This is a genomic window from Phycisphaerales bacterium AB-hyl4, assembly GCA_041821185.1.
GTDB classification, from domain to species: domain Bacteria; phylum Planctomycetota; class Phycisphaerae; order Phycisphaerales; family Phycisphaeraceae; genus Natronomicrosphaera; species Natronomicrosphaera hydrolytica.
Window position 1 is genome coordinate 1 of the sequence record JBGUBD010000007.1, and the last position, 57,671, is coordinate 57,671.

At 65.0% G+C, this 57,671-nt stretch carries 47 protein-coding genes (1 of these 47 running past the window's edge); 42 read left to right on the forward strand and 5 right to left on the reverse strand.

The window, feature by feature from the left end; genetic code table 11:
• The first annotated feature begins 67 nt into the window (after positions 1-67).
• The 14 genes from ACERK3_12290 to ACERK3_12355 all read left to right on the forward strand — a co-directional run bounded on the left by ACERK3_12290 (position 68) and on the right by ACERK3_12355 (position 17,163).
• Positions 68-796, forward strand: coding sequence for a protein kinase (locus tag ACERK3_12290; protein ID MFA9479062.1), 729 nt, complete (start codon positions 68-70; stop codon positions 794-796).
• A gap of 240 nt (positions 797-1,036) precedes the next feature.
• A complete protein-coding gene (locus ACERK3_12295; protein ID MFA9479063.1) occupies positions 1,037-1,768 on the forward strand; it encodes a phosphoadenylyl-sulfate reductase in 732 nt (243 codons plus the stop codon).
• 178 nt (positions 1,769-1,946) lie between these two features.
• Positions 1,947-3,419 carry a replication-associated recombination protein A gene (locus ACERK3_12300; GenBank protein ID MFA9479064.1) on the forward strand — a complete coding sequence of 491 codons (1,473 nt, stop codon included), beginning with the start codon at positions 1,947-1,949 and terminating at the stop codon, positions 3,417-3,419.
• Between the two features lie 105 nt (positions 3,420-3,524).
• Entirely contained in the window at positions 3,525-4,805 is a 1,281-nt protein-coding gene (locus ACERK3_12305; protein MFA9479065.1) for a L,D-transpeptidase family protein, read from the forward strand.
• Positions 4,806-4,972: 167 nt separating this feature from the next.
• On the forward strand, positions 4,973-5,596 hold the full coding sequence (locus tag ACERK3_12310) for a bifunctional precorrin-2 dehydrogenase/sirohydrochlorin ferrochelatase (GenBank protein ID MFA9479066.1): 624 nt from the start codon (positions 4,973-4,975) through the stop codon (positions 5,594-5,596).
• A 117-nt stretch (positions 5,597-5,713) separates the two neighbouring features.
• Positions 5,714-6,763 carry a cytochrome c biogenesis protein CcsA gene (gene ccsA / locus ACERK3_12315; protein ID MFA9479067.1) on the forward strand — a complete coding sequence of 350 codons (1,050 nt, stop codon included), beginning with the start codon at positions 5,714-5,716 and terminating at the stop codon, positions 6,761-6,763.
• Positions 6,751-8,115: a glutamyl-tRNA reductase gene (hemA, locus tag ACERK3_12320; GenBank protein MFA9479068.1), complete on the forward strand. Its 1,365-nt coding sequence runs from the start codon at positions 6,751-6,753 to the stop codon at positions 8,113-8,115. The genes ccsA and hemA overlap by 13 nt, the downstream gene beginning before the upstream one ends.
• 2 nt (positions 8,116-8,117) lie before the next feature.
• A complete protein-coding gene (locus tag ACERK3_12325; protein ID MFA9479069.1) occupies positions 8,118-8,951 on the forward strand; it encodes a phosphatidylinositol-specific phospholipase C/glycerophosphodiester phosphodiesterase family protein in 834 nt (277 codons plus the stop codon).
• Positions 8,952-9,046: 95 nt separating this feature from the next.
• A complete protein-coding gene (gene rimO, locus ACERK3_12330) occupies positions 9,047-10,567 on the forward strand; it encodes a 30S ribosomal protein S12 methylthiotransferase RimO (GenBank protein MFA9479070.1) in 1,521 nt (506 codons plus the stop codon).
• A gap of 159 nt (positions 10,568-10,726) precedes the next feature.
• Positions 10,727-11,896 (forward strand): hypothetical protein, encoded by a 1,170-nt coding sequence (locus tag ACERK3_12335; protein ID MFA9479071.1) that lies wholly within the window; start codon positions 10,727-10,729, stop codon positions 11,894-11,896.
• A gap of 107 nt (positions 11,897-12,003) precedes the next feature.
• Entirely contained in the window at positions 12,004-12,921 is a 918-nt protein-coding gene (locus ACERK3_12340; GenBank protein ID MFA9479072.1) for a lysostaphin resistance A-like protein, read from the forward strand.
• A gap of 481 nt (positions 12,922-13,402) precedes the next feature.
• The gene (locus ACERK3_12345; protein ID MFA9479073.1) at positions 13,403-15,358 is read left to right on the forward strand and encodes a hypothetical protein; all 1,956 of its coding nucleotides are present in this window, start codon (positions 13,403-13,405) and stop codon (positions 15,356-15,358) included.
• A 45-nt stretch (positions 15,359-15,403) separates the two neighbouring features.
• A complete protein-coding gene (locus ACERK3_12350) occupies positions 15,404-16,516 on the forward strand; it encodes an esterase-like activity of phytase family protein (GenBank protein MFA9479074.1) in 1,113 nt (370 codons plus the stop codon).
• 74 nt (positions 16,517-16,590) lie between these two features.
• Positions 16,591-17,163: an acetolactate synthase gene (locus tag ACERK3_12355; GenBank protein ID MFA9479075.1), complete on the forward strand. Its 573-nt coding sequence runs from the start codon at positions 16,591-16,593 to the stop codon at positions 17,161-17,163.
• Positions 17,164-17,283: 120 nt separating this feature from the next.
• Here the strand turns inward: ACERK3_12355 and ACERK3_12360 are convergent, their stop codons facing one another.
• Positions 17,284-18,249, reverse strand: coding sequence for a YdiY family protein (locus ACERK3_12360; protein ID MFA9479076.1), 966 nt, complete (start codon positions 18,247-18,249; stop codon positions 17,284-17,286).
• Positions 18,250-18,533: 284 nt separating this feature from the next.
• Here ACERK3_12360 and ACERK3_12365 point away from each other — a divergent pair, with 284 nt between their 5' ends.
• Positions 18,534-20,195, forward strand: a complete 1,662-nt coding sequence (locus tag ACERK3_12365; GenBank protein MFA9479077.1) for a hypothetical protein — start codon at positions 18,534-18,536, stop codon at positions 20,193-20,195.
• Between the two features lie 66 nt (positions 20,196-20,261).
• Here ACERK3_12365 and ACERK3_12370 read toward each other — a convergent pair whose 3' ends face one another.
• Positions 20,262-21,017, reverse strand: coding sequence for a YebC/PmpR family DNA-binding transcriptional regulator (locus ACERK3_12370; GenBank protein MFA9479078.1), 756 nt, complete (start codon positions 21,015-21,017; stop codon positions 20,262-20,264).
• A 100-nt stretch (positions 21,018-21,117) separates the two neighbouring features.
• On the opposite strand from ACERK3_12370, the gene ACERK3_12375 reads away from it, so the two are divergent.
• From ACERK3_12375 to ACERK3_12385, 3 genes are all read left to right on the forward strand, one after another.
• On the forward strand, positions 21,118-21,387 hold the full coding sequence (locus tag ACERK3_12375) for an acylphosphatase (GenBank protein ID MFA9479079.1): 270 nt from the start codon (positions 21,118-21,120) through the stop codon (positions 21,385-21,387).
• A gap of 185 nt (positions 21,388-21,572) precedes the next feature.
• On the forward strand, positions 21,573-23,015 hold the full coding sequence (gene atpD, locus ACERK3_12380; protein MFA9479080.1) for a F0F1 ATP synthase subunit beta: 1,443 nt from the start codon (positions 21,573-21,575) through the stop codon (positions 23,013-23,015).
• A 104-nt stretch (positions 23,016-23,119) separates the two neighbouring features.
• Positions 23,120-25,153, forward strand: a complete 2,034-nt coding sequence (locus ACERK3_12385; GenBank protein MFA9479081.1) for a hypothetical protein — start codon at positions 23,120-23,122, stop codon at positions 25,151-25,153.
• Positions 25,154-25,225: 72 nt separating this feature from the next.
• Here the strand turns inward: ACERK3_12385 and ACERK3_12390 are convergent, their stop codons facing one another.
• Positions 25,226-25,795 carry a Spy/CpxP family protein refolding chaperone gene (locus ACERK3_12390; GenBank protein MFA9479082.1) on the reverse strand — a complete coding sequence of 190 codons (570 nt, stop codon included), beginning with the start codon at positions 25,793-25,795 and terminating at the stop codon, positions 25,226-25,228.
• A gap of 176 nt (positions 25,796-25,971) precedes the next feature.
• On the opposite strand from ACERK3_12390, the gene ACERK3_12395 reads away from it, so the two are divergent.
• Together ACERK3_12395 and ACERK3_12400 are read left to right on the forward strand one after the other, a co-directional pair.
• Entirely contained in the window at positions 25,972-27,096 is a 1,125-nt protein-coding gene (locus tag ACERK3_12395) for an Mrp/NBP35 family ATP-binding protein (GenBank protein ID MFA9479083.1), read from the forward strand.
• A gap of 22 nt (positions 27,097-27,118) precedes the next feature.
• Positions 27,119-27,388: a hypothetical protein gene (locus ACERK3_12400; protein MFA9479084.1), complete on the forward strand. Its 270-nt coding sequence runs from the start codon at positions 27,119-27,121 to the stop codon at positions 27,386-27,388.
• A 15-nt stretch (positions 27,389-27,403) separates the two neighbouring features.
• Here ACERK3_12400 and ACERK3_12405 read toward each other — a convergent pair whose 3' ends face one another.
• Positions 27,404-28,624, reverse strand: a complete 1,221-nt coding sequence (locus ACERK3_12405) for an aminotransferase class V-fold PLP-dependent enzyme (protein MFA9479085.1) — start codon at positions 28,622-28,624, stop codon at positions 27,404-27,406.
• A 232-nt stretch (positions 28,625-28,856) separates the two neighbouring features.
• On the opposite strand from ACERK3_12405, the gene ACERK3_12410 reads away from it, so the two are divergent.
• Positions 28,857-30,062, forward strand: coding sequence for an aminotransferase class I/II-fold pyridoxal phosphate-dependent enzyme (locus ACERK3_12410; protein MFA9479086.1), 1,206 nt, complete (start codon positions 28,857-28,859; stop codon positions 30,060-30,062).
• Positions 30,063-30,300: 238 nt separating this feature from the next.
• The gene (locus ACERK3_12415) at positions 30,301-30,999 is read left to right on the forward strand and encodes a tetratricopeptide repeat protein (GenBank protein ID MFA9479087.1); all 699 of its coding nucleotides are present in this window, start codon (positions 30,301-30,303) and stop codon (positions 30,997-30,999) included.
• Positions 31,000-31,148: 149 nt separating this feature from the next.
• On the opposite strand, the gene ACERK3_12420 is transcribed toward ACERK3_12415, so the two are convergent.
• Positions 31,149-31,865, reverse strand: a complete 717-nt coding sequence (locus ACERK3_12420) for a B12-binding domain-containing protein (GenBank protein ID MFA9479088.1) — start codon at positions 31,863-31,865, stop codon at positions 31,149-31,151.
• A gap of 568 nt (positions 31,866-32,433) precedes the next feature.
• Between ACERK3_12420 and ACERK3_12425 the strand changes: the two genes are divergently transcribed.
• From ACERK3_12425 to ACERK3_12520, 20 genes are all read left to right on the forward strand, one after another.
• The gene (locus tag ACERK3_12425) at positions 32,434-33,363 is read left to right on the forward strand and encodes a M48 family metalloprotease (GenBank protein MFA9479089.1); all 930 of its coding nucleotides are present in this window, start codon (positions 32,434-32,436) and stop codon (positions 33,361-33,363) included.
• A gap of 257 nt (positions 33,364-33,620) precedes the next feature.
• Positions 33,621-33,815: a hypothetical protein gene (locus tag ACERK3_12430; GenBank protein ID MFA9479090.1), complete on the forward strand. Its 195-nt coding sequence runs from the start codon at positions 33,621-33,623 to the stop codon at positions 33,813-33,815.
• Positions 33,816-34,209: 394 nt separating this feature from the next.
• The gene (locus ACERK3_12435) at positions 34,210-36,870 is read left to right on the forward strand and encodes a right-handed parallel beta-helix repeat-containing protein (GenBank protein ID MFA9479091.1); all 2,661 of its coding nucleotides are present in this window, start codon (positions 34,210-34,212) and stop codon (positions 36,868-36,870) included.
• A gap of 198 nt (positions 36,871-37,068) precedes the next feature.
• Positions 37,069-38,445, forward strand: a complete 1,377-nt coding sequence (locus ACERK3_12440; GenBank protein ID MFA9479092.1) for an oligosaccharide flippase family protein — start codon at positions 37,069-37,071, stop codon at positions 38,443-38,445.
• 63 nt (positions 38,446-38,508) lie between these two features.
• Entirely contained in the window at positions 38,509-41,160 is a 2,652-nt protein-coding gene (locus ACERK3_12445; GenBank protein MFA9479093.1) for a glycosyltransferase, read from the forward strand.
• 60 nt (positions 41,161-41,220) lie between these two features.
• A complete protein-coding gene (locus tag ACERK3_12450; protein MFA9479094.1) occupies positions 41,221-42,186 on the forward strand; it encodes a sulfotransferase in 966 nt (321 codons plus the stop codon).
• Between the two features lie 87 nt (positions 42,187-42,273).
• Complete coding sequence (locus tag ACERK3_12455; GenBank protein ID MFA9479095.1) at positions 42,274-43,248, forward strand: glycosyltransferase family 2 protein; 975 nt, start codon at positions 42,274-42,276, stop codon at positions 43,246-43,248.
• A gap of 82 nt (positions 43,249-43,330) precedes the next feature.
• Positions 43,331-44,470 (forward strand): glycosyltransferase family 4 protein, encoded by a 1,140-nt coding sequence (locus ACERK3_12460; protein ID MFA9479096.1) that lies wholly within the window; start codon positions 43,331-43,333, stop codon positions 44,468-44,470.
• A 50-nt stretch (positions 44,471-44,520) separates the two neighbouring features.
• Positions 44,521-45,552: a glycosyltransferase family 2 protein gene (locus ACERK3_12465; protein MFA9479097.1), complete on the forward strand. Its 1,032-nt coding sequence runs from the start codon at positions 44,521-44,523 to the stop codon at positions 45,550-45,552.
• On the forward strand, positions 45,549-46,616 hold the full coding sequence (locus ACERK3_12470) for a Gfo/Idh/MocA family protein (protein MFA9479098.1): 1,068 nt from the start codon (positions 45,549-45,551) through the stop codon (positions 46,614-46,616). The genes ACERK3_12465 and ACERK3_12470 overlap by 4 nt, the downstream gene beginning before the upstream one ends.
• Before the next feature lie 82 nt (positions 46,617-46,698).
• The gene (locus tag ACERK3_12475; GenBank protein MFA9479099.1) at positions 46,699-47,757 is read left to right on the forward strand and encodes an NAD-dependent epimerase/dehydratase family protein; all 1,059 of its coding nucleotides are present in this window, start codon (positions 46,699-46,701) and stop codon (positions 47,755-47,757) included.
• Positions 47,758-47,770: 13 nt separating this feature from the next.
• Positions 47,771-49,036: a glycosyltransferase family 4 protein gene (locus ACERK3_12480; protein ID MFA9479100.1), complete on the forward strand. Its 1,266-nt coding sequence runs from the start codon at positions 47,771-47,773 to the stop codon at positions 49,034-49,036.
• The gene (locus ACERK3_12485) at positions 49,033-49,965 is read left to right on the forward strand and encodes a glycosyltransferase family 2 protein (protein ID MFA9479101.1); all 933 of its coding nucleotides are present in this window, start codon (positions 49,033-49,035) and stop codon (positions 49,963-49,965) included. The genes ACERK3_12480 and ACERK3_12485 overlap by 4 nt, the downstream gene beginning before the upstream one ends.
• 107 nt (positions 49,966-50,072) lie before the next feature.
• Positions 50,073-51,191, forward strand: coding sequence for a glycosyltransferase family 2 protein (locus ACERK3_12490; protein ID MFA9479102.1), 1,119 nt, complete (start codon positions 50,073-50,075; stop codon positions 51,189-51,191).
• 88 nt (positions 51,192-51,279) lie between these two features.
• On the forward strand, positions 51,280-51,909 hold the full coding sequence (locus tag ACERK3_12495; protein ID MFA9479103.1) for a metal-dependent hydrolase: 630 nt from the start codon (positions 51,280-51,282) through the stop codon (positions 51,907-51,909).
• Positions 51,910-51,914: 5 nt separating this feature from the next.
• Positions 51,915-52,775: a hypothetical protein gene (locus ACERK3_12500; GenBank protein MFA9479104.1), complete on the forward strand. Its 861-nt coding sequence runs from the start codon at positions 51,915-51,917 to the stop codon at positions 52,773-52,775.
• 24 nt (positions 52,776-52,799) lie between these two features.
• Complete coding sequence (locus ACERK3_12505) at positions 52,800-53,996, forward strand: glycosyltransferase family 4 protein (protein ID MFA9479105.1); 1,197 nt, start codon at positions 52,800-52,802, stop codon at positions 53,994-53,996.
• Between the two features lie 114 nt (positions 53,997-54,110).
• A complete protein-coding gene (gene asnB, locus ACERK3_12510; GenBank protein MFA9479106.1) occupies positions 54,111-55,991 on the forward strand; it encodes an asparagine synthase (glutamine-hydrolyzing) in 1,881 nt (626 codons plus the stop codon).
• 73 nt (positions 55,992-56,064) lie between these two features.
• Positions 56,065-57,552, forward strand: coding sequence for an FAD-dependent oxidoreductase (locus tag ACERK3_12515; GenBank protein ID MFA9479107.1), 1,488 nt, complete (start codon positions 56,065-56,067; stop codon positions 57,550-57,552).
• A gap of 51 nt (positions 57,553-57,603) precedes the next feature.
• A protein-coding gene (locus tag ACERK3_12520) for an NAD-dependent epimerase/dehydratase family protein (GenBank protein MFA9479108.1) crosses the window boundary here: on the forward strand, positions 57,604-57,671 show its 5' portion. It continues 1,069 nt past the right edge of the window; only the first 68 of its 1,137 coding nucleotides appear in the window; its start codon is at positions 57,604-57,606; its stop codon lies beyond the right edge, outside the window.

Sequence of the window (57,671 nt, forward strand, 5' to 3'; positions counted from 1 at the left end):
TGTGGGGCGAGGTTCGCGTTGATGGTCGTCCGCCCCAAGCGCAGACGCCAACGCTACAATCCCTGCCATGGCCCCACCGCTGCGAAGTTTCCGGTTTCACCCCGGTCGAAAGGTCGGCCGACGGTATGTCATCGAGTCGCTGCTCGGCCGGGGCAGCGAAGGTGAGGTCTACCAGATCCGCGAGCTGGACACCGGCATCCGCCGGGCCGCGAAGATCTACTTCCCCCATAGCGACCCCAAGCGCAAGCAGGCCATCCGCCACGCCCAGAAGCTTAATACGCTCCGTGCCTGCCCCGTTGTCCTGCAATACCACCACAGCGAGGTCGTCCGCGTGCGCGGCGACGAAGTTGTCGCCATGATCTCCGAACTCTGCGAGGGCCAACGCCTTCAGGACTGGATCGACGGCAAGCATCGCGGCCGACTCGCGCCTTACCTCGCGTTGCATGTGTTCTACAACCTTCTCCGCGGTCTGGAGGCGGTGCACGCCCTTGGCGAATATCACGCCGACGTACACACCGAGAACATCCTCATTCGGCCGCGCGGCGTCCGCTTCGAGCTCAAGCTCATCGACTTCTACGACTGGGGCAAGCCCGCCCGCTACAAGCAGCAGCAGGACCTCGTCGACGCGGTTCGCGTTTTCTATGACTGCCTCGGCGGACAGCGGTATTACGCCAAACAGCCCGCCGAGATCCGCCACATCTGCGTCGGCCTGCAACGCAAGCGCGTGCTCCAACGCTTCCCCACGATCACCGCCCTTCGCCGACACCTGGAAACCTTCGAGTGGACCCGGCTGTAGAAAGTTTACGTTCTTCGATTTTGCCACGAAGACACGAAGGGGATGAAGGAAAACGCGAAGGAAGGCAGGGGAAAAGGGAATATATTCATTCCCTTCCCGATTTCCTTCGTGGTTTCTTCGTGCCTTCGTGTCTTCGTGGCAAAACCGATTGAGCCTTACGCCCCCGCCGGTTTTCGGCTAAAATGACCGATTCATCCGCCAAAGGAGCGTGATACCGTGCCCGCCAGCAGTGCCCCCATCATGGCTGATATCGACCTCGACGCCGTCAACGCCGACCTCGCCGACGCCGCGCCCGAGCGCGTCATCGAGTGGGCCGGCCAGACCTTCGGCCAGGGGCTGGTCATGACCTCCAGCTTCGGCGCCCAGTCCGCCGTCATGCTCCACCTCGCCACGCGCGTGCTGCCCGACATTCCGGTGATCTTCATCGACACCGGCTACCTGTTCCCCGAGACCTACCAGTTCGCCCAGCAGCTGACGGAGCGTCTGAACCTCAACCTCCGCGTCTACCAGCCCCGCCTCACCGCTGCCCACCTCGAAGCCATCCACGGCAAGCTCTGGGAGCAAGGCGACGAGGGCATGAGCAAATACCTCCAGATCGCCAAGATCGAGCCCATGCAGCGGGCGCTGAAGGACCTGAACGTCACCGCCTGGGTCGCCGGGCTGCGACGCGGCCAGACCGCCCACCGCGCCTCGCTCCGCCATGTTGAGCAGCAGGACGGCCGACACAAGGTGCACCCGATTCTGACGTGGTCGACCAAGGACGTGCACGACTATCTGAAAAAGCACGATCTGCCGTATCACCCGCTGTACGAGAAGGGCTACGCCTCCATCGGCGACGTGCACTCGTCCGCCCCCATCACCGCCGACCAGCACGAACGTGCCGGCCGATTCAGCGGCCTGCGGCAAGAGTGCGGCCTGCACCTGCCCGGCTCGGCTGAAGAAAGCCAGAGCCGTGACTCGTCGGGGCTTTGAGCAATTCGTATTACGCCAAGTCGCCAAGACACCAAGACGCCAAGGAAGAAAAAACAGTTTTCCTTGTCAGATCCGTGGGCATCCCTGGTTGCGAATTCTTTTTTGCCTTTTTTCTTGGCGTCTTGGCGTCTTGGCGTCTTGGCGTTATTCCCTCTCCCGGCTGCTAAGATGACTGATCATGGACCTCTGGAGTCAGGAGCGTGAACGCAATCGGGCGGCGGCGGAGCCGTTGGCGGTGCGGATGCGCCCGCGATCGCTGGAAGAGTTCGCTGGGCAGGCGCACTTTCTCGGGCCGGGCAAGATGCTGCGGCGGATGCTTGAAGCCGACCGGCTGACGAGCGTGATCTTCTACGGTCCGCCGGGCACGGGGAAAACCACGCTCGCGGAGCTGATCGCCAACTACACCCAGCGGCGCTTCGAGCGGGCGAACGCGGCGGCGGTGGGGGTCAAGGATGTGCGGTTCATTCTTGACACGGCCCTGCGGCAGCTTGAAGCGGACGGGGTGCGGACGATTCTGTTTCTCGATGAGATTCACCGCTTCAACCGTGCCCAGCAGGATGTGCTGCTGCCGGACGTGGAGCGGGGGGTGATTACGCTGATCGGGGCGACGACGGAGAACCCGTTTTTCGCGATCAATTCGCCGTTGGTGAGTCGGTCGCAGATATTCCAGTTTCAGCCGTTGACCGAGGAGCAGATCATCTCGCTGCTTCGGCGGGCGATCGCCGACGAAGATCGCGGCTTCGGCAAGCTGGACATCGAGGTGACGGACGAGGCGTTGGGGCATTGGGCGACCATCTCGGATGGCGACGCCCGCCGGGCGCTGGCGGCGCTGGAGATCGCGGTGCTGTCCGGCGGAAGCGACGGCGCGGCTGGCAAGCCGACGGCGGCTGATCCCAACTCGAAACTCGAAACGCGGAACTCGAAACTCCGCATCGACCTCGAAGCGGCCGAGCAGTCCATCCAGCAGAAGGCGATCGTCTACGACGCGACGGGGGATGAGCATTACGACGCGATTTCCGCGTTTATCAAGTCGATGCGCGGCAGTGATCCGGACGCTGCGGTATACTGGCTTGCACGGATGCTCGAGGCGGGGGAAGACCCGCGGTTCATCGCCCGCCGTATCGCCATCCTCGCCAGCGAGGACGTCGGCAACGCCGACCCGCGAGCCATCCAGATCGCCGCCGCCGCCTACCAGATCACCGAGCGCATCGGCATGCCCGAATGCCAGCTCACGCTCGGCCAGGCCGCGATCTACATGGCCACCGCGCCGAAAAGTAATGCTTCCGCTTTGGCGATCTGGTCCGCCATGAGCGACGTAAAGAACGGGCGGACCGTCCCCGTGCCCAGGCATCTGCGCGACGGACATTACAAAGGCGCCAAACGCCTCGGCCACGGCGAAGGCTACGCCTCTGCACACGACACCGACACCGGCTTCGTCGACCAGGACTACCTCGGCGTCGACAAAACCTACTACCGGCCGACCGACCGCGGCTGGGAGCAACGCATCGGCGAGTACCTCCGCTGGATCAACCAGCAACGGGAAACCCCGCGCCCACCCCCGGCCTCCGGAAGTCCCCCGACCCTCGGAAAACGCTCGGAGCCGCCGGAAAGTGATGTTTCCGGACCGAGCATGCCGAAGATAGACGAATAGTCCTTATCAGGACCGCCGACGAATACCGTGCATCGGCGGGGCAGTCTCAGGCGAACGCCGGAAGCGGCTTACGCAAGTACGAACCACCAGCGGGAGAAGTGCAAGATGGCGCTGAGTTCACAATCATCACGCTCGGGTATGCGTCGCCACTACAGCAGCGGCGGCGGCCGACGGCGAAGCTCGCGCCGCTGGCTGGTTGTGTTCGCGGTCGTCCTGCTGGTCGGCGGCAGCTTCTGGCTGTTCCGCGGCGGCGGTGACGATGCCGACCTCGGCGAAACCGCCAGCCAGCCCATCGCCGACGCCGACGCCAGCCGCGACGCCGACGGCAACGCCGACCGCGAGCCCGCCGCTGTCAACGAGCAGCCGACCCGCAATGCGCCCGCGCCCAGCCTCGCCACCGCCGGCCGAACGCCGCGCATCGCCGACATGAACCCCGTCGCCGAGGTGCCCACCACCGCCACCCGCGAGCGGACCACTGAAGCCAGCCGCGAGCCGGAGACCCCGCGCAGCGCCAACGAGCAGCCACGGCAGGCCGAGCGACGAACCGAGCCGAATACCAGCAGCAACACGGCTACGCGTGAGCGGGCCACCGCGACCAACACCGGCACCCCCACCATCGAGTCGTCCGAGATCCGCCGGGGCATGGACATGATCGCGGATGGCGATTACATCGAGGGCCGACGCGTTCTCAGCGCCATCCTCTTCGACGACCGCCGTCGGCTTAGCCGCAGCGATGCCCGCGCCATCCGCGAAACGCTCGCCAGCGTCAACGACCGCCTCGTCTTCTCGCCCGAGGTCGCGTCCGGCGACCCGATCGCCGAGCAGTACAACGTCCAGTCCGGCGACCTGCTTGCCCGCATCGCCCGGCGGTACAAGCTCACCTACCCCTTCCTCGAACAGATCAACCGCATCGACGCCCGCCGACTCCAGGTTGGCCAGTCGATCAAGCTCATCCGTGGCCCGTTCCACGCCCGCGTCTCCAAGAGCGAGTTTCGCATGGACGTGTACGTCCAGCAGAGCGACGGCTCGCCGATCTACATCCGCAGCTTTGACGTTGGCCTCGGCGAAGATGACTCGACGCCCGAGGGCATGTGGGTCATCGAGCCCGGCCGTAAGGTCGTCAACCCCGACTGGCGTAACCCGCGGACGGGCGAATACTTCCGCGCGGACGACCCGAAAAACCCCATCGGCGACTTCTGGCTCGCCCTCGACGGCATCGACGGCAACACTGCCGACCGCCGCGGCTACGGCATCCACGGCACGATCGAGCCTGACTCCATCGGCCAGCAGGCCTCCATGGGCTGCATCCGCCTCCGCGACGGCGACATCGAACAGATCTTCCACATGCTCGTCGAAGGCGAAAGCACGGTGGAAGTGGTCCGCTAGCGCGGCCCTGCAGCTCATACGGATTTGGACATGAATTTCGGGCGTTATGGGCAATAGCCCTCCGCGGAAGCGGAGGGTTGCCGCCGTACGGAGCAAACCCCCCGCTTCCGCGGGGGGCTATTTCGAGACACAAGTTTCATATCTAATTCGTATTAACCCGAGCCCCCATGCCTTCCCACCTGCCCATCATGCTCAAGTTGAGCGGCCGACGCTGTGTGATCGTCGGCGGCGGGCCGGTCGCGCTTCGGCGGGCTCAGGCCATGCTCGATTGTGATGCCGACGTCACCGTCATTGCCCCGCAGATTGATGACGCCCTCGCTGCATTGCCCGACTTGATCGTGCATCAGCGTCCCTACGAGCCGGGCGACCTGGCCGATGCGGTGCTGGTGGTGGTGGCGACGGACGACCCGGCGGTGAACGATCGTGTCGCGCGTGACGCCGACGAGCGGGGCGTGCTCGTCAACCGGGCCGACGACCCCGCTGCGGGCGACGTGGCCATCCCCGCTCATGCCCATCACGGCCCGATCACGCTGGCGGTCTACACCGCCGGCCGCAGCGCCAGCGCCGCGGCGACGATCCGCCGATCGCTTTCGGACCAGCTCGACCCCGACTGGCCGCGACTGTTGGAGGCGGTCGGGCTGTATCGTGAGCAGATCCAGGCCCGGGTCGCCGACCCTGCGGAGAGACATGCCCGGCTGCGTCGCCTGACGGATGCCGATGCCATGGCTATCCTTAAGGCTCAGGGTGTGGACGCCCTGCACGCCCGCTGCCGGGCGATTGTCCAAAATTAGCCGTGAAGCGCAGCGGAGCGCGCTCTGTGTGGAACCACGGGTTACGAACCGCGCTCCGCTGCGCTTCGCGGCGAACTGACTGACGCGGCTAAATGACTCAATTGCCTCGGGCTTGCTATGACCGACACCGTTACCAGTATCGTGCTCGCGGTGCTGACGCTGCTGACTCTTGCAGCGTGGGGGCTGTCGTTGCGTCGGTTGTGGGGCGCGGATGAGCCCGGCCGACATGTTGTGGCTGGGCGGGCGCAGCAGGTGATTGTCGCGGGTGTTGGCGGCGTCACGGCCGGGCTGTTCGCCTATCGCTGGCTGGTGGTGCATGGGGCGTGGCAGCCGTTGACGGCTCATGTGGACGGCCTGATGCTGATCGCGGCGCTGTTCGCGGGGGTGATTGCCTTCCTCCAGACTCGGCCGAGGCTGTTCGGCCTCTCGGCGTTCGGCCTGCCGGTGCTGGCGGTCATCCTCGCCTGGGCGGTGTGCGCCGCGACGTGGACGTATCGCCCGTTCAACATTGACACGCTGCACCCCGTCTGGCGGGCGGTGCACCTGACCGGCGTGTATCTGGGCACGCTGGGCTCAGCGATCGCCGCCATCGCCGGGGCGATGTACCTCTACGTGCAAAGTCGACTCAAGCGCAAGCAGACGCCCGCGCAGTTCGGCCGACTTGCCAGCCTCGAAGCGTTGGAAAGCCTCATCATCCGCACCGCCACGCTCGGCTTCGCGCTGCTGACGCTGGGCCTCGTCGCGGGTGTGGTGATCCTTGTCGATGAGCCCGAAGCGCTGGGCAGCATCACGCGATACCTGCCCAAGCTCGTGCTGGCGACGCTGGCGTGGCTGAGTTACGCCGTGGTGATGAATGTTCGCTTCGCTGCAAGCTTCCGTGGTCGGCGGGCGGCCTGGCTCGCGATCGGCGGGCTGGTGCTGTTGCTGGCGGTGTATGGCGTGGTCAACGCGCTGCCACGGGGGGAAGGCGAGTCGGCCAGAGTTTCGAGTTTCGAGTTTCGAGTTCCGAGTTGCGAGCCATCGGCTTGCCAGGCGAGTAATGGCATGATCGGCCGGGCCGGTCCGTCCGCTCCCCTCCGGGATGTGGGCGGGCCAGGCATCAACTCGAAACTCGAAACTCGAAACTCGAAACCGTTGAAACCGGAGGTTTCAACATGCGTCTCCTGATGCTTGGCATCAATCATCGCACGGCCCCGGTGGCGTTGCGCGAAGCGCTGGCGCTCACGCCTGCGGAGCAGGCCACGCTGCTGACCGACCTGCGCCAGCAATACCCGCAGGCCGAGGCCGTCGTGCTTTGCACCTGCAACCGGGTCGAACTGTACGTCGCTCGGCCGACGCATGAACACCCGCGCGCCGACGACCTGCGACGCCTGTTGGCGGAGCATTGCGGCGTGGCGATCGAGCAGCTCGGCGAGCAGACCGTGATGCGGATGGAACAGGAACAGGCGGCGAAGCACTTGTTCCGCGTCGGCTGCGGGCTCGACTCGCTCGTGCTCGGCGAACCGCAAGTGCTCGGGCAGATCAAGCGGGCGTATGAGGCGGCTGTGGCGTCGCAGGCGGTCGGCCCCGTGCTGCATAAGCTGTTCCAGCACGCGATCGCGACCGCGAAACGCGTCCGCACCGCCAGCGGCATCGGCGAAGGCCGGGTCAGCGTCGGCTCGGTCGCGGTCGACTTCGCCCGCCAGGTGTTTGAAGACTTCACCGACAAGACGGTGGTGGGGCTGGGCGCGGGTGAGATGGCCAAAGCCACGCTTCGCCATCTGCTCAACCAGTCGCCGGGCAAGCTCTGGCTGACCAGCCGAACGCTTGCCAGTGCGCAGACGCTCGCCGCGTCGCTGCACCTGACTGCTGATCGTGGCGGGGCTCGGCCGTGGGAAGACCTGGACATGATGCTCACCGAGGCCGACGTGATCATCGCCTCGACCGGCTCGCGCGATCCGGTGCTGACGATGGATCGATTTCGCCCCGTGCTGAAGCGGCGGCGGCATCGGCCGTTGTTCATCATCGACATCGCTGTGCCGCGCGACATCGACTCGGCCATCGGCGAGCTGGATGACGTTTACCTATACAACATCGACGACCTCACCGCGGTGGTGGCGGAGAACGTCGAGCAGCGGCGCGAGCAGATCGACGCGTGCGAGGCCCAGCTTGTCGACGCGGTGTCGACCTGCATGGAGCAGCTTGAGCATCGCGACGTCGGCCGACTCATTCGCCAGCTGCGTCATCGCCTGCACGAGGTCGGCGAGGGCGAGCAGGAGCGGACCCGTCGCAAGTTCGCTGCGATCGTCGGCCCGGCCCAGAGCGAAGCGCTCGAAGCGTTGCTCGACGAGCACACTCGCCGACTGATCAACAAGATTCTGCACATGCCCTTGAGCCAGTTGCACGACCCCGAGCGCGAGGTGGCGATGGGCTTTTACGCCGCGGCGCTGCAACGGCTGTTCGACCTGGACGAGGAGGCTGCCCCGCCGGCGCAGGATGCCAAGACGCCTGACGGCTCAACGATCAACACGAAAGCTTGAGCATGCGAAACCGCTTGACGATTGGACTGCTGCTGGTCGTGATGTTGGCGTTTACCTTCGGTTGCAGCCTCAATCAGCCGACCGATCAGGTGGCCGACACGTTGGTGATCCCCGGCCACGCGCACAACGACTACTACCACCCCCGGCCGCTGAACGATGCGCTGGACCATGGTTTCATCAGCATCGAAGCAGACATTTTTCTGGTCGACGGCGAACTGCTGGTCGGGCACGATCCACACGAACTCACGCCGGAGCGCACGCTTCAGTCGCTGTACCTCGATCCCTTGCGCGAGCGGGCGCAGGCGTATGACGGGCGGATTTACCCGGACGGCTCGCAGGTGATCCTGTTGATTGACATCAAGTCGGATGGGGAAGAGATGTTCGAGCCGCTGAACGCGGTGCTGGCGGCGTACAGCGACATCATTGCGGCGTGGGAGCCGGAGGGGGATCATTCGGGCGAAACGGCGCCGGTGCTGGCGGTGCTGTCAGGCAATCGGCCGGTGGCGTCGATGCTGCGTGAGCGGCGTCTGCTCGGTCGGCTGGATGGTCGACTGGATGATCTGGACAGTGACTTGCCGGCGGCGTTCATGCCGTTGATCAGCGACCATTGGCGGCAGATCTCGTCGTGGCAGGGCGAAGGCGAGATGCCAGCCGAGGACCGCGCTCGACTGCACGAGGTCGTTCGCCAGGCCCATGCAGCCGGTCGGCGGGTGCGATTCTGGGCGACGCCCGAGAGCGAAGCCGTGTGGGAGCAACTGCTTGAGGCGGATGTCGACCTAATCAACACAGACGAACTGGGTCGGCTGCGACGGTTCCTGCTGAGCCGCGAACCTTGATCTGAGGCTCACGGCAATCGGCGGGTGATGCTTTGGCCCGTGGGTCTGGTATAATCACCGATTCGCCTTTTGTTGCCTCCCACCTGGACATACATGTGACTGTCACGCCTCAACAACCCGATTCGCCGGCCGTGCCCGATGTGCAGACGGTTTCGTTCGTCAGCCTCGGCTGTCCGAAGAACCTTGTCGACAGCGAGAAGATGCTCGGCCTGCTGGCGGAGGATGGCTTGCTGCCCGTGCCGCCGGACGAAGAGGCGGATGCGATCGTGATCAACACCTGCGGGTTCCTCGAAGCGTCCAAAGACGAGTCGATGGAGGAGATCGCCCGCGCTGCCGAGCTTAAGCGTGAAGGCAAGTTGAAGCGACTCATCGTCGCCGGGTGTCTCGTGCAGCGACATCGCGCGAAGATGCTCGAATGGTGCCCGGACATCGACGCGCTGATCGGCGTGTTCGACCGCGACCGCATTGTCGAAGCGGTGCGCGGTGTGCGACAGGCGGGCAAGGATGTGGGCGTCGACCTGCCGGTCTACTCCAGCATCGCCGCGAACGCGACGATCGCGAAGCAGGCCCGCCAGGTCGAAGCGGCCGGCTACTTCGAAGACGACTCGGCTCGGCTTCGGCTCACGCCGCGCCATTACGCTTACCTGCGCATGAGCGAAGGGTGCAACCAGAACTGCGCGTTCTGCACGATTCCGTCGATCCGTGGCAAGATGCGAAGCAAGCCGGTGGATCGCATTGTCGGCGAAGCCCGCGAACTGCTGGGCGATGGCGCGTTTGAGATCAACCTCATCGGCCAGGACACGACCAGCTATGGCAATGACATCGGTTACGGGGCCGGTCTTGTCGGCCTGCTCGAATCGCTCGACGCGGTCGCTCGCGAGCATGGCGGCGCGTGGATGCGGCTGATGTATGCGTACCCGTCGTGTTTCACTGACGAGATGATCGACGCGATCGCGAAGCTGCCGAACATCCTCAAGTACATCGACATGCCGTTGCAACATATCAACGACCGCGTGCTCGACCGGATGCGGCGGAAGACCAGCCGAGGGCTGATCGAAACGCTGTTGACGAAATTGCGCGATCGCGTGCCGGGCATCGCCATCCGCACGACGTTTATCACCGGCTTCCCCGGCGAGACGGAAGCGGAACATCAAGAGCTGGTCGAGTTTGTGCGGACGTTCGGCTTTGAGAACATGGGCGTGTTCCCGTTCTCGCCTGAGCCGGGCACGCCGGCGGCGCGTTTTTATCACGACGGCGAGGCGATTGACGACGAGACGATCGCGCGTCGGCAGGAAGAGTTGATGCTCGCGCAGCAGGAAGTCGTGTTCGCTCGCCACGCAAAGCTGGCGGAGGGGCAGACGGAGCTCGACGTGTTGATCGAGGGCGAGGCGGAGATGGAAGACGAGGCCGAAAGCGTGGAAGCGGGCACGTTGCATGCTGGCCGAAGCTATACGCAGGCGCCGCAGATCGATGGCGTGACGTATGTGCTCAGTCGCGAGGGGCTGACGCCTGGCGAGCTGGTGCGATGTCGGATTGTGGATCATGAAGATTACGATTTGATCGCGCGGCCGGTGTCGGACCTGGAGCGCAAGGTTGGCTTGCCGGTGGTGGGGTAGCGCTGCTCAGTCGGAAGGCGCTCCTACTTCCCTTCTTAAACCTAATCCTCATACCTAATCCCGGTTCGGGGATTTGAAGTAGGAACCTGGATTAGGAGCAGGAGTAGGAAGGGAACGCGAGCGTTTTGCGGCTGAACTTGCGAACGGTTTAATCACGTTATGTCCAAATGGATGATGCGCATCGCGATCCGCCTCGGGCTGGTGTTTGCCGGCTTTGTGGTGTTGTTCACCGTGCTCGCTGCGACGGGCAACCAGTCGCTGCGGCAGGAAGTGCGCCAGTGGCGGGCGGCAGGTCTGATCGACGATCATGATGCGCCGCACGAGGTTGGCGAAGCGTACGAGCGCTGGCAACGCGCGGTGGGGGCGCTGACGAACCAGCGCGTCATTGTTCGGCAGTTGCTCGAAGCGGACGAGCCCACGGCCGATCAGGCGGGCGAACGGTTGACGACGCTCGCACCGCTGCTGACGGCGGTGCACGGGGCGGCGTTTGCAGAAGGGCCGGTGACGCAGGCCGGGCCGGATCAGCCGCATCGGTGGGGCGAGCAACTGCGCGATCGGCTGCACGAGTCGCGCGACCTGGTCATGTTGCTCGAAGCCGAGGCGAAGCTGCACGCGATTCGCGGCGATCACGCGGCCGCGTCGCGGGCGATCGAGGCGGGGGTGACGATCGCCAACCGCATGGGCGCCCATGGCGTGTGGCTGGCGCAGATCGCGCGACTGTCGCTGCTCGAACGTATGTTGATCACACTTGAAACGGTGTACGCCGAGGGGGGGCTGCCAGGCGATGGGCTGCGCGATCGGCTGCTGGCGATCGACCTTCGACAAGAGCTGGCCGAGACGTTCCGCGCGGAAGGCGTGCACACGCTGCGCCTGGTCAGTGATACGGACCCGCAGACCACAGCGGTCAACTGGTCGACGCGCGGGTGGTGGTATCACGATACGGCCTACCTGTTGGAGCAATACCGCGAATGTATGGCGATGCTCGAAGATGAAGCGCTGCCGATGCGGGCGTTGCCGGTGGGGGAGGATGATGTGCAGCATCCGTTCTGGGCGCGGACGAGCCGGGTGGTGCTGCCGGGCGTGCACGCATCGCTGGGCGCTCGGCTGGCGGTGCAGATGCGGTTAGCGATGGCGCTGACCGCGATCGAGCTGCGCGAGCAGGCGGCGGACGGGGGGGCGCTGCCGAAGACGTTGGAGGGTGTGGCGGTGCCGAGCGTTGAGCCGGGCGTCGATCGGCCGATCGTGTACGAGCGCGATGCGGATGGGGCGGGTTTCGCGCTGCGCAGCACGGACGAGTTGGTGGGCGAGCCGGTGTGGTGGCGGTGGTGACGTTTGTGGGGGGGGGAGCCCACGCCGTGACGGCGTGGGCTTTCGTGGGCTTAGTGGGCTCATGTTTTTCGTTGGTGTGATGATGTAACAGGTACGTAAGGGTATTGATGAACGGCACGACGGAAGTGGATCAGATGTGGGGGCTTTCGATCGCGATGGTGGTCGTGGCGGCGGCGACGCTGGCGGTGCTGGTGTGGCGGGGGTGTCTACGGGCGAACGCGATGGCCGACGGGCCGAGGCGGGATGTGGGGTTGCAGTGGTGGGACCTGCCGACGGCGCTGCTGGTGATGGTGCTGGGGATGCTGGCGTTCGGCGGGGTGGGGGCGCAGGTGTTCGAGCTTGAGCCGGGCACGACAAGGCCCGCGGGCGGCATCCGCGCGCAGGCGGCGTGGGTGCTGCTGAGCCAACTCATCGGGCAGGGCGTGGTGCTTGCCTATGTCATGTGGCGGACGGCGGCGGCGGTACACGGCTGGCGGCGGTTCGGGCTCGTGCCGACGCGGCCGACGCGCGACGCGTGGATGAGCCTGCTCGGGCTGGCGGCGGCGCTGCCGTTGGTCGTGGGCACGTTGAGCCTGATGTCGATGATCGGCGAATGGGTGGGCATGCCGGCCCCGGCGGTGGGGCATGAACTGCTGGACGAGCTGCTACGGTCGGACGACGCGGTGGGACTGGCGATGATGATCGTGGCGGTGGTCGTGGTGGGGCCGTTCTTCGAGGAACTGATCTTTCGCGGCGTGGTGCAGACGTCGCTGATGAGCGTGTTGGGTGCGGCACGGCGGTGGCTGGTGGTGGTGATCGCGGCGGTGGTGTTTGCGCTGATTCACGTCGGCGCGGGCACGTTCGACCCCGAAGGCGTCGGCGGCGTGCCGTGGCATGCCCTGCCGGGCCTGGCGGTGTTGGGCGTGGTGCTGGGGTGGCTGTATGAAAAGACGGGCAGCCTGTGGCCGGCGGTTGTGGTGCACGGCGGGTTCAATGCGTTCAACGTGGCGATGGTGCTGGCGATGCAGCGGTGGGAATGGTTGTGAATGCAAAAACGACCGCCGCCCCCCTCAGGCGAGCCGGGTCGCGTGCGGCGGTCGGGTGGGCTGTGTTATGCTGATGGGTTCGTACGGGCAATAACGCCAAGCCCCGGGGACACCTCCGGAACACCCCCGCAGACACTTGCCGGAGCATCCCCCCGGTATATCCCCCGGAACTCCCCCTGAACGTAAGGCGTAAAGTAAACGGCCCCTCCGGGCGGCGACTCAGCAAAGCGCGGCGAAGGTCAGCAACGTCAAAACGAGGATCTTCCGACGACGACTGAACTGCTCACGCTGAAGTCCGAAAAAATTCGACACGACTCGTACCCTCCTGGTATTTGCGTCTCGTACTGCGTCTCTCGTACCGATAAGCGTACCACAACCTCCGTGCCGGTCGACAAACTCTTTGTGATGAGCCTCTAAGACCATGCTGGAAAATGACTTGCTTTTTTTGTTGAAAAACAGGCGGTTTGACTCAAGATGCCGGATGTCGCCTGCGTGCAACATGATGGTCGCCGCGGTGTTGCTGCTGGGCATCATGGCGGGACCGAGTGCCGGCCTGCTGCACGCGTCCGATAACGATTCGTCGGCTGCGCCGCGGCTCGACCGGGCTCATGCTCGGCAGGCTCACCGGATCGTCGAGCAGTGGGTCGAGCAGGGCGAGGTGCCCGACACAATCGACGCGACGGTGGCGGTGACGGGGCTGTCCGGCGTGCGGGTGACGCTGTGGCGGGATGGCATGTCGTACGGGGCGGGTGAGGCGTATGTGGACGATCTGGCGGCGGTGACGGACGACACCGGCCCGGCGATCGACCTCGTGCCCATTGTCGCCGAGGCGGCCCGGCAGGCGCTCGCCGGCGTGCAGGACACACTGACCGAGGCGCAGTTGCGAGCCCAGATGGACGGCCTGGACCTCGCGGAGACGCAAGCCCCGGCCGGCCTGGTCGACCTCGCGGGCGACCTGCTGGTGAGCGTGCAGCTTGGCGGGCAGTTGGATCGCATCCGCCTGCACGACGAAGCGGCGATCAACGAGTTGTACGCCAACTTCGCACCGGGCGCCCACGGCCTGCGTGTCACTGCCGGCAGCGACGGCCGACGTGCTGCCGTGATCTGGCCCGCCACGGTCATCGAGCGCAACATGTCGCCGCGCGGCCAGTTGACGCACCTGCTCTCGGCCACCGGGCATGACCCGACCGCCATCAGCCGACTCGCTCGGCCGGGCGGCCCGCGGCTGGCGCGCTTCGAAACGTTGCACGTCGTTCGGCCGAAGCCGGGCTGGGGCGTTGAAGACATGGTCCGCGGCGCGGTGCTGCTGCCCGAGCAGCAGGTCGACGAAGCGACGCTGGATGACATCATCGATCGACTGAGCAAGCACCTGGCCCGCCGATTCACCAGCGAGGGGCTGGTCCGCGGGCGATATCTGCCGACGAGCAACCGCTACGACCCGGTTGTCGCCGACCCGGCCGAGGCGGCGCTGGCTGCTTATGCACTGACCCGGTACGCCGGCTATCTGCACGACCTCGGCGACGAAGACCGCGCTGCGGCGCAACAGGCCCGCGCCGACCTGGCGATCAACCGGCTGGGCGAGTGGTTGCTCGGTGGGGCGGACGAGGCCGAGCCTGGCGAAGCGATGGCGGCGGCGTCGCTGACGCTGCTGAGCCTGGTCGACACGCCCGGCCGAACGGGCGCGCAGCGCGAGATGCGCGATGCGCTCGGCCGATGGCTTGTCGAGCGTGTGGCTGACGATGGCCAGCGTGATGATCTGGCAGTGGCGGATGATGCGGCTGACGATCAGGCGGAGCAGGCGAAGCCGGACGGCGCGGCGCTGGCGCTGACCACGGCGGCGCTGGCGGGGTTGTGGGAGCAGCAGCGCGACGCGGCGCTGGGCGAGGTGGTGTCGCGGTTGCTTGATGAGCAGTCGCAGGCATCGCCGAACGTGGCGTCGTTGTGGTGGCGGGCGCTGGCGTACGAGCGTGGGGGGCGGTTGTTGTCGGATGAGCAGTCGCAGGCGTGGCGGTCGTTGGGGCAGCTCGGCCGAACGTTTTTGCGTCGGCAGGTCACGCGTGCGCCGGACCTCGGCCCGGCGGATGTGGTGGGGGGAATCGAGTTGAGTCGCATCACCAGCGACGGCCCGCCGAACCCTGACTGGCGCACAGGTCATGTGCTCGCGTACCAGGCGGTCGCGCTGCGCACGCCTGAGATGCTCGATGACCAGCAGCTCATCGACTGGCTGTTGAGTGCGGGGTTGTCGGCTCGCTTCCTCGCGCAGCTTGTGATCGACGAGCCCGCGGCGTACAGCCTGAGAAGCCCGGCCGACGCGCTGGGCGGCGTTCGCCTCGCGCCGTGGAACAATCACCTGACCGTCTCCGCGCAGGCGATGACGCTGCTGGCGATCCTCGAACTGCAAGCCTCGCTCGAACACCTTGCAGAGCGGGGGATGTGACGGTTGCCGATCGAATCACAAAACGAAAGCGATGGAATCATGCCCATGCGTTTGACGCGATCATGGTTGATGCTGTTGTGCCTGCTCGCGTTGACGATCGCCTCGGCGGATGTGCGGGCAGACGCTAGCGCCGATGCAGACGCAGACGCAAATTCAGACGCCGGCGCGGGCGAGGCGGTGCAGTTGGAGACGGTGCACCGTTTTCAGTTCACCGATGAAGCCTCCAGCGCCACCGAGCTGAGCGGCATCACCTGGGTCGAAGGCGACCGCTATTTGGCTGTGTCGGACAAGCATGATCGCATCTACCCGCTGCGCATCACGCTCGACATGGCCAGCGGCGCGATCGAGGACATCGAGGTTGGCCCGAGTGTCACGCTGCTTCGCGACGACGGCCGACCGCTCGGCCGAACCGACCTCGAAGGCGTCGCCTATGACCGTCGTACGAACACCGTGCTCACCGCCGACGAGCTGGGCCCGACCCTTCGCGAGCATCAGCCGGACACGGGCACGCTGCTTCGCGAGCTTACGCCGAGCAGTCATCCCGACCTGCGCGTGTTCGCTCGCATCCGGACCAACCTCGCGTGGGAATCGTTGACGCTCACGCCCGACGGCCGACACGTCTGGACCGCCAACGAAGAGTCGCTGCGCAACGACGGCCCGCGCTCCACGCCCGACGCTGGCACGCTCGTCCGCCTTCAACGCCTCACCCGCGACCTCGAACCCGTCGGCCAGTGGGCCTACCGCACCGACCCGCTGCCCGGCCGCATCACCTTCCCGCCACGTTTCGCCCGCCGCGAGGCCGCCGGCGTGTCGGAGCTGCTCGCCCTCGACGACGGCCGACTGCTCGCGCTCGAGCGACACTTCGGCGGTACGGACGCGGGGCTGGCCCACTTCCGCATCCGCATCTACGAAATCGACTTCACCGACGCGACCGACACCACCGACATCGATCGCTTCTTCGACCTCGCGGACGACGAAATCAACACCGTCGCCAAACGCCTCGTCTGGGAAACCATCTCCTACGCCCCGATCGACAACCTCGAAGGCATGACGCTCGGCCCCGAGCTGGACACCGGCGACCGCGCGGTGCTGCTCATCGGCGACAACAACGGCGGCCACACCCACGCCCTCTACGCCCTGCGGCTGCTCCGACCGTGACAGACGGTACGGCAAGCTGGCGGAATTCCTGTAAAGTCCTTACTTTTCACGCGTTCCCAACGTAGGATGTCGTTATGTCCCAGGCGCCGGTCAGTCAGGAAACCACCCGCGGCTTCGAGCCGCCGCGAAACACGCAGTTCAGCGTCTTCCTCAACAATCGTGTGGGGCAGTTGCTTGATCTTGTCCGCATTTTCGACGGCCAGGCCGCCACGCTTGCCGGCTTGAGTGTCGTTGACTCGGCCGACCATGCCGTGGTGCGAATCCTGACTTCCCGCGCGGAACTGGCCCGCCGACTGCTGCTGCGGCGCGGCATGGCGTTCAGCGAGGCCGAGGTGCTCGCCGTCGAGTTGGATCACGACAAGTCGCTCGCTCATCTGTGTCAGAGCCTGCTCGCTGCCGAGGTGAACATCTACTACGCCTACCCGCTGATCGTTCAGCCGCGCGGCTATCCGGTGATCGCGGTCTATACCGACGACCTGCTGCTGTCCGCCCAACTGCTCCGCCGTAAGCTCTTCACCCTGCTGGCCGAGAATGACCTGGGTGACAACCGCTCCCACGGCCCGTCTGGAAACCCCGGTCCTTCCGGAAATCCCGGCAATCCCCCCAACAACCCCCACCCCCCCAGCGACCGCCACTCGTTTCAGTGATAGTGATACAAATCAAGCTCCGCTATCCAAAGAATAAAGCCCAGGCATGGCCATGCCTGGGCTTTAACCGTTAATCTCAACCGTCGATCTCACATCCGCCTCAACCGCATCCGCCCGCGATCAAAACTCGAACACCACGGCTCCGTAATACTTCAAATTGTTATGCCGCGAGCCTGGCAGCGGGTCGGATTCGTACTGGTTTTCTATGCCGAGCTTCACGCTCAGGCCGTCGACTTCGCTGACCAGAACCTGCCACTCCAGTCCGGAGGTGATGCGATATTCGCCCAGGTCTTCGAGGTTGGGGAAGATCGTCAGCGAGCCGGTGAGCCGCTGGTTTTCGGTGATGTTCCACCGCAGCAGCGACGCGCCCAGCAGCGCCTCGGGCGTGAACTTGCGTCCGCCGCGCACTTCGTACGTCGAACCGGCACCGATGCGGGCGACCAGTTCAAGGTCGTCTTCCTTGATCACTTCATAACCCAGACCAGCGTACGCGCCGAAGCGGTGCCGCCAACCGCGGAAGTGGTCGAAATCGTAGTTGCCCTGGGCAAACAGGAACATCGGCGACTCCGGCAGCAGCCAGTCTTTGGTCAGCTCGCTGCGGAACTCGTTCTGCGTGCTCGCGCTGCCGTCTCGGCCGTAGAAATAGCCGGCGTTGATCAGCCAGCGGTGCTCGTCGGTCTCCCTGCGGGCGCGAAACTGGCTGTTGACGCTGTTGGTTCGCGTGTCGCCGTCCGTGCCGGAAAAGCCCAGCGAGATCGAGCCTTCCCAGTTGGCGAAAAAGCCTTCGCCATCGAGGTCGATTTCGACCGGCTCGCCATCGGCCGCGGCCGCGTCGGGGTCGTCCCCGCCCAGTCGAACCAGAGGCAGCACGCCGTCCTCGTCCGTCGTCAGCTTGCGCACTCGGCCGGTGGGCACGACAAACTGCCCAAGCACCTCATGTTCGAAAATCACATGGTTCGACGTGATGTCGATCAGCCGACCCTTGAGCACTTCGCCTGATGTCAGCTCCAACTCATCTGCCACCACCGCGTCGCTTCCGAGCGCAACAGCCACGAACAGACAGCAGACCTTCGCAAACCTTCGCATCGTGTCATTCCTCAGCAAAATAATCAAAAACCCGACAGGGTTATCGGCAATCCCACTATATCTAAATGAAAACCCGCGGTGCGGCGTCCAAGCCTGAGCGACTTAAGTCGCTCAGCCTCCCCCACACCCCACACCCCACACCCCACGCCCCCAAGCCCCAAGCCCCACGCCCACTCCACCCACCCATCGCCCCCCGTTTTACCCCGCCCCCGTACTGCGGTACCTTCTCCCTGACATGCCGACGTGCCGCGGCCTGCGGCCAACAGTCACCTTGACGACCCACCATGCTCAAGCTCGCCACCATCCTCGACAATCCCGGTGAACCGCCCGTCCACACCCGCTACCGCGATCCGCGCGAGTTGAAAAGCCTCGGCTACACCGGCGTGGTCATCTACGAATCCACCGCGCTCTCCGGCGTCGAGTCGGCCGAGGTCGTCACCTCCGGCGAAATGCGCCGATGGACCATCAACCAGATGGATCACATCGCCCGCGCCATCGACGACGCCCACGCCGCCGGCCTGAAGGTCTACCTCTTCTACGATGTGCTCGTGCTGCCTGCCGACGTGGTCAACCGCAACCTCATCGCCCTGACCTGCAAAAACCGCCCGACCACGCTCTGCCCCGCCAGCGAGCAGGCGATCGAGTTGTCCACCGCCGCGTTGCAGAGCACGCTCGCCCGCTGGCCACGCGTCGAAGGCGTTGTGCTCCGCTTCGGCGACACCGACGCCCGCCGACTGCCGCACCTCGTCGGCAACGAAATCTACAGCCCGCATTGCCCGCGCTGCTCCCAGCTCGGCCGGGCCGACCGCGTGGTCAATATCGTCAACCGCTTCCACGACCTCGTCGTCAAGCAGATGGGTAAACAGCTGATCGCTCGCGCGTGGAACGTCCGCCCCAACGGGCTGCATGACTCCGTCGAGCTTGCCCGCCGAGTGATCGACCGCCTGCCCGAGCCCGACGGCGACCGCTTCCTGCTCTCGTTCAAGTTCACGCAGACCGACTTCTGGCGATACCAGAAATGGAACCCCGCCAGCCTCGCCTGCGGCGACCGCCCGATCATCTACGAGTTGCAATGCCAGCGCGAGTTTGAAGGCAAGGGCGGTATCCCCAACTTCCAGGCCTCGCTCTGGCGTGACGGCTATCCCGAAACGCGCGAAGACGACGAGCCCGCCGGCCTTAAAAACGTGGGCGACAAGGTCAACCTCGCCGGCGTGTGGGCGTGGGTGCGCGGCGGCGGCTGGGGCGGGCCGTTCGTCAAGAACGAAACATGGATCGACGCCAACGTCTTCGCAGCCCCGCGACTCGCGGACGACCCGAGCCTGGATGCCGCCGACCTTGCCAGAGCCTGGGTCGAGCAACGGCTGGGCATCACCGACGCCGCCATCACGCAAAGCCTGGTCGACATTCTCGAACACTCGCCGGAGATCGTCCGCCAGGCGTTTTACATCGGCCCGTTCGCCCGCACGAAGACCGACGCGTGGCATCCCAGTGCCGACTGGATTCAGGACGACGTGCTCGACGCGCAGGCCGCCTGGCGAATCGTCCAACGCCTCAGCGATGCGCAGCTCGATGAACTCGTCAGCGAAAAGTCGCGCGTCGTCGAACAACTCGGCGACGACCGCGCCGCGCTGCAACGCCTGGTCAGCGACCGCAATCACGCGACGCTCGAGCCGTTGGTGAACACGCTGACGTATGCCGAGTCGTTCTGCGAAACCTTGCGCGATCTGCTTGCCGGCCTCGTGGCGTATCGCCGCTATCAGAAGAATCACTCACCCGCCGCGGCAACCATCGCTCGGCAGAAGCTGCTCGCAGCGCAGTCGCATTGGAACCACCACACGCAACGCCACGGCTCGATGCCCGGCGTCGCGACCGCGTTCCGCGAAGAACATTTCTGGGAAGTGACGCAGGATGCGCTGGCGGCGCTGAGCGAATCAACCACAACCTGATTTCGTCTCACGTTGGAAGCCCACACCGTGACGGTGTGGGCTTCGTGCCCCTGAACACAACCGCGCTCACCCCTCCAGCGCCGCCATCTGGTCGTCGGGGATTTCGAAGTTGGCGTAGACCTTCTGCACGTCGTCGTGATCTTCCAGCCCGTCGATGAGCGTCAGCAGCTTTTCCGCGTCCCGGCCGGTGACGTTGATGGTGTTGTCCGGCACCATGGTCACATGCGCCGACTCGACGGTCATGCCCGCTGCTTCGAGCGCTTCGCGGACGGCGAGGCAGTCGTTCGGCTCGCTGAGCACCTGCCACGACTCGCCCGCGTCGGCGACGTCTTCCGCGCCGGCCTCGAGCGCGGCTTCCATGACGGCTTCCTCTTCCGTGCCGGGCCCGGTCTTGGTGACGAAGACTTCACCCTTGGGTTGGAAGAGGTAGCTGACGCAGCCGGACGCGCCGAGGTTGCCGCCACATTTTTCGAAGAGCTTGCGGACTTCCGGGGCCGTGCGATTGCGGTTGTCCGTGAGGATGTCGAGCATGACGGCGACGCCGCCGGGGCCATAGCCTTCGTAGACGACGCGTTCGTAGTCGGCACCGCCGGCGGCGCCGCTGCCCTTTTTGATCGCATTTTCGATCGTATCTTTGGGCATGTTGGCCGCCTTCGCCTCGTCGATGGCGTAGCGAAGGGTGAGGTTGGCAGCGGGGTCGGGGCCGCCGGCTTTTGCAGCCACGATGATGGCGCGGGAGCACTTGCTCCACATCTTGCCCTTCTTCGCGTCCTGCCGGGCCTTCTTATGCTTGATGTTCGCCCACTTGCTGTGGCCAGCCATGCGTCGTCTCCGTAGGGGGGTAGACGCGCATTGTAGCCGGTGGCCGAGCCTGAGTCAGGGGCGTCGCCCGCCCCGGCGAACAGGCGGTATCCTGTTGCCCATGCAACGCTACACCGTCCACTACACCGGCCGCGTTCAGGGCGTGGGCTTCCGCTACACCACGGTCAACGTCGCTGAGCCCTTCGCCGTCGCGGGCTACGTGCAGAACCTCGCCGACGGCCGGGTCAAACTCGTCGCCGAGGGCGAGCCTAAAGCGCTCGATGGCCTCCTCGCCGCGGTCGACCAGGCCTTGGGCCGATACATCCGCGAACACCGACTCGAAAAGTCCGACGCGACCGGCGAATTCGACGATTTCACCATCCGGCATTAAAGCCGGAAGGAAACCCCCGCCCCCCATGCCCTTAAGCCCCACCCCCACGCCTCACCCCTCAAGCCCCATTTACCCCCCTCGACTTGGCAAACGGAGGTAGGCCCGCTAACCTTTGGGGCTCATCAGCGGCATTGCCCCAACCGGCGGGCGCGCCCGCTATTGCATCCGAACAAGAGGACGTGATCATGGCCAGCAAAGGCACTGTTACGCAGGTGATCGGCTCGACTTTCGACGCCCAGTTTCCCGAGGCCGACCTGCCCGCTATTTACAACGCCCTTCACATCGACGTGAAAAAGGGCGATCTCGACTTCCGCCTCGTCGGTGAAGTGCAGCAGCACCTCGGCGGCGGCCAGGTCCGAGCCGTCGCGCTCGGCTCGACCGACGGCATGACCCGCGGCATGGATGTCACCGACACCGGTGAGTCCGTCACCGTGCCGGTGGGCGAAGAAGTGCTCGGCCGGGTGTTCAACCTCCTCGGCGAGCCCATCGACAAGGCCGGCCCGGTCAATGCGAAGACCCGTCTTCCCATTCACCGCGAGCCGCCTGAGTTCACCGACCTCAACCCCAAAACCGAAGTGCTCGAAACCGGCATTAAGGTCGTCGACCTGATGTGCCCGTTCGTCCGCGGCGGCAAGATCGGCCTGTTCGGCGGTGCCGGCGTCGGCAAGACCGTCGTCATCCAGGAAATGATCGCCCGTATCGCCCGCGAGCACGGCGGCTACTCCGTCTTCGCCGGCGTGGGTGAGCGTACCCGCGAAGGTAACGACCTCTGGCGCGAAATGGGTGAGGCCGAGTTCACCGACGCCCAAGGCAACAAGGGCCACGTCCTCGACCGCGTCGCGATGGTGTTCGGCCAGATGAACGAGCCCCCGGGCGCCCGCCTCCGTGTGGCGCTGTCCGGCCTGACGATGTGTGAGCAGTTCCGCGATACGTCGGGTAAGGAAACGCTGCTGTTCGTCGACAACATCTTCCGCTTCACGCAGGCGGGTATGGAAGTGTCGGCCCTGCTCGGCCGTATGCCCTCGGCCGCCGGCTACCAGCCGACGCTGTCGACGGAGATGGGTGAGCTTCAGGAGCGGATCAGCTCGACGGACAAGGGTGCGATCACCTCCATCCAGGCCGTCTACGTGCCGGCCGACGACTTGACCGACCCCGCGCCGGCGACGACGTTTGCTCACCTCGACGCGTTCGTCGTGCTCGAGCGAAGTATTTCCGAGAAGGGCATCTTCCCGGCCGTCGACCCGCTGGGCTCGACCAGCCGTGTGCTCGATCCGAACATCGTCGGCGAAGAGCACTACGCGGTCGCCCGCGAGGTGCAGCAGATCCTCCAGCGCTACCGCAGCTTGCAGGACATCATCGCCATCCTCGGTGTTGACGAGCTGAGCGAGGAAGACAAGCTCGTGGTGAACCGTGCTCGTAAGATCGAGCGCTTCCTGTCGCAGCCGTTCTTCGTCGCCGAGGTGTTCACCGGCTTCCCCGGCATCTACACCCCGCTGAGCGAAACGATCGACAGCTTCAAGCGCCTCTGTGCCGGCGAAGCGGACGAGCTTCCCGAAAGTGCTTTCATGTACGTCGGCAACCTCGACGACGCCCGCAAGAAGGCTGAGAAAATGGCTGCCGAGTCGTAAGCCGACCACGACAAACTTGAATTACCTCCGAAGCCCACGACGTGACGTCGTGGGCTTCGGTCGTACAATGGGGTGCGTGGGACTTCAACACGTAGGGGTTTGTTATGACCACCACGCCCGCAATCGTCCGCACGACCGCCCGCAGCGGTAAGCGCCGAGCCGACTGTTTTTTCGGCCTGCATTTCGATCATCACGCGAAACGTGACGACACGATCCTCAACGAACGCGTCAGCGAACAGCAGGTCCGCCGTATCATCGAGTTGACCCGTTGCGACTACATCCAGCACGACTGCAAGGGCCACCCCGGCATCGCCGGCTACCCCGACTCGCAGGCGGGCGTTTCCCCGTCTGGCCTCACCGCCGACGCGCTGGCGATCTATCGCAACGTCACCGCCGAGCTAGGCGTCAACCTCTATGTGCACTTCTCCGGCGTGTGGGACAATCAGGCCGTCGAAGAACACCCGCAGTGGGGCGTCACCCCACCACCCGCCGGCCGCATCAAGGCTACCTCGACGTTCGGCCCCTACGTGCGCGAGCGATTGATCCCGCAGATGCTCGAAGTGATCGACCGCTACCGCGTGGACGGCTTCTGGGTCGACGGCGACTGTTGGGCCACCGAGATCGACCATTGTGACGAAGCGATCCGCCGCTTCCGCGAAGCCACGGGGGAAAGTCAGCCGCCCGCCGGCCCCGGCGAGGCGAACTGGCTGATCTGGCATGCGATTCACCGTGACCAGTTCGCCGCCTACCTCGCCGAGTACGTGCACGCTGTGCATGAGAAAGACCCGGGCTGCGAGGTGTGCAGCAACTGGCTGCACTCGACACACGCGCCCGAGCCGATCAAGGCGCCGGTCGACTTCGTGTCCGGCGACTTCACCCCAAGCAACGCGGTCAACAGCGCCCGCCTGGAAGCGCGATATCTTTCTAACGTCGGCAAGCCGTGGGACCTGATGGCGTGGGCGTTTGTGAACGTGCCCGGCGCGACCGGGCGTGCGTACAAGTCGGCCGAGCAGTTGCAGCAGGAGGCGGCACAGGTGCTCGCGCTCGGCGGCGGCTTTCAGTTCTACTTTCACCCGGATCGGCATGGCGCGTTCAGCGAGGCGCAGCTTGCGTTGATGGAGCGCGTCGCCGCGTTTTGCCATGAGCGCAAGACGACGTGCTGGCAAAGCGAAACCATCGGGCAGGTCGCGCTGCTGCTCGATACGACGAGCTACTACGCGGCGAGCGAGAGCGTGTTTCGGCCATGGAACGGGCAGTACGAAGCGATTAAGGGCGCGCTGCACGCCACGCTCGACGCGGGTCACGCCTGCGACGTGCTCGCGGACCATCAGTTCAACTGGCAGCAGGATCGCTACAAGGTTGTGCTCGTGCCCGAGTGGGCTGACGTGCCCGTGTCGATGGTTGAAGAGCTCACGGCGTACGTCGAGCGTGGCGGCAGCCTGCTGGTGATCGGCGCTGCGGCGGCGGAGCGCTTCGCGCCGCTGCTGAGCAAAGCGGGCATCGAACTCGTCGGCGAAGCTCGTGACGAGTTGGCTTACCTTCAGGTAAACGAAAGTCAGTCGTCGCTCGGCGAAGCGGGGGCCGTGCCGGTGGCAGGGCGGTGGCGTTCGCTGCGTGTGGGCGGGTCTGCGGAAGTGGCGGGCGATCGCACGCCCGGCGTGGTCGAGGGGCTCGATGCTCAGCCTGCTGTGGCGATGGGGCAGATGGGGGCGGGCCGAGTGGCGGTCGTGCCGGGGTCGGTGGGGCTTGCGTATCGCCGAAGCGGGACGCCCTGGCTTCGCGACTGGCTGGATGATGTGCTGTGTCGGCTGTACAAGCCGATCGTCCGCGTCGAGCCCGAGCAGGGGCGGGCGACGGTGGACGTCGTGCTGCGTCGCAAGGCCGGGCGAACGATGGTGCACCTGCTTAACGTGGCCGACATGCCCACCGCAGCCGCCGATCAGCCGGGCGGTCACATCATCGACCGCGTGCGACCCACCGGGCCGTTGAAGGTGCACATCAACCTGAAAGGTCGGCCGCGCGATGTTCGCATCGAACCGCAAGGTACGCTCGCGGCGTCGCATTGGAACGCGAGCGAATCAACGTTGACGGTCAATGTGCCCTCGGTGCATCTGCACATCGCGATCGCGATTGAATGAGTTGCAAGGTCATGCCGCGCGAGCAAGACGCGCGAGCAAAGCCCACGGATGGCCATCCGTGGGCTTTAACCGTTAGTCATTGTTGTCATCGTCGCCGTTTTCATCGTCACCATTGCCATCGCGATCGCGTCGGCCGCCGCGGCGTTCGCGTCGGCGTTCCATGCGCTCGCGGGCTTCCTGCCAGTTGGCTTCGAGTTGCTCGCGCTGCTCTTCGGTAAGGATCTCTTTGACGTCGTGAATCACCTGGCCCGGGTCGGGCGCGTCGAACATCAGTTCGCCCAGCTCGGCCCAGCTTTCACGAAACTGTTCGCGGTCGTCGGCCTTCCGCGCGTTATGCACACGCTGGCGCAGGCCGTGCACGGCCTGGCCATGCTCCTGCCACCAACTCATGCGGCGTTCGCGGGCTTCACGGAGGGTTTCGCGGATCTGCTCATGCTGTTCGTCGTCCAGGTCCAGATCGCGCACCAGCCGACGCAGCGAGCCTTCGTCCATGCCGTGCATGCCCGTCGCTGGGTGTCGCATCTGGATGCCGCTGCGGTCGCGGTCCTGGTTGTTGTCGTTATCGTCCGCGACGGCCGCGCCGCCGCCGATCGTCAGCATGAGCACAGCCAGCCATGCTCCGAGTGTGGTAAATCTTTTCATAAAAATAGCCCTTGTAAAGGCGGTTCCGCCAGGCCGTCGGCCGGGCTCTACAGAGTTTAACGCGAGGCCGGGCTCTCTATTGCAATGCTTGCCCACCTTGGCCCGACGCGGGCGAGCCTCTATCATCCCTTTCAGACGACATACCCCCCCGCAGCCTCAACCTACGATTGGTCATCATGGCGATCAGCAAGCAGGACGTTCAGAATCAGCTCCGCAAGGTACAGGACCCCGAGCTTCATCGCGACCTTGTGTCGCTCAACCGCGTCGCCAACGTCGCCTGGTGCGACGGTGTCGCCAGCGTCAGCGTGCTCTGGTCCGCCTCGGCAGGGGGGACGCAGCAGCAGATCCGCGACGCGATCGAGCAGGCCGTCCGCGAACTCGGCGACGAGGTGAAGCAGGTCAGCGTTGATTTCGTCGGCCAGGAGAAGCCCGCACAGGGGCAGGGGGGCCAGCCCGCCGGCGACGACAGCCCGCAGGCCCAGGCCCGCGCGAGCAACCCGCTGCCGAATGTGAAGCACATTATCGCGGTGGGCGCGGGCAAGGGTGGCGTTGGCAAGTCCACGGTTTCGGTCAACCTGGCTGTGGGCCTGGCCCGCACCGGCGCGAAGGTCGGCCTGCTCGACGGCGATATCTACGGCCCGTCCGTGCCGACCATGCTCGGCCTCGACGACATCAAGCCGCAAGGCTCGGGCAACATGATCTTCCCGTTCCAGGTGCATGGCATTAAGACCATGACCATCGGCAAGCTCGTCGAAGCAGACAAGCCGCTGATCTGGCGTGGCCCGATGGCGCACGGCGCGTTCCGCCAGCTTGCCACGCAGACCGAGTGGGGCGAGCTGGACTACCTCATCATCGACCTGCCGCCGGGCACGGGCGACGTGCCGCTGACGCTTGCGCAGTTGCTGCCGTTGACCGGCGCGGTGGTGGTGTGCACGCCGCAGAAGGTGGCGCAGGATGACGCCAGGCGAGCGGTGAAGATGTTCCAGCAACTCGGCATCCATGTGCTCGGCGTGGTGGAGAACATGAGCTACTTCATCGGCGACGATGGCAAGGAATACGACATCTTCGGCCGCGGCGGGGCGAAGCGGATGGCCGAGCAGTTGGCCGTGCCTTTCCTGGGCATGGTGCCGATCAACATGCGCCTTCGTGAGAATTGTGACACGGGCGACCCCACCGCCAACTTCGTCGGCGACGACAAGCTCGCGGAAGAGTTGACCCACGTCTCGCAGAAGCTCGCCGGCCAGGTGCAGGTGCTCAGCATGTCAGGCGAACTGGACGCGCCGAGCATCAGTGTGCATTGACACCCGACAGGCGGAGAACGGCATGGACGAAGACCTTGATCAGATGACGCGGGAGCAGTTGATCGACGAGGTCAGGAAGCTGCGGCAGGGCATTCGTCAGCATCGTGACAGCAGCGGCCACGAACTTTGCTGGCACCATCCTGCACTTTGGGCGTTGCTGCCGGAGAAGACCGATCCGCTGCCGGTGGTTCCGGACTGGCCGGAGTTTATCCGGGGGTGTATCAAATATCGGCAGTCGCTGGACGAACAGGCGTCAGACGCTCCGCGGACCGATGTGCCCTACGACGAATGAAACGTCTGCATGGCGTCACCGTGTGACCGCTTCGTCGGCAACGGCGCGTTGGGCGATCTGTGTCAGCGCGTCGCAGGCATACTGCACATCTTCAACTGTCAGGTATGGCCCGAAGCTTAGCCGTGTCGTGCCCGCGAGCTCATGTGTGTTGAATGTCTTGTGAGCCAGCGGTGCACAGTGGATGCCCGAGCGGGTGAGGATGCCGAATTCGCTTTCGAGCACATCGGAGAGCGTGCGCGGATCGTCATAGCCAGTTCCGGGGACGACGCGCACCGAGAACACGCCGCAGCGGTCGTTCACGTCCGGCGGGCCGTAGACGGTCAGGCCCGGCAGGTCGGCGAGGCCTGCGACCATCGTGGCGACGAGTTGCTGCTCGTGTTGCCAGAGGTTGTCGATGCCCTGATCGAGGATGTACTGCACCCCTTCGCTGAGGCCGAGGATGCCGATGGCGTTGTGGCTGCCGGGCTCGAAGCGGTCGGGCATGAAGTCGGGTTGCGTATCATCTTCGCTGACCGAGCCGGTGCCGCCTTCGCGGACGGTGTGCATGAGCTTTTCAATGCCGGGCCGGATGTAGAGCATGCCCGTGCCCAGCGGCCCGAGCAGCCCCTTGTGGCCGGGCGCTGCGAGCAGGTCGATGTGGTCGCGTTGGACGTCGAGCGGCATGTGGCCGAGCGTTTGGGCGGCGTCGACGAGGAAGGGGATGTCATGTCGGCGGGCGATCGCGCCAATCTCGGCGACGGGTTGCACCGTGCCGGTGACATTCGAGCCGTGCACGACGGCGATGAGGCAGGTGTCGGGGGTGATCGCCTTTTGAATATCGCCGGGGTCGACCAGGCCGGTGTCGGGGTTGCATTCGACGCGAGTCTGCTGCACGCCGTCGTGTCGGGCCATCATGTTGAACGGGCGCAGGACAGAGTTGTGGTCCATCCAGGTGGTGATGACGTGGGGCGATCGGCCGCTGGCGCGGGCAGCGCGAGTGATGCCGTGGATCGCGAGATTCAGGGCGTCGGTGGTGTTGAGGGTGAAGACGACGTGGTCAGGGTTTTCGCCGTGGATGAGCGTATTGATGCGCTCGCGGCATTGGTGCATCAACTGCCCGGCTTCCTGCGCCTCGGCGTACGCACCCCGGCCGGGGCTGGCGCCGAGCTCGGTGGCGAAGCGGGTCATGGCAGCCAGCACGCCCGGTGGCTTGGGGAAGCTGGTGGCCGCATTGTCCATGTACAGGCGTCGGGGCATTGGGTGTGTCTCGCGCAGGGGCAAGGGGCCATTCTAGCGCGACCAGCAGCAAAGGGGCAACCGGGGGGGATTTGGTGATGTGGTGATTTGGCGATTTGGTGATGTGAAAGGTGCGGCCACCGCTCCCCTCCCTTCCGGAACTTCGCCAGATCGCCAAATCACCAAATTCGCGAATCACGGTAGAATGAACCGATTGGTTACCAATCGCACCCCGTTGCCGTGAAGTTTTCTTATGAAGATCCAGCCCGCCAGTCGCATTGAACGGTTGCCGCCTTACGTGCTCGGCCGCCTGAAGCAGATGATCTACGACCGCCGAAAGGCCGGTGCGGACGTCATCGACCTGAACATGGGCAACCCCACGGACGCCCCGCCGGACGCGGTGGTGGACAAGATCCGCGAGGCCGTGACCGATCCGCGCAACAGCCGGTACTCGGTGAGCAAGGGCGTCTACAACCTCCGTCGAGACATGGCTCTGAAGTACGAGCGCAAGTGGGGTGTTCAGCTCGACCCGGACACCGAGGTGATCGCCACCATCGGCTCGAAAGAGGGCTTCAGCCACATGTGCCTCGCCCTTCTGGGCCCCGGCGACATCGCGGTGGTGGCGGACCCGGCGTTCCAGATTCACACCTACGCCGTGGTGCTCGCCGGCGCGAGCACGGTCAGCGTGCCGCTGGGCAATGACGAGGCCTTCCTCGCCCGCATCGATGACGTGCTGAACCACCTGACGCCGAAGCCCAAGTGCGTCATCCTCAACTACCCGCACAACCCCACGAGCATGACCGTTGAGCCGACCTTCTTCGAAAAGGTCGTCGAGCTTGCCGCTCGGCACGAGGTCATGATCATGCACGACTTCGCCTACGGCGAAACCTGCTTCGACGGCTACCAGGCCCCCAGCTACCTCGCCGCCCCCGGGGCGAAAGGCTTCGGCGTGGAGTTTTCCACGCTGAGCAAGCCTTACAACATGGCGGGCTGGCGGATCGGCTTCTGCTGCGGCAACGCGGACATGCTCGCAGCGCTGGCGACCATCAAAGGCTACTACGACTACGGCATCTTCCAGGCGGTGCAGATCGCCGCCATCATCGCCATGCGCGAGGGTGACGCCCACGTGCAGCGGCAGGCTGAGGTCTACCAGCGCCGCCGCGACGTGCTGGTGCGCGGCGTCGAACGGCTCGGCTGGCAGTGCGACCCCTGCCGGGCGACCATGTTCGTCTGGGCGAAGGTGACGCCCGAGCATCTCGCGCCCTACGGCGGAAGCACGGACGAGTTCTGCCTCGCCATGGTCGATCAGGCCGACGTCGCCATGACCCCCGGCGCCGCCTTCGGCCCCCGCGGAGAAGGCTATGTCCGCATGGCGCTGGTCGAAAACGAGCACCGCATCCGCCAGGCCCTCAAGCAGCTGCAACGCGTGCTCAACCGCCCGGCTCCGACGGTGGTGTGACCGCGAAAACAGGTGTGATTACAAAACGCGTCATTCCTCGCGGAACGCGTTCTGCTGCGCTCGGTGGGGGACCATGCTGGCGCTTCGCCGCTGACGAAATCCTGCGATTCCCAATTCCCACTCATGGCGGGGTAGGATCCTGACCGATGTCCGATAAGGAGTCGGCCCAGATCGCACGGGGCTTATAGTTGTCTCGTCCTGCCGGGCCTCCCTACAATCCCGCGAGTGTCCCAACGACATGAAGAAGATTGAACCGCAACATTTTCTCGATGTGGTCCGCCCGCCGCTGGCGCAGGGTGACGCCGCAGAGCTTGCCCGGGCTGTGCTCGAACGGTGGTCGGCCCGCGATGTGTGCGTGTTGCTGCAATGTCCGCAGCAGGATGTCCGCCGGGTCGCGGCGGTGGTGATCGGGCTCGTGGGCGACGGTTCGTGCATCGGCTGCCTGACCCACGCGCTGCACGACACGGACGAGCAGGTCAATCAGATGGCGGAGCATGGCCTGTGGTCGATCTGGTTCCGCGCCAGCCAGCCCGCCGCCGCCCAGCCGTTCCACGAAGGCGTCGCGCTGCTTTCGATGGAATGCCAGGACGATGCGATTCGCAAGTTCACCCAGGCCATCGACGCCGACCCCGACTTCGCCGAGGCGTACAACCAGCGGAGCATCGCCCACTTTCTCGCCGGCCGCTGGCAGGCCGCGCTCGACGACGGCCACGAAACCATCGCCCGCATGCCGATCCATTTCGGCGCGATTGCCGGCATGGGCCACTGCCACGCTCACCGAAACGAACTCGACCACGCTTTGGCCTGCTACCGCCGTGCCCTGGCGATCAACCCCCGCATGCCCGCGATCGCCCGAGCCGTCGAACGCCTCGAACACAAACTGCATGGCGTTCCTGTTCCCGCGCCGAAACCGTCTCATCGCGGCGCGCAGCAGTAGCGCCCATCGGCAACCATAAAGCCCACGGATTCAATCCGTGGGCTTCCGCCCCGCGCCTCCACCCACCTACAAAAAAAGCCCAACCCACCCACAAAAAAACCCACGGCCGAGTCGACCGTGGGTTTTCTGTTTTTACACGTTCTTGAAACTCAGGCCGCCTGGCTCTTGCCCTGACGTCGCCGTCGGCCGACGGTGCGCTGGTCTTCGCCCATGCGACGGTCCGGGTTCTCCGCCATCGTCTGCACCAGTTCGCCGGGGTCGTTGGCCCAGAGGTCTGCGCCGATTTCCTCAGCGAGCCCTTCGGCCCGGTTGAACACGCCGCCGCCGACGATGATCTGCAGGTCCGGGCAGACGCCCAGTTCGTGCAGCCGATCGATCAACAGCCGGGTGTAAGGCACGGTCTGCGGCACGGCGCCGAAGATCACCAGCTTGTTCGCTTTCATTTGGCCGAGCTGTTCGACCAGTTCATCGTTGGCAATGCCGCCGCCGGCGTAGAAGACGGTGTAGCCGTCGGCTTCGAGAAGGTCGGCCGCCATCTGCGCCGCGAGCTCTTCGGCCTGCTCCGCGCCGCAGGCGACCAGCACTGTGCAGTCACGCGACTGGCCCGACTCCAGACGCATCTGCATCTGGTCGACAAGCTGCCGCAGCAATCGCGTGGCGAACTGGTAAGCCAGGTCGCTGAGCTGATCGTTGCGATGCAGGTTCTGCACGTGTTCCAGCGTTGGCCAGAACAGATGCGTGAGGATCTGCGACGCCTGGATGTCGGCATCCAAGGCTTCGTTGACGACGCTGCGCGCCGCGTCACGATCGCCGCTGATCAGGGCATTGAAGAACTGTTCGTGAATTACATTGCGTCGACTCGCCATGCGTACTCTCCATACAGACGGCTTGCAGCAAGCCAGTTTCACGGGCAGACGACCTTGTCGTCCCGGTGGCCAATGGCCGGTTTGCGATGTGGCTGAGTCGTCCTGACTCGGCCGGGCGTGCCCCCCTCAAGGGCCCGCTGCGATTGCGACCTTTGTTTCATCGGGTAGGGGACGGTATATCTTGACCAATCGGTATAAACATCGCAGTTTTCCAAGACGCGGCGGGCTGCCCCATAGCTTAAACAATTTCAACGCATAGGTTTGGGTGTTTTGCAGAAAAGTCCGATAAACCTACTTTGTCAAGTCTGCCTTTTCAACCCGACTTGCCGAACGGCCAGGCAGGGCGGTGATTCAGACGTTACCGCGCTGCTTTCAGGAACGTGAAGCCGACGATATCCAGCCATGGGAATCCAGCGATCCGAAAAAATTTTGCATTCGCGCGGTATCTCTGCATCAGTCGTGCCGTCTGGTTCGTCTATGCTTTAAGTTGACACGATGCCGGGCCGCCGGTCATCATCCACACGCACTGACAAGAAAACGCAATCCGATGATCCAGATGAGCCACATCATGAAACACACGAAAATCACGCAATGGCTTGCCGCCATGCTGCTCGCCCTGTCGCTGATGGTCACCCCCGGCTGCCAGGTGAACCCCGCCACCGGGCAGTCGCAGTTCAACGTCCTCAGCGAACGCGAGGAAATCGAGATCGGCGAACAGTACAGCCCCGAGTTCCTCGAAGAGTTCGGCGGCCCCATCCCCAACGAACGCATCCAAAGCTACGTCCGCGAGATCGGCATGGAAATGGCCGCCATCAGCGAACGGCCCGACCTGCCCTGGGAGTTTCACACGCTCGACTCCGGCGTCATCAACGCGTTCGCGCTGCCCGGTGGCAAGGTCTTCATCAGCCGCGGCCTCATGGTCGAGTTTGAAAACGAAGCCCAGCTCGCTGCCGTCATCGGCCATGAGATCGGCCACGTCACCGCGCAGCACATCGGCCAGCAGATGAGCCGAGCCGCCGCGACGCAGGCCGGCCTGGGCATCCTCGGTGTCGCCGTCGCCGGCACGGACTGGGGCCCGCTGTTGGGCGTCGGTGCGGAGTTGGGGTCGGGCGTTTATCTGCTGAGCTTCGGCCGGGAGCAGGAAAACGAAGCCGACGAACTGGGCATGCGCTACATGAGCCGCGTCGGTTACAACCCCGCCGCTGCGCTCAAGGTGATGGAAGTGCTCCGTGCCGCGGGCGGGGGTGGCGGTATTGAATGGCTGTCCACTCACCCGGCGCCCGATACGCGCGTCAGCCGTGTGCAGCGTGTTCTCGATCGTGACTATCCGGACCATGACGACGCCGACGAGTACCGCCTCGGCCGAGACAGCTACCGCGAAAATGTCCTCGAGGAGTTGCGCAAGATGCCTGCCCCGACCCACGGGGCATCGCAGCAGGGCAGCCTCGGCCCGATCATGCGGCACGCTCACGCGGGGTGCGCGGCCTGCGTCCACTGAAATAGTCGATCGACCGTCATAATCGCCCCCCCCCCGTCGTTGCAGTTCCGCAAAGCCCAGGCATGGCCATGCCTGGGCTTTATGCGTTAACGGCCCCTTGCACCATCAACACGCTTGTAAGACTTGCATGGGCCCGCAGCGCCATCTTCCGGAAAACCTGCGGCCGATGGTCATTTCATAAAAGCTATCACTGCGGCATCTTAAACACAGGCACGTCACCCCGGCGGTACATAGCCACGGCGAACGACGGTGGCGGTATGGCCTTTGCTTCATCGCAGCGCGACAAGGACGAGTATTCGTCGGGCCGTAGCGAGGAGGAAAGTGCAGTGGCGTCCGGTCGGCCAGGTGTGTGCGATAGAAGACTCAACGTTGGCCGAGCACGCGCGACTGACATCGAGGCCGGGGCTCTGGAAGCGGGGCTGGGCTTGCGATGGGCCGTGGTGGACCCCTGATCATCTCCCGTGATGCGTTGGCGGCGCGGCGGTTGGCCGAGCCGAGCAGACGCACCTGACGATGCACGCGACGTCCGCGCGAAGCAATGGTGGAATCGCTGCGCCACATCCTGGGGCGCAGGCGACGGGGGCGGAGCCTCGCCGTGGCTCGCGGACGGCCGCAGTCGAGCACGCTTCCCCTGATCGCGTGAAACGTGTTCAGTCAGGTCCATTCACCGCAGGAATCGATCAAGCGAGGTGGGTAATCCAGCGAAGTTCGGCCGATTGCGATCTTTTTTCCGATTTTTCCGGTTTCGGCCACAACTGCCTCAAGGATGCAGCCGATATCGGACGCGGAGACCTTCGGGGAGAAGTAACTGGCATGGAGCCCCGAAGAATTTGCAGCGACGTACGGATGTGTCCTTCTCGTGTTCTGTTCACCCTCATCGCCGGAGCATTGTTAGCCGCTTTGCCCGGCCACGCGGCGGCCAGCCCAGCGCTGACCGCCACCACGCTGTCCGCTTTCCAGCAGACCGGCGAAGCCGCTTCGCTCGGCATGGTCTCGTTTGATGCCAATGCTCCGGACACCCACACCCAGCAGTCCGGCCAGGCCATCAACTTCAATGTCGACGCCCGCGCGGGCAATCAGCTCGACGTGGTCGTCATCGCATGGTCCGAAGAGCAGTCGGCGGTCGTTAACGCCTTCGCTCATACCCTCACGGGCGAACCGTGGCGGATCGCCTCGACCCAGCTGGACAACCTCCCGCTCGGCCGAAGCAACCTCCAGTTGATGCTGCGCAGCAACGGCCGGGTCGTCGACCGCGCGTTCCATTGGGTCGACGTTCAGCCGGCCCCCCAGCGGCCCGCAAGCATCAGCTTCAACAACGCCCCCGCTACATGGCAGAAGGAAGTCGATGGCGAGGTCGCCCTCAACGTCGAAGGCAACCTGCCCGACGGCGCGGACATGCTCGTGCTCGCCTGGTCTGACGAGCAGAGCAGCATGGTCGACGCCTTCGCCCACACCCTCACCGGGGAGCCCTGGCGGATCACGCAGTCGCAGCTTAACCAGTTGCCCGAAGGCCGAAACAACATCCAACTGCTGCTTCGCCTGCCCGGCCAGGACAACGTTCGCGCCAACCACTGGATCGACGTCGAGGCCGCACCCGCACCAGACCCCGGCAACGGCGGCGGCATCCAGCCCGGTTTGACCGTCAGCTTCAACAATGCGCCCGGCAGCTACACCGTCGGCTCGGGTCAGAACATCAATCTCGCGCTCTCCGGCGATATGCCTGAAGGCGGCGACATCATGGCCCTCGCCTGGTCCGATGAGCAGGGCGGTATGGTCGACGCTTTCGCACACGCCATCGGCAGTGGACCTTGGCAGATCAGCAGCACTCAGCTCGATCAACTGCCCGACGGCCGTGTCAACCTCCAAATGCGACTCCGCGTTCCCAACGCTGAAGTTCAGCAGACCAGCCACTGGATCAACGTCTCCCGCCCCGGCAACGGCGATGACGACAACGGCAATGGGGGTGACCCCGGCGACGACGATGACAACGGGAACGGCGGCGATCCCGGCAACGGTGACGATGACAATGGCGACGGCGACGACAATGGCAATGGCGACGACAACGGGGATGACGACAACGGCAACGGTGATGACAACGGCGACGGCCCCGGCGACCTCGACCCGCCCGACCCCAACTTCATCGACCGCTCCAGCAACGGCTGGACCGACTTCCGCGCACCCAGCGGCGCCCGCGTCATCTACGTTTCCAACTCGCAGGGCAATGACAACAACGACGGCCTGGCCGAAAACCGGCCCGTCCGATCGCTGAACAGGGCCTACAGCCTGCTGCGCAACGGCCAGCCCGACCAGATGCTCCTGCGACGAGGCGACCGCTGGTCGGAAACCTTCCCGCGATGGGAAAAGTCCGGCCAGTCTCGCAACGCCCGCATGGTCATCGGCACCTATGGCGAAGGTAACCGCCCCATCGTCGGACACGGCGGCGGCAGCGGCAACACCTTCGTCCACCGTGGCGTTCGTCGACACATCGCCATCGTCGGCATCGAGTTCGACGGCCGCGGACGAAACAACAACCTCCGACTCATCGGTGAGTTCCACGACCTGCACATCGAAGACTGCTACCTCCACGGTGCGCAGGACAACATCAACGCTCACCAGTTCAACAGTGGTCGGCCGTCGGGCTTCACCATCCGCCGATCCATCATCGCCGAGTCGCGACCCAGCGGCGGAAGCCACTCGCAGGGAATCTACCTCGGCTACATGGACAACATCACGATCGAAGACAACATCTTCGACCGTAACGGACTCGGCGGCGGCGCGCGAGCCACGATCTTCAACCACAACGTTTACACCTACGAGTGCAACGACGTCACCATCCGCAACAACATCTTTTCACATGCATCGAGCTTCGGCCTGAAGCTCAGCTCCAACACCACCGGCGGCTCGCGGCGCGTGCTCGTCGAAGATAACCTCTTCTTCGGCAGCCCCAACGGCATGTCGGCCGGCTACTCCGGCGGCGCAGGCTACGGCTCGCCGCACAACTTCCAGGATCTCACCATCCGCCGAAACCTCTTCACACGCATCGGCGGCGCAATCAACGTTGGCGGCAACCCCACCAACCAGTCGTTCGCCGTGTATGTGTCGAGCATCAATCGCGGCCAGGTCGATCAGAACTGGTTCGTCCACAAACCGTTCGAAGCCGGGCACAGCCCGATCCAGTTCTACGATGACAAGCCCAACCGCGATGTGATGGTGCAGCGGAACGTGATCTTCAACTGGTACTGGAACGAAGCCCGACACCCCGCGATCCGACTCGGCCCGAGCGTGCAGTCGCGGTGGAACGAGGTCAAGCTCCCGGCCAATCGATACGTCGACGCCAGCCGCGAGGTTTCGACCTACCACGGCTGGATCGGACGTCAGGCCACCATGAACGCTTTCGTCACCGAAGCACGCAAGCAAGGCCGTAACTTCTGGCGTCCCGCGTACGAAGCCAAGTCCGTCATCGCCTACATTCGTGAAGGCTATACGCAACTGGCCAACTACGACTGATTCGCCATGCCTGCTCCCCCGATTTCACGGGAGCACGGCGACAATCAATGGTTTCGATCCCCCCGGTTCCCGCGCGGAGCCGGGGGAGGGAACCGGCCGACACCATGCACGGCATCCATGGTGAACACGACGCCCGTCGGCCAGGTTCTCTCCCCCAGCTCCCCGCAGTCAACAATCCGAATTGCAAAATAATCACCCATGGACGCCTCCAACCCGCCTCACCCCGGCGGCGCGATCCCCGCGCCCACGCCCGGCCTCAAGGCCCGGGCACTCATCGGCGGCGGGTGGGTGACCGCCGAGTACGCACTCGGACAAGTGCTCCGCTTCGGCGGAAACCTCGTCCTCGCATACCTGCTCGTGCCCGAAGCGTTTGGACTTATGGCCCTGGTCAACGTCTTCCTCCAGGGCTTGCAGATGTTCTCCGACGTCGGCCTCGCGCCGAGCATCATCCGAAGCAAACGCGGCGAAGACCCCACATTCCTCAACACCGCATGGACCATTCAGATCATTCGAGGCTTCGTGCTCTGGGCGGCCGCGCTCGCTCTGGCCGTGCCCGTGTCGTGGCTGTGGGGCTACGAGCTGCGATACCTCCTGCCCGTGGCCGGCATCACCGCCATCACCATGGGCCTCGGCTCGACGAGCATTTATGTACTCAACCGTCAGCTGAAGATGCAGGCGCTCGCCAAGCTCCGCCTCGCTGCTCAGGCCGTGGGCGTCGTCGTCATGGTCGCATGGGCGCTCGTTCACCCCAGTGTCTGGGCCATGATCGCCGGCGCGATCGCTTCGCAACTCGTCCGCTGCGTCGGCAGTTACGCTTTGCCCACCGCGACGCGACACCGCCTCGCCTTCGACCGCGCCGCCTTCACCGAGCTGTTTCGGTTCGGCCGATGGATCTTCCTCGGCACGCTCATCGCCTTCCTCGCGAAGCAGATCGACAAGCTGCTGCTCGGCGCGCTGTTCGCCCCGGCAGTGCTCGGCGTGTTCTGGATCGCTGTGCAGATCAGCGAAGTCGCGCCGCTGCTCGCCACACGCCTCGGCCAATCCGTCGGCTTCCCCGCGCTCGCCGAGTTGTACCGCCGCGACGCCGACCGCTTTTTCAGCCGACTACGACACGTTCGCGCGATGCTCATCTTCCCCGCCGTCGTCGGCCAACTGCTGCTGCTGGTCGTCGGGCCCGCCGTGGCTGTCTGGCTCTATCCGCCTGCCTACAGCGACGTGGGCTGGATCCTCCGACTCATGATCGTCGCCACGCTCGCCAAGCTCGTCACCCAAACTTACATGCACGCCTTCCTCGCGCTCGGCGACAGCTTTCGACACATGCTCTTCGTCGCGACAAGGCTCGTGCTCACCGTGGCCGCAGCGCTGCTCGGCTACTACTACGCCGACCCGCTCGGTATGCCCGCCGAAGTCGGGTTCATCGTCGGCCTCGCGATCGCTCCCTGGCTGCACTACCCCATCGTCGCCTGCCTTGCCATCGGCAAGCGATGCTGGCAGCCTGCCGTCGACCTGCCCGTACTCACTGTCTGTGCTGCGTTGTCGATCATCATGCTCCTGCATGACTTCGCCCTGATCTGAGTTCCGGCGCGCCACCCCGAAAGCCCACGCCCGCCGGGGCGTGGCGCCCATACCCCAAAACCCATGGCCCCCCTCATCCCCCTCGCCCTCTACGGCTGGCCCCTGGTCGCCATCGCGCTGTTCGCATGGCTACCCCTGCGCACCGCCATCCTCGCCACCTTCCTCGGCGGGTGGATGTTCCTCCCCATGGAAACCTTCTACTTCGAAGGCATTCCCAACTACGACAAGTCCGTCGCCATCATCGTCGGCATCCTCGCCGGCCTCGCCCTCCACGGCGAGATCGGTCGGCTCACCGAGGTCCGCCCACACTGGTTCGACCTGCCCATGGCTGTGTGGATCGTCCTCCCGTTCTTCTCCGCTGTCTCCGTCGGCCTCGGTGTCTACGATGGGCTTTCCGGCATCTTGACAAACTTCCTGGTCTGGGGCATGCCTTACTGGATCGGTCGAGCCTTCTTCAGCGACCCTGCCGACATCCGACTGCTCGCGACCGCCATCGTCGTCGCGGGCCTCGTCTATGTTCCGTTCTGCCTCTACGAAAGCCGCTTCAGCCCGCAGCTTCACAACATCGTCTACGGCTACCACCAGCACGACTTCCGACAAACGCTCCGCTACGGCGGCTACCGACCCATGGTCTTCATGACCCACGGCCTCATGGTCGCCATGTTCATGGCCACCGCCACACTCATGGCCGTCGCCCTCTGGTACAGCGGCGCAAGGCAACGCCTGCTCAACATGCCCATGGCCGGTGTCGTCGTCATCCTCCTCATCACCACCATCCTCTCACGCTCCACCGGCGCGCTCTTGCTCATGGCCCTCGGCGGCGCCGCCATCCTCGCCGCGGACCACTGGCGAAAAGCCTTCCCTCTCACCATGCTCGCCATGGTCGCGCCCGTCTACGTCTTCTCAAGGCTTGGTCAGACCAACCTCGCCGAGCGCATGGTCCAGGCCGCCGAAACCATCTTCGGCCCGCAACGCGCCGCCTCGCTCTACTACCGCATTTACAACGAAGAAGCACTCATGCAACGCGCCTTCGAAGCGCCCATCTTCGGCTGGCGCGGCTGGAACCTCGCAAGACAAATCCACCCCGGCATGGAGCCCCACGAAATGCCCGTCGCAGAGAGCATGTGGATCCTCGCCTTCGGACAAAACGGCCTCGTCGGCCTCGCCGCGTTCATCACACTCATGATCCTCGCCCCCATCGTTCTCTTCCGACGGCTACCCAAACCTTTGCTTAGACATCCCACCGGCGCCGTCGTCGCCTGCATGGGCCTGGGCGCAATCCTCTACTCCATCGACGGGATGTTCAACGCCATGCTCAACCCCATGTTCATGCTCATGCTCGGCACGGTTACCGGCCTGCTCGCCGCCGCCCCCGTCCGCCGCATCGCACCGCCGCCACGCAAAGACCACGCCCCGCCCATCGTCGCCCCCCGCGCCGCCATCCCCCAGCCACCCGGCCCGCGCCCCTTACGCATCCTCTACGCCACCGGCCCCGGCGACCTCATCCCAACTTACCGACACTGGCGGCACGGCAACGACGACCCCTCCCAGATGAACGTCGCCTACACCCACCAGTTTCACGACATGTGCAGCCGACTCAACGCGAGCGCCTGGCTCATCAGCCCCCGCGAACCCAAACGCACCCTCGACGACGGCGACGTCCGCATCGACTACCGGCCCATCCCGTTGTTCAACCGCGCCGGCCCGCTGCACCACCTCGGCCTGTTCTGGTACAGCCTCCGACTCGTCGCCTCTGCCCGCCGATACCGCGCCGACCTCGTCGTCTCCACACGCTACGCCCATTGGTTCGTGCTCAGCATCCTCCCCGCGCTCGGCATCGCCGTCGTCCCCTCGCTGCACGGCAAGCTATGGGCGACTCATCGCACGCCGGGCATCATTCAACGCACCGTGCTCGCCCTGAGCAAGCGCTTCTTCGCCCACCACTGCCAGGCCATCATGGTCGCCTCCGATGACATCGCTCAGCAGGTCCGCCTGCTCACCACCGGCCCCGCGCGACCCATCCGCCGTTTCAGCCCGCTATACCGTCGCGCCGCCTTCGCCAACCTCGCCCCGCCCGACTTCGCCAGTCGACCGTTTCGCGTGCTCTACGCCGGACGCATCGAAACCACCAAAGGCGTCGACGACCTGCTCACCCTCGCCCGCCAGTGGCGCGCCGCCGGCCGCGACGACATCCGCATCGACCTCTGCGGCGACGGCTCACACCTCGCCGCGCTCCAGCAACAGGCGACCGCCCTCAACCTCGACGACCGCTTCAAATGCCACGGCCACTGCAACCGCAACGAAATGCAACACATGCTCGCCGCCGCCCACATTGTCGTCGTGCCCACCCGCGCCAGTCTCCACGAAGGCTTCAACCAGGTCGTCGTCGAAGCTGTCATGGCCGGCCGACCCGTCGTCAGTTCGCGCGTCTGCCCCGCCACCGCCGAGGTTCCCGAAGCCGTCTGGCTCGTCGAGCCCGACGCCGTCGACCAGTATCGCCACGCCATTGAAACCCTCGCCGACGACGAAGCGACTTTTAACCGCTACCGCGCCGGCACGCGCGCCGCCGCCGACCGTTACTTCGACGGCCGATACAGCTGGGGCGTCGTCCTCGAAACAATCGTTCGCGAAACCTTCGCCCAAAAAACCACCACAACTTTCATCCCCCCCAGCCCCACCCCGACCCCATTAAAGCCCACGGATGTAACGCAGTGAATCCGTGGGATACCCAAATTCGAAACCACAAACCAAAAACCACAAACCAACCCACCCCCCATGCCCACGCCCCCCTACATCCTCATCCTCGGCCACGGTCGATCGGGCACCAACTGGCTGCTCAGCCTGCTCGATCACAGCCCACGCACCCACTGCCGCAACGAGCCCAACGAGCTCGGCGGCGAACCCTGGCAGCGCCTCCCATCACCCTGGGTCTGTCAGCCGCTCGACCACGACGCCGTCGCGCCGCATTGGGATGCCGCCGTCGCCTGGTCCGCCGCCCGCGTCGGCCAGCGCGATCACCGCCTGCCCGATACCAAAGCCCACGTCCATCAATGGGCACGCCCGCTCGGCCTCGACCGCATGATGAAAGGCCCGAAGCTCCGCCGCGCCGTCAGCGTTGCACAACCCACGCTCGCCGAACCGGAATGGCAGCCGCCGCGCTGGTGGGCCCGCCCCGACGCGCTCACCGCTGCCGTGCCCGTACTCAAGCTCAACCAAGTGCCCGCATGGGCGTGCTGGTCGCTTGCGCATCGCCCTGACGCGATGCACGTGCACATCGTCCGCCACCCCGGCGGCTTCCTCAATTCCTACCGCAACCGTTGGCTCGCCCACCACGACCGCGACACGGTCACTCGCCTCAACCGCGACCGCCTTCACCAGATCGCCGCCGTCGACGACACATGGGCCACCCGCTTCGATGACATCCACACCCTCACCGCCGAGGCCGCCGAGCTCTGGTTCTGGCGCTACGCCGCCGAGATGATCCACCGCCTCGGCGAATCGCGCCCCAACTACCATCTGCTCATCTACGAACACCTCGCCGCCGACCCCGTCACCCAGACCCGCCGCCTTTACGACGCCTGTCGCCTCGACTTCACCCCCGCCATCGAGCGTGCCGTTCAGCCCACCGCCTCTCCCGCCATCGCCCGCGCCTGGCGCAACAAACTCACCGCCGAAGATCAACACCTCATCGACACCATCCTCACCGACTCCCCCCTCAACACCTTCTGGCCCCCGCAATAAAGCCCACGGATATAGCGCAGTGAATCCGTGGGACGCCCCCAACTCGAAACCCAAAACTCGAAACTCGAAACTTAAAACGCCCCCCCCATGCTCCCCACCCCGCCCCAGCCCGACCTGCTCATCGTCATCGTCAACTACCGCACACCCGCGATGACGATCGACTGCCTGCACGCACTCCTCCCCGAGTTGCAGTCGATGCCCGAAAACGCGCGCGTCGTCGTCGTTGACAACGGCTCTGCCGACGGCTCTGCCGACGCGATTCACCGCGCCATCATCGACCATCATTGGCAACCCACATGCGAGCTGCTCCCGCTCGACCACAACCTCGGCTTCGCCGGCGGTAACAATCGCGGCATCGCTTGTTACCCCGACGCCCGCTACGTCCTCCTGCTCAACAGCGACACCCTCATGCATCCCGGCACGCTTCGCCACTGTCTCGATCTGATGCACGCCCGCACCGACATCGGCGCGCTCGCCTGCCGTCTTCTCTCGGCCGACGGCTCGCCGCAGACCATGGCCCGCCGCTTCCCCACGCCGCTTCGCCACACGCTCGTCGCCCTCGGCCTCCCCTGGTGGCTGCCGCGCTGGTTCGCCCACTTCGACCCCGAGTACATCAGCACCGACCATCACCACCACCCGCGCGAGGTCGACTGGCTCGGCGGCGCGTTTCTCCTGCTCCGCGGCGAAGCCCTCCAAGCCGTCGGCCAACTCGACGAAGACTTTTTCTTCTACGGCGAAGACATCGAACTCTGCCACCGACTCCACCGCCATCACTACACCCGCTACTACGACCCGCGCGTCACCATCACGCACTTCGGCGGCGCATCAGCCGACGAAAACCACCACCACGCCCCACGTCAGAACCCCGCCTACTGGCACGCCCGCTACCTCGTCCAGCGCAAATGCTTCGGCCGACTCGCCGCCGCCTGGCTCCGCATCCTCGACCTGCTCTCACTCTCACTCCGACTCATCGTCATGCGCGCCCGCGGACTCGCCCGATCCCAGCGCTACCAACGCGACGCCGCCGCCTGGCGTCTCCTCCGCAAACCGCTGTCCACCTGACGCATCACTTGCCCCAATCCCACGTCGCCACGCCCGGGCCGCTTCCCAACCAGAAACGAGAAACCAGAAACCAGCAACCCTCATGCCTCCCAACACCACGACCACTGCCGCGCCCCTCCGCATCGCCCTCGTCCTCCCCGGTCTGCACCGCGTTCGCCGCGGCGCGGAAACCGCCTTCGAAGCCGTCGGCCGCGAGCTCGCCAACCTACCCGATTTCAACGTCACACTCATCGGTTCCGGCCCGCCACGACCCGACGAACCCTACCGCTATCGTCGCGTTCCCTGCATCACCCGTGAACGCTTCCACCACTACCCAAACCTGCCCATGCTCCGAAGCGAGTACTGCTACGAAGAACTCTCCTTCACCCCAGGCCTCTTCCACGCCTATCGGCCGCGCGACTACGACCTCACCATGACCTGCAGCTACCCCTACACCAATTGGCTGCTCCGCCGACCTGCTCGCCGACGACCCGCCCACATCTACGTCACGCAAAACGGCGACTGGCCCGCGCAAGAGTTCCGCCGCGAGTACCGCTTCTTTCACTGCGACGGCCTCGTCTGCACCAACCCCGACTACTACTACCGCAACCGCGACCTTTGGCCCGCCACGCTCATCCCCAATGGTGTTGACCCACGCACCTTCGCGCCTGGCAAAGCCGACCGCGCTGCCTTCGGCCTGCCCGTCGACCAGCCGGTCGCCCTCATGGTCAGCGCCATGATCCGCACCAAGCGTGTGCTCGAAGGCGTGCAAGCCGTCAGTCGCGTGCCCAACCTCCATCTCGCCATCGCAGGCGACGGCCCCGAGCGTGGCGAGATCGAGCGCTTCGCCTGCCTCAATCACATGTGCAACCGCCTTCACCTTTTCGACCTCCCGCGCGAGCGCATGCCCGACCTCTACCGTTGTGCCGACGTCTTCCTCCACATGAGTCAGACCGAGCCCTCCGCCAACGCCTACATCGAAGCGCTCGCCACCGGCCTGCCCATCGTCACCCACGACCGCGACGTCACCCGCTGGACCCTCGAGTCCCAAGCCCACTACGTCGACACCAACGACCTCGCCGAAGTCGCCCGCGCCTTGCAACACGCCACCGAGAAGCACGCCCCCCGCGCCGCCGCCGCCCGCCGCGCCCTTGCCGAGCGACGCTTCACCTGGCCCGCCATCGCCCGCGCCTACGCCGACTTCTTCCACGAAGTCCACCAAAACCACACCCACCCAACCTGAAACGCAAACTCGAAACTCGAAACCAGGAACTCGAAACTCGAAACTCGCCCATGCCCCCCAACCCCATCCAATCCGTCGGCGCCGTCGCCATCGGCCGCAACGAGGCCCCACGCCTCCAACGCTGCCTCGCCTCAATCGTCGGCCGCGTCGCCCGCGTCGTCTACGTCGACTCCGGCTCAACCGACAACAGTGTCGTCCTCGCTCGACGCCTCGGCGCTCACGTCGTCGAACTCGACACCAGCCAGCCCTTCACCGCCGCCCGCGCCCGCAACGTCGGCATCGAAGCACTTACCCACCTCGAACCCGGTCTCCGATACGTCCAGGTTGTCGACGGCGACTGCGAACTCGTTCCCGGTTGGCTCGAACTCGCCACCCGCCGCCTCGACACCAAGCCACGTGTCGCCGTCGTCTGCGGCCGACGACGCGAACGATACCCCGATGCCACCGTCTTCAACCGACTCATGGATATGGAATGGAACACCCCCGTCGGCGAAGCCCACGCCTGCGGCGGCGACGCCATGCTCCGACTCGACGCCTTTCATCAAGCAAACGGCTACAACCCCACACTCATCTGCGGCGAAGAGCCCGAACTCTGCACCCGCCTCCGACAACTCGGACACCGCATCGAACGACTCGACCACGACATGACCCGGCACGACGCCAACATCACCCGCTTCCGACAATGGTGGCAACGCACCACTCGCTCCGGCTGGGCCTTCGCGCAAGCCGCACACCTGCACAGCCGAACCAACCCGCAAGCCCTTCGCCGCAGCCGTAGCATCTACCTCTATGGTCTTGTCATTCCCATTATCATCACAATACTGATCCACCCTACGCGCGGCCTTAGCCTGCTCGCGCTGCTCGTCTACCCGCTGCTGATCGCCCGCGTCTATCGCCACCGTCGACGCGACCGCCACGACCCGCCCGCGCACGCCATGCTCTACGCCGCCTTCTGCACGCTCGGCAAAATCCCCGAAGCCTTGGGCCAACTCCGCTACACCCAACACAAGCGCCGCGGCGGCCAGGCCACGCTCATCGAATACAAGCACCCCGCCCTCAACAGAACCGGAGCCATCCCATGAAAGCCGCACTCATCGGCGCCGGCACGATCTGCGAGCAGCACCTGCTCGGCCTGAACCGCCTGCACGACGTCCAGCCCGTCGCTGTCTGCGATCTCTCACCCGTCATGGCCCGCGACACTGCCGAACGCTTCAACGTCCAACACGCCTTCACCAATCACCGCGACATGCTCAACCGCACCATGCCCGATGTCGTCCACGTCCTTACCCCGCCTGCCAGCCACGCGGCCATTGTCCGCGATGCGATCGACGCCGGCGCGCACGTCATCGTCGAAAAGCCCGTCGCCCCGACGTACGACGTCTTCCGCGAGCTTTACGACCACGCCCGCCGACACGATCGCTGCCTTGTCGAAGATCACAACTATCGCTTCAACGAGCCGGTCCGCCGACTGGTCGCCCTCATCGACGAAGGACAGCTAGGCCATGTCCGCGAAGTCGAGCTTCGCCTCACCCTCGCTATCCGCAGCCCTGACCATCGCTACGCCGACCGCAACCTGCCACACGCCTCGCATCAGTTGCCCGCCGGCATCCTGCACGAATTCCTCACCCACCTCTGCTACCTGCTCGTGCACCTGCTGCGCGTCGAGCCCGACGCTGTCCGCTTCGATCACGTGAAAGCCATCTGGTCCAACCGCGGCCGCGACGCACCGTTCCGCTACGACGACCTCGACGCCATCGTCAGCCTCGGCCAAGCCCACGGCCGAATCCGCTTCACCTGCCACACCGCCCCCGACGCATTCGCCCTCACCGTCCACGGCACACAAGGCTTCGCCGAGGCCGACCTGTTCAACCCCTACGTCCGACTCGTCCGCCCGCGAGCAGGGGGCAGACACCTCTCCCCCGTCGTCAACGCCGTAGCAGGGGGGTGGTCCCTTCTCCACGCCGGCCCCCGCCACCTCGCCGGCAAAGTGCTCGGCCGCTGGTCCGCCTACGAAGGCCTTCACCGTTTCATCGAACAGACCTACCACGCTCTCGCGCTCGGCAACGCGCCTCCCGTCACCTTCGCCGACATGGACGCCGCCAGCCGACTGCTCGACGCGCTGCTCCAGCAACAACCCCAACCCTGACACCAACCAATAAACCACCCCCAACCCAATACAGCCCACGGATATAGCGCAGCGAATCCGTGGGTCATCCCCCCAAAAACTCATGCACCTACTCATCACCGGCGCAACCGGCTTCCTCGGCCAACACGTTGTCCAAACCGCGCTCGCCCGCGGCCACCACGTCCGCGCGCTCATCCGACCCGCCGCTTCCTTCCACCACCCATCCAACACGAACCTCACCCTCGCCCGCCACGATCTCCGCAACCCGCAAGGCCTCGTCGACCATCTCGAAAACATCGACGCCGTGCTCCACCTCGCCGCCGCCAAAGTCGGCAGCTACTACACGCAAATGGCCTCCACCGTCGTCGCCACCGAAAACCTGCTCGCCGCCATGCACGCTGCCGACGTCGATCGACTCGTGCTCATCAGCAGCTTCACCGTCTACGACTACCTCGCCATCCCCAGCCGCAGCGGCAGGGGGGTGCTCGATGAAAACAGCCCACTCGAAAGCGAACCCGCCCGCCGCGACGACTACTGCCGCACCAAGCTCTGGCAGGAACGCCTCGTCCGCGAAGCCGTCGACACCCACAACCTTCGCGCCACCATCCTCCGCCCCGGCGTCGTCTACGCCGAGCCCGAACACCTGTGGACCGACCGCCTCGGCGTCCGCGTCGGCCGTACCTGGTTCGCCATCGGCTCCCGCGCACGCCTCCCGCTCACCCACGCCGACCACTGCGCCCACGCCATCGTCCGCGCCGCCGAGCGTGACGCCGCCGTCGGTCAGACCATCAACCTCGTCGACGACAACCCGCCCACCCAGCGCCGCTACCGCCGCGCCCTTCGCCCCCGCATGCAGCCGCGCATCATCCCCATCAACTGGACGCTCATGCGCGCTTTCGCCTGGTCGCTCGACATGCTCGACCGCCGCCTGTTCCAAGGCGAACTCCGCCTGCCCGCCATCGTCCGCCGCCGCGCGCTCCACGCCCGCTGTCGACCGTTGCAATACCCCAACCGCCGCGCCCGCGATCTGCTCGACTGGCACGCCCCCGCCCGCTGGCAAACCGCCACCGCCCCAACCCTCACCCAACAACCCCCCGAAGCCCACGATGTCCCACCGTGGGCCTCCCCCCTCACCCCCAAAACCGAAACCACCAACGACTAACCCCAACATCACCATGCCACTCGCATACCTCACAGGCGAATACCCCCGTGCCACCGACACCTTCGTCCAGCGCGAAATCGCCCACCTGCGCGCCCTTGGCCGAACCGTCCACACCTTCGCCGCACGTCGGCCCGACCCCCACGAAATCGTCGGCCCCGAGCAGCAGGCCGAGCGCGACAACACCACCTACCTCGTCCCGCCACAACCGATCCACCTCATCACCTCCCACTTCACCATGCTCGCCCGCGCCCCGCGCCGCTACCTCGCCACCCTCCGCCTCGCCTGGCGCACCGCACCGCCCGGCCTGCGCGACACCGTCTATCAACTGCTCTACTTCGCCGAAGCCGCCACCCTCGCCCGTCATCTCCAGCAACGAAAGATTCAGCATCTCCACAATCACTTCGCCAACTCAAGTTGCACCGTGGCCATGCTCGCCGCCGCCCTCGCCGACATTCCCTTCAGCTTCACCATGCACGGCCCGGCGATCTTCTTCGAACCGCGCCGCTGGCGCATCGACGAAAAAATCCGGCGCGCTCGCTTCGTCGCCTGCATCAGCCACTTCTGCCGAAGCCAGGCCATGATCTTCGCCCCCCCCGACACCTGGCCCCGACTGCACATCGTGCACTGCGGCGTCGACCCGCAACAGTTCACACCTGTTCGCCACACCGCCCCCGGCCGCCGTCTGCTCTTCGTCGGCCGACTCGCCGCCGTCAAAGGCATCCCCGTGCTCTTCCACGCCATGCAAGCCATCGTCCGCCGCTGCCCCGACGCACAACTCACCCTCGCAGGCGACGGCCGCGAACGCCCCCAACTCGAACAACACGCCCGCGACCTCGGCCTCACCGCCCACGTGCGCTTCGTCGGCTACCAGTCGCAAGCCAACGTCCGCGACCTCTTGCATCACACCGACGTCTTCGTCCTCCCCAGCTTCGCCGAGGGCGTCCCAGTCGTGCTCATGGAAGCCATGGCCACCGCAGTCCCCGTCGTCGCCACACGCATCGCCGGCGTCGCCGAGCTTGTCGTCGACAACACCGTCGGCTACCTCGTCAACCCCGGCTGCCCCGACACCCTCGCCGACCGCGTCGTCGATCTGCTCACCGATCCCGACAAACGTCAACGCATGGGCGACGCCGGCCGTGCAATCGTCCAGCGCGATTTCAACATCGGCACCGAAGCCACCCGCCTCCACCATCTGTTCAACAACGCCACAGCCGACGTCACCACAACTAAATCGAAGCCCACGGTGTCCCACCGTGGGCCCGCCCCCGCACCACAATGACCCCATCGACTCATCACTACTGCCTCATCACCCCATGCCGCGACGAGTCGGCCTACGCCCGCCGTACGCTCGAAAGCGTCACCCGGCAATCCATCCCCCCAGCCCTCTGGGTCATCGTCGACGACGGTTCCACCGACGCCACCCCCGACATCCTCGCCGACTATGCCAGCCGCTTCGACTACATCCGCATCCTCCGACGCGACGGCTCCACTCAGCGCCGCGTCGGCCCCGGCGTCGTCGACGCCTTCTACGCAGGCCTCGACACCATCAACCTCGACCGCTTCCCCTTCCTCTGCAAGCTCGACCTCGACCTCGACCTCCCGCCACGCTACTTCGAAATCCTCATCGATCGCATGTACGCCAACCCGCGCCTCGGCACGTGCAGCGGCAAGCCCTACTTCCCCGCGCCCACCAACCGCGACAAGTCCTTCGCAGGTCCGCTCATCAGCGAAGCCTGCGGCGACGAAATGTCCGTCGGCATGACCAAGTTCTACCGCACAACCTGCTTCAAGCAGATCAACGGCTTCGTCCGCAGCGTCATGTGGGACGGCATCGACTGTCACCGCTGCCGCATGCTCGGCTGGATCGCTCGCTCGTGGGACGAACCCGACCTCCGCTTCATCCACCTCCGCCCCATGGGCGCCAGCCACCGCGGCATCCTCACCGGTCGAGCACGCCACGGCCAAGGCCAATACTTCATGGGCACCGACCCGCTCTACATGCTCGCCTCCGCCACCTATCGCATGACCCGCCGTCCCTACATCCTCGGCGGCGCAGCCATGCTCGTCGGCTACACCCACGCCATGCTCACCCGCCACCCGCGATACGACGACCCAACCTTCCGTCGCTTCCTCCGCAACTACCAACGCCAATGCCTCATCAAAGGCAAACAAACCGCCACCCAAACCCTCACCCCGCCACCCCAATAAAGCCCACGGATGTAGCGCAGCGAATCCGTGGGTCCGCCCAACCAAAAACCCCAAACCAAAAACAGAAACCCCAAACCCCAACCCCCGCTTCCCCAAGGAGGCCCACCATGATCCGACCCCACACCGACCTGCACCGTTTCGACGATCGCAGCGATCATCGCTTCCACACCGCCGTGCACGACGGTACGTCGACTCCCCCCGACCCCGCCCACCACGGCCAACCCGTCGTCGTTTCCATCGTCATCCCGCTGCTCGACGAAGCGCCCAACGTCGAGCCGCTCTACCTCGAACTCAAAGCCATGATGGACGCTCAATCCATCGGCTATGAAGTCATCTTCGTCGACGACGGCAGCCGTGACGCCACCGCCACCCGCCTCCGCGATATCGCCGGCGGCGACCCGCGCATCACCATCCTCGAACTCACCAAACGCTTCGGGCAAAGCTCCGCCATGGCCGCCGGCTTCGCACGCGCTCGCGGCAGCGTCATCGTCCCCATGGACGGCGACTGCCAGAACGACCCCGCTGACATCCCGCGCCTCGTCGCCAAGCTCGACGAACGCCCCGGCTGGGACATCGTCTCCGGATGGCGAAAAACACGGCAAGACAAACTCCTCAGCCGTCGCCTGCCCTCCATCATCGCGAACCGGCTCATCCGAAAACTCACCTGGACGCCAGAGGTTCACGACTTCGGCTGCTCACTCAAAGCCTATCGACGCGACGTCCTGGAAGACGTTCGACTCTACGGCGAAATGCACCGCTTCCTCCCCGCCATCTGCCGGTGGCGCGGCGCACGCATCGCAGAGCTCGTCGTCAACCACCGCCCACGAACCGCGGGCACAAGCAAGTACGGCCTCAAACGCACTGTCAAAGTCCTGCTCGACCTGCTCACCATCAAATTCCTCGGCGACTACCTCACCAAACCCATCTACTTCTTCGGCAAGGTCGCCGTCGTCTGCATGCTCATCACCATCCTCGCCACCTCACTCGCCGTCATGCAGAAGTTCGGCCACCTCACCGAACACGGCGAACCCGTCATGCTCAACAGCAACGTCTTCCTCCTCTTCGCCATGGTCATGACACTCATGGCCGTCCTCTTCGTCATGATGGGCGTCCTCTCCGAACTGCTTGTCCGCATCTACCACGAATCGCACGGCCTCACCCCCTTCAAAGTCCGCCGCATCACCCATGGCGCCCCCCCAACCACCACACCCCCATCCGATCCATAACCCCCCTCCGAAACTGGCCCCATAAAGCCCACGGATATAGCGCAGCGAATCCGTGGGTTCCCAACCCAGCCCTCACACTCACGACCTCATGCCTTCCCCCATCGCCCACGTCGGCCTCGCCTTCTTCGCGCGCCCCTTCCTCGCGCGACACCCCGCCGCCCACGCGCTCTCGCGCCCGCGACGATGGGCCTTCTACGCGCTCATCAGCTTCGCCCTCATCGCTCCCGACCTCGACTTCGCCCTCGCCTTCATCTTCACCCACCCGCTGCACGACCACGGCACGTACATGCACAGCCTCTTCGCCGCCATCCTCTTCGCACCGCTGTTCGCCTTCATCGCATACCCGCTGCTTCAACGCTCCATCCCCCGCCTCACCCTCGCCCTCGTCGGCTTCGCGGCTTACAGCTCACACCTGCTCCTCGACCTGTTCACCCCCGGCCGAGGCATCATGCTCGCCTGGCCCGTCACCACCGAACGTTTCGCCAGCCCCGTCCCTCTTTTCTTCGGCGCCCACCACTCTCAACTCTGGGCCTTCCACCTTCACCTGATCACGTTGCTCACCGAGTTGATCTTCGTCGCCCTGGTCGGCCTCACCGCCCACTACCTCTCCCCACGCCCTCATCAGCCTCCCAAACAACGACCCACATCGCAGCGCAATAGCGAATTCCCCTCCCTGCCCTCAACCAGAAACCAGAAACCAAAAACCAGAAACCCATAGCCCCCATGCCCCAGGCCCACCAACAACCTCATCCCACATCAACATCAACCACCAGCGCCCCACTTGCGCTCATCGACGCCCACGTTCACCTGCACCCGCGTTTCGACCTGCCCGTCATGTTCGACCATGCCGCCGTCAACATCGCCCGCGCCGCCGCCCGCCTGCACCTGCCGCCACAACCGCTTGGCATCCTCATGCTCACCGAATCGCTCAACGTCGACCGCTTCGCCGAGCTGTCGCGACGCCTCGGCCAACGCCTCGGCCGATGGCATGTCCACCCCCGCGACGAAAACGAATCGCTCCAACTCGTCCGCGACACCGGCCAGCAACTCACCCTCATCGCCGGCCGACAGATCGTCACCCGCGAACGACTCGAAGTCCTTGCGCTGGGCACACGCCGACGCTTCGACGACCACCAGCCCATCGAAGACATCATCCACCAACTCAAACGCACCACCGCTCTCACCGTCATCCCCTGGGGCTTCGGCAAGTGGACCGGCAAACGCGGCCAAACCCTTCGCCAACTTCTCCAGTCGCCGCTCGCCGATGGTCTGTTCCTCGGCGACAACGCCGGCCGACCGCAGCACACCCCCACGCCAAGCCTCTTCCACCTTGCCCGCCAGCACGCCGTCCGCCTCCTCCCCGGCACCGATCCGCTGCCCCTGCCGCGCCAGCAGCACCGCGCCGGCCGCTTCGGCTTCATCCTTCCCATTCCGCCCGACAACACACGTCCTTTCCACACACTCCACCACCTCCTTCACCATCACCTCGCCCAACCACGCATCTTCGGCCGACGCGACGGCTACCTCGCCTTCATCGCCGCCCAACTCGCCCTCCGCCTCCCCAACTTCAAACCCGCAACCTGAAAACCCGCCACCCGAGACCTCGCCATGAAAGCCCTCGTCATCGCACCCCAACCCTTTTTCACGCCACGTGGGACACCGTTCAGCGTCTACTACCGCACCATGGTCATGGCCGAGCAGGGCGTCCACATCGACCTGCTCACCTACGGCCAAGGCCAGGACGTCAACCTCCCCAACCTCCGCATTTACCGCATCCCACGCTTCAACTTCCTCGGCCAACCGCCCATCGGCCCCTCCATGCTCAAAGCCTTCTACGACTTATTCATGATCCTGCGCACCATCACATTGATGATTACTCGACGGTACGACTTCGTCCACGCACACGAAGAAGCCGTCTTCTGGTGCCGATACCTCAAGCCCCTCTTACGCTTCAAGCTCGTCTACGACATGCACTCCAGCCTCCCCCAGCAGCTGACCAACTTCAGCTTCACCCGCTCGCGCCTGCTCATCGCCATCTTCAAACACCTCGAAGACACTGCCCTCCGCCACAGCGACGCCGTCATTACCATCTGCCCCGACCTCGCCACCTATGCCCTCGCTCAGGGCGTTCCCCCCGATGCCCATTTCCTCATCGAAAACTCCATCTTCGACCCCATCCAAACCACTACAAAGCCCACGGATGTAGCGCAGCGAATCCGTGGGACCGACGCGCAAAATGCAACCCCCCCCGCCCCGCGCATCGTCTACGCCGGCACATTCGAAACCTATCAAGGCCTCGACATTCTCCTCGACGCTTTCGCCCGCGTCCGCAACGACCGCCCCGACGCCCAGCTGCTCATCGTCGGCGGCACGCCCCAGCAAGTCGCAGCCTACCGTCAGCACGCCGACACGCTCGGCCTAAACGGCGCCTGCCAATTCACCGGCCAGGTCCCCAAGCACACGGCCCGCGAACTCCTCGATACTGCCGACATCATGGTCTCCCCCCGACGCGAGGGCACGAACACGCCGCTGAAAATCTACGAACAACTCGCCAGCGGCAAGCCCCTCGTCGCCACCAACATCTGGTCCCACACCCAAGTGCTCAACGACGACGTCTGCTTCCTCGTCGATCCCGACGCCACCGCCATGGCGCAAGGCCTGCTCACCGCCCTCAACGACCCCGTCCAATCCCAGCAGCGAGCCCGCGCCGCCCGCCACCTCTACGAAACCGCCTACGCCCGCAGCGCCTACGACCGAAAAATCCAAAACCTCCTCACCCACCTCACCAACAAACAAAGCGATTGAGCCAATAAAGCCCACAGATATAGCGCAGCGAATCCGTGGGTCCCACCCAACACTCAACCACAAACCACAAACCACAAACCAGAAACCACAAACCAGAAACCCCAAGGCCCCCCCATGTGCGGTATCGCAGGCATCGCCCCCTTCACCGCCGACGTGCATCCTGACATGGCCCAACTCCACGCCATGTGTCACGCCATGCACCACCGCGGCCCCGACGACCTCGGCGTCGAAATCCGTGACCGCGTCGCGCTCGGCATGCGCCGACTCAGCATCATCGACCTCGCCACCGGCCAGCAACCCATCACCAACGAAACCAACTCCGTCCGCGTCATCTTCAACGGCGAGATCTACAACTACCCCCAACTCCGCCAAGCCCTCCAATCACAAGGCCACCACTTTAAAACCAACTCCGACACCGAAGTCCTCGTCCATCTTTACGAACAGCACGGCCACAACCTCCCCGAACACCTCAACGGTATGTTCGCCTTCGCCCTCCACGACCACGACCGCCAACGACTTCTCCTCGTCCGCGACCATCTCGGCATCAAACCCCTCTACTACAGCCTCGACCGACACCGCCTCGTCTTCGGCTCGGAAGTCAAAGTCCTGCTCGCCTCCAACCTCATCAAACGTGAACTCGACCTCGACGCCCTCGGCCAACTGCTCGCATGGGAATACATCCCCGCCCCGCAAACCCTCCTCACCACCGTCCGCAAACTCGAGCCCGGCTGTCTGCTCGATGTCGACCTCAACACCGGCCACGCCAAACAGCATCGCTACTGGGACGTCCCCATCCAGCCCGCCGACCGTGCAACACTCTCCAGTCACCACTGGGCCGACGCCGTCGACTGCCACATCGCCCAGGCCGTCCAGCGACAACTCATCAGCGACGTGCCTCTCGGCGCGTTCCTCTCCGGCGGCGTCGACAGCTCACTCGTCGCCGCACACATGGGCGCCCACGCCCAGACCTTCAGCATCGGCTTCAACGACCCGACCTACAACGAACTGGACTGGGCCAAGCGCGTCGCCGACCACCTCAACCTCGATCACGACTACGAAACCATCGCCCCCAACGTCGTCGATCTCTTCGACCGACTTATGCCCAGCATGGACGACCCCATCGGCGACTTCTCCATCTTCCCCACCTACCTCGTCTCACAACACGCCCGCAAGCACGTCACCGTCGCACTCACCGGCGACGGCGGCGACGAACTGTTCGGCGGGTACGAAACCTACCTCGCCCAGGCCAAAGCCAAGCAGTGGCAACGCATCCCCGTCATGCTCCGTAAATCCATCCTCGAACCCACCATCCGCGCCGTACCGCCCAGCCCGCAAAAAAAAGGCCTGCGCAACAAAGCCAAACGATTCGTCGAAGGATTCGAACACGATGACACCCTCGGCCACGCACGCTGGCGACTCTTTGCCGGCTCCGCCACACGACGCAAACTCTTCCAGCCCGATGCCCTTGCCCAACTCACCACGCCGCCCGGCGAACACATCGAACGTCTCATGCAACAGGCCGACGGTGCCGACGAACTCGACAAAGCCCTCTACGTCGACATCAAAAGCTACCTCGCAGACAACTGCCTGGTGAAGATGGACCGCATGTCCATGACCGCCTCCCTCGAAGCCCGCGTGCCGCTACTCGACAAGGACCTTGTCGAGCTCGCCTTTGCCATGCCCTCAAACCTGAAAGTGGCAGGGGGGCAGACCAAGGCCCTGCTCAAGTCCGTCGCCGCCCGCCACGTTCCGCCGCGCTGCGTCTATCGCCCCAAGGAAGGCTTCAGCATTCCCATCAAGCATTGGCTCAAACGCGAGTTTCGTCCGCTCATGGAAGACATGCTCGCCCCCGACCGCATCCGCGAGCAGGGCATCTTTGACGCAAGCACCATCGAACGCCTCAAGCACGAGCATCTCACCGACCGGGCCAACCACAGCCACCTGCTCTGGACCCTCATCGTCTTCCACGACTGGCGTCAACGCTGGCAAGTCTAATTCCAGCCTGACCCCATACAACGTCTCCCCCAAAAAGGCAGTACAGCTTCAACTGTACTGCTCAATCATCATCATGATCACCCATCCAACCGCAAACATCACGAAAATAGCCAGCACCCCATTCGACCTTGCCATCGTCGGCGGCGGCGTCTACGGCATCGCTGTCGCACTCGAAGCCGCACGCCGCGGCCTCCGCCCCATCCTCCTCGAACGCCACGACTTCGCCGGCGCGACAAGCTGGAACTCCCTACGCATCCTCCATGGCGGACTCCGCTACCTCCAGACCCTCGACCTCGCGCGATTCCGCCAATCTGTGAATGAACGCCAGTGGTTCTGCCAACATTTCCCCGAACTGATCAGACCGCTGCCTTGCCTCATGCCCCTCTACAGCCGCGGCCTCAAACGGCCCGCCCCGCTTCACGCCGCGCTTTGGCTCAACGATCAACTCGCCCGCCACCGCAATCACGACGTCCAGCCGCATCTTCATCTACCGGCCAGTCGTCTGCTGTCCGCTGACGAAACGATCAAGTGGTTTCCCCGCGTGGTTCGTCGCGGGCTGCAAGGCGGCGCGCTCTGGTACGACGCCGTCATGGTCAACTCCCAACGCGTGCTCATTGAGATGCTCCGCTGGGCCTGCGCCTGCGGCGCAACCGCACGCAACTACGTCAACGTCAAGCAGGTCATCACCGGTGTGCCCAACCGCCACACCCTTGTCGCCATTGACACCCGCACCGGCCAGCCCATCACGGTCCAGGCCCGCACCGTCATCAACTGCGCCGGCCCCGCCGTCGCCAACCTGCTTGAGCAGACCCTCGACACGCCGCCCGCGTTGTTCACGCCATCGCTCGCCTTCAACCTGTTGCTTGATCGTCCAGCCTTCTCCCGCGCCGCCGTCGCTGTGCAAGCGCCCGCTGTCGGCGCGCCGGTGCACTTCGTCCAACCCTGGCGTGGCCGACTGCTCGCCGGCACGGTGCACGTGCCCTGGCATGCCCGCAACAATTCCCGCCCGCACCCCACGCCCGCGCAGATTGCCGATTTCCTCAACGACCTCAACGCCGCCATCCCCGGCCTCGACCTCACCGCCATCGACGTTCGCCGCGTCTATGCCGGCCTGCTGCCGGCCGCACACCCCGCCGACGCCACCCTCGCCAATCGTCCCGTCATCCACGACCACGCCAACGACCGCCACGCCGCGCCCGGCTTCGTCACCGTCGTCGGCGTCAAGTTCACCACCGCCCGCCACGTCGCCGAGCATGCGCTTCGCTGCGCGTGGGCACACCTTGGCCAACTGCCTGACTATCAACCCCGTACCCAACGCCCGGTGAACCACCCACGCCTCGACCTGACCTGCCCCGAGCAACTGTTCCGGCATGATGACGCGTTCACTCGATACGAGCTGACGCGTATCGTCCGCGAAGAAGCCGTGGCGCACCTGGACGACCTGCTCCTGCGGCGAACTGACTGGGCAAGCGACGCCTCACACGAACACGAGCTCACACAACGCATCAGCGACCTGCTCACCGCCGCCGACTGCCCACTCCCTCGCGCCGCCTCCCAATAAAGCCCAGGGATGGCAATCCCTCGGTCGTCTCCAAAAACCCAAAATCATCCAATGCAACACAACGCACCCCAACCCCCTCGCACCGCCCTTGTCACCGGCGCCACCGGCTTCACTGGCGG

Excerpts from the sequence above, each read along its gene's own strand:
- ACERK3_12290 (MFA9479062.1), top strand. The coding sequence starts at position 68 with ATGGCCCCACCGCTGCGAAGTTTCCGGTTTCACCCCGGTCGAAAGGTC.
- ACERK3_12295 (MFA9479063.1), top strand. The coding sequence starts at position 1,037 with ATGGCTGATATCGACCTCGACGCCGTCAACGCCGACCTCGCCGACGCC.
- ACERK3_12300 (MFA9479064.1), top strand. The coding sequence starts at position 1,947 with ATGGACCTCTGGAGTCAGGAGCGTGAACGCAATCGGGCGGCGGCGGAG.
- ACERK3_12305 (MFA9479065.1), top strand. The coding sequence starts at position 3,525 with ATGGCGCTGAGTTCACAATCATCACGCTCGGGTATGCGTCGCCACTAC.
- ACERK3_12310 (MFA9479066.1), top strand. The coding sequence starts at position 4,973 with ATGCCTTCCCACCTGCCCATCATGCTCAAGTTGAGCGGCCGACGCTGT.
- ccsA (MFA9479067.1), top strand. The coding sequence starts at position 5,714 with ATGACCGACACCGTTACCAGTATCGTGCTCGCGGTGCTGACGCTGCTG.
- hemA (MFA9479068.1), top strand. The coding sequence starts at position 6,751 with ATGCGTCTCCTGATGCTTGGCATCAATCATCGCACGGCCCCGGTGGCG.
- ACERK3_12325 (MFA9479069.1), top strand. The coding sequence starts at position 8,118 with ATGCGAAACCGCTTGACGATTGGACTGCTGCTGGTCGTGATGTTGGCG.
- ACERK3_12335 (MFA9479071.1), top strand. The coding sequence starts at position 10,727 with ATGTCCAAATGGATGATGCGCATCGCGATCCGCCTCGGGCTGGTGTTT.
- ACERK3_12340 (MFA9479072.1), top strand. The coding sequence starts at position 12,004 with ATGAACGGCACGACGGAAGTGGATCAGATGTGGGGGCTTTCGATCGCG.
- ACERK3_12345 (MFA9479073.1), top strand. The coding sequence starts at position 13,403 with ATGTCGCCTGCGTGCAACATGATGGTCGCCGCGGTGTTGCTGCTGGGC.
- ACERK3_12350 (MFA9479074.1), top strand. The coding sequence starts at position 15,404 with ATGCGTTTGACGCGATCATGGTTGATGCTGTTGTGCCTGCTCGCGTTG.
- ACERK3_12355 (MFA9479075.1), top strand. The coding sequence starts at position 16,591 with ATGTCCCAGGCGCCGGTCAGTCAGGAAACCACCCGCGGCTTCGAGCCG.
- ACERK3_12360 (MFA9479076.1), bottom strand. The coding sequence starts at position 18,249 with ATGCGAAGGTTTGCGAAGGTCTGCTGTCTGTTCGTGGCTGTTGCGCTC.
- ACERK3_12365 (MFA9479077.1), top strand. The coding sequence starts at position 18,534 with ATGCTCAAGCTCGCCACCATCCTCGACAATCCCGGTGAACCGCCCGTC.
- ACERK3_12370 (MFA9479078.1), bottom strand. The coding sequence starts at position 21,017 with ATGGCTGGCCACAGCAAGTGGGCGAACATCAAGCATAAGAAGGCCCGG.
- ACERK3_12375 (MFA9479079.1), top strand. The coding sequence starts at position 21,118 with ATGCAACGCTACACCGTCCACTACACCGGCCGCGTTCAGGGCGTGGGC.
- atpD (MFA9479080.1), top strand. The coding sequence starts at position 21,573 with ATGGCCAGCAAAGGCACTGTTACGCAGGTGATCGGCTCGACTTTCGAC.
- ACERK3_12385 (MFA9479081.1), top strand. The coding sequence starts at position 23,120 with ATGACCACCACGCCCGCAATCGTCCGCACGACCGCCCGCAGCGGTAAG.
- ACERK3_12390 (MFA9479082.1), bottom strand. The coding sequence starts at position 25,795 with ATGAAAAGATTTACCACACTCGGAGCATGGCTGGCTGTGCTCATGCTG.
- ACERK3_12395 (MFA9479083.1), top strand. The coding sequence starts at position 25,972 with ATGGCGATCAGCAAGCAGGACGTTCAGAATCAGCTCCGCAAGGTACAG.
- ACERK3_12400 (MFA9479084.1), top strand. The coding sequence starts at position 27,119 with ATGGACGAAGACCTTGATCAGATGACGCGGGAGCAGTTGATCGACGAG.
- ACERK3_12405 (MFA9479085.1), bottom strand. The coding sequence starts at position 28,624 with ATGCCCCGACGCCTGTACATGGACAATGCGGCCACCAGCTTCCCCAAG.
- ACERK3_12410 (MFA9479086.1), top strand. The coding sequence starts at position 28,857 with ATGAAGATCCAGCCCGCCAGTCGCATTGAACGGTTGCCGCCTTACGTG.
- ACERK3_12415 (MFA9479087.1), top strand. The coding sequence starts at position 30,301 with ATGAAGAAGATTGAACCGCAACATTTTCTCGATGTGGTCCGCCCGCCG.
- ACERK3_12420 (MFA9479088.1), bottom strand. The coding sequence starts at position 31,865 with ATGGCGAGTCGACGCAATGTAATTCACGAACAGTTCTTCAATGCCCTG.
- ACERK3_12425 (MFA9479089.1), top strand. The coding sequence starts at position 32,434 with ATGAAACACACGAAAATCACGCAATGGCTTGCCGCCATGCTGCTCGCC.
- ACERK3_12430 (MFA9479090.1), top strand. The coding sequence starts at position 33,621 with ATGGCCTTTGCTTCATCGCAGCGCGACAAGGACGAGTATTCGTCGGGC.
- ACERK3_12435 (MFA9479091.1), top strand. The coding sequence starts at position 34,210 with ATGTGTCCTTCTCGTGTTCTGTTCACCCTCATCGCCGGAGCATTGTTA.
- ACERK3_12440 (MFA9479092.1), top strand. The coding sequence starts at position 37,069 with ATGGACGCCTCCAACCCGCCTCACCCCGGCGGCGCGATCCCCGCGCCC.
- ACERK3_12445 (MFA9479093.1), top strand. The coding sequence starts at position 38,509 with ATGGCCCCCCTCATCCCCCTCGCCCTCTACGGCTGGCCCCTGGTCGCC.
- ACERK3_12450 (MFA9479094.1), top strand. The coding sequence starts at position 41,221 with ATGCCCACGCCCCCCTACATCCTCATCCTCGGCCACGGTCGATCGGGC.
- ACERK3_12455 (MFA9479095.1), top strand. The coding sequence starts at position 42,274 with ATGCTCCCCACCCCGCCCCAGCCCGACCTGCTCATCGTCATCGTCAAC.
- ACERK3_12460 (MFA9479096.1), top strand. The coding sequence starts at position 43,331 with ATGCCTCCCAACACCACGACCACTGCCGCGCCCCTCCGCATCGCCCTC.
- ACERK3_12465 (MFA9479097.1), top strand. The coding sequence starts at position 44,521 with ATGCCCCCCAACCCCATCCAATCCGTCGGCGCCGTCGCCATCGGCCGC.
- ACERK3_12470 (MFA9479098.1), top strand. The coding sequence starts at position 45,549 with ATGAAAGCCGCACTCATCGGCGCCGGCACGATCTGCGAGCAGCACCTG.
- ACERK3_12475 (MFA9479099.1), top strand. The coding sequence starts at position 46,699 with ATGCACCTACTCATCACCGGCGCAACCGGCTTCCTCGGCCAACACGTT.
- ACERK3_12480 (MFA9479100.1), top strand. The coding sequence starts at position 47,771 with ATGCCACTCGCATACCTCACAGGCGAATACCCCCGTGCCACCGACACC.
- ACERK3_12485 (MFA9479101.1), top strand. The coding sequence starts at position 49,033 with ATGACCCCATCGACTCATCACTACTGCCTCATCACCCCATGCCGCGAC.
- ACERK3_12490 (MFA9479102.1), top strand. The coding sequence starts at position 50,073 with ATGATCCGACCCCACACCGACCTGCACCGTTTCGACGATCGCAGCGAT.
- ACERK3_12495 (MFA9479103.1), top strand. The coding sequence starts at position 51,280 with ATGCCTTCCCCCATCGCCCACGTCGGCCTCGCCTTCTTCGCGCGCCCC.
- ACERK3_12500 (MFA9479104.1), top strand. The coding sequence starts at position 51,915 with ATGCCCCAGGCCCACCAACAACCTCATCCCACATCAACATCAACCACC.
- ACERK3_12505 (MFA9479105.1), top strand. The coding sequence starts at position 52,800 with ATGAAAGCCCTCGTCATCGCACCCCAACCCTTTTTCACGCCACGTGGG.
- asnB (MFA9479106.1), top strand. The coding sequence starts at position 54,111 with ATGTGCGGTATCGCAGGCATCGCCCCCTTCACCGCCGACGTGCATCCT.
- ACERK3_12515 (MFA9479107.1), top strand. The coding sequence starts at position 56,065 with ATGATCACCCATCCAACCGCAAACATCACGAAAATAGCCAGCACCCCA.